Genomic DNA, 57671 nt, shown 5'->3' with positions numbered 1-57671 from the left:
TTCGCAAGCAGCGTCTTTAATAACAATTAGGAGGAAAATTCATGTCAGCAGTTAAAAAAATCGCAGTCCTCACCAGTGGAGGAGATTCCCAAGGCATGAACGCGGCGGTGCGCGCCGTAGTTCGCAGCGGCCTGTTCTACGGTCTGGAGGTGTTCGGTATCCAGCGCGGTTATCAAGGGCTGTTAAACAATGATATCTTCTCCATGGATATCCGCAGCGTCGGCGACATCATCCAACGCGGGGGCACGATTCTCCAATCCGCCCGCTGTCTGGAGTTCAAGACGCCGGAAGGCCAGCAAAAGGGCGCGCAAATTCTGCGGGACCGCGGCATCGACGGTCTGGTCGTTATCGGTGGAGACGGGTCCTACCAAGGCTCCGAGAAGCTGAGCAAGCTGGGCATCAAGACGATGGGCTTGCCGGGGACGATCGATAACGATATTTCGTTTACGGACTACACGATCGGTTTCGACACGGCCGTCGGCATTGTGGTGGATGCGGTGAATAAACTGCGGGACACGATGTCCTCCCATGAGCGCGCTTCGGTCGTTGAGGTCATGGGCCGTCATTCCGGGGATATCGCCCTCCATGCCGGGCTTGCGGCGGGAGCCGAAACGATCCTGGTTCCGGAAGTACCGTTCGATTTGAATGAAGTGGCGGACCGCATGAAACAGAACTTCGACAACGGCAAGAGACACAGTATCGTGATCGTGGCCGAAGGTGTCGGAACGGGCGAAGAGGTCGTTCAGGCGATCAAGAAACGTCAACCTTCCGTAGAGCCTCGGGCGACCGTGCTCGGTCACATTCAGCGCGGCGGATCGCCTACGCCGTTCGACCGCAATCTGGCCAGCCGCTTGGGCGACTTTGCCGTACGCAGCCTGATTGCCGGCGAATCGAACAAGGCCTGCGGCATGATCGGCGGCGAAATGGTGCTGACGGATATCGAGAAGGTGGTTTCCACCAAGAAGGAATTTAGCATGGAGCTGTACGAACTGGCTTCGCGTCTGTCGCAGTAAGATTGACAGCATCTTAAACGATCGGATATAAAAAAACGGCTTCCCTTGTCATTCGAATGACTTGGGAAGCCGTTTTTTATGCATATGCGTTAATGCGGGGATTTACGCGCCGAGTCTAAGCTCCATCCGCCTTTGGATCACGAACAACCGCCGCAACAGCAGGATGGCTGCGACGCCCAGTCCGGTAATCAGGCCGATCCAGTAGCCGTAAGGGCCAAGTTTCGTGAAGTTGGCCAGCCCGTAGCCCAGCGGAAGCCCGATTACCCAGAAGGCCAGCAGCGTGATCCAAAAGCCCGGATTGACGTCCTTGTAGCCGCGCAGCACTCCTTGCACCGGCGTGGCGATCGCATCGGAGATTTGAAAGAAGATGGCATAAACCAGAAAATGCGAAATCAGGGCAATGACTTCCGGTTCACTGGAATATAAACCGGCGACACCTTCGCGGAATACCATCAGTATGGCGGCGGTCAAAAGCGAGAGACACGCAGCCGTAAGGATACCCAGCACACCGTATTGCTTGGCATCCTTGAGTCGCTTGGCGCCGGTTTCGAAACTGACGAGGATCGTCAAGGCCAGGCAGATGCTGAGCGGGATCATGTACAGCGTTGAAGCGAAATTGTTGGCGGCCTGATGCGCCGCGATCGTCCGGGTGTCGAACCGGCTCATCAGCAGCGTCACGGCGGCGAAGACAGCCGTTTCAAAGAAGATGGCAAAGCCGATCGGCACGCCGATCTTCATCAGTTCTTTCCACTTTGCCAACGAGATGGCATGAAATTTGCGGAAAACGCCGTAATCCGCGAACGGCTGCATTTTGTGTACGATCCCCAGCGCAAGCAAAAAAATGCACCAATACGTAAAAGCGGTAGCGATGCCGGAGCCGATGCCCCCGAGGCGCGGAAAGCCGAAACGGCCGAAAATCAGTACGTAACCGGCGCATACATTTAACGGGAGGGACACCAGCGTGATCAGCATCGAAACCCGGGTTTGGCCCAACGAATCGATAAAGGAGCGGATGACGATATAGCCGAATAAAGGTAAAATACCGGTTGACAGGGCTACAAGGAAATAGAAGGCGACATGATGGACCTTTGGTTCAAGGTGCATCCCGTTCAGGATCGGAGAGATCAGCAATCCGCCGGCTATGAGAACGACTAGACTGACCGCAACGGCCAGCCAAAGAGCTTGCATCACATGGTATCCGACCTTGTTTTGCTGCCCGCCTCCGACCAATTGGGAGACGATCGGTGTGATCCCCATCAGAATGCCGCTTAGTCCGGTTTGGACCGGAACCCAAATGCTTGATCCGATGGCGGCCCCGGCCAGGTCGGCGGGGCTGGCGTGGCCCGACATCGTCGTATCGAAAAAGGTCATCAGCGACATGGTTACCTGGGTCACCAGAATAGGCAGCAAGATTTTTAGAAACTGTATGTATTTTTGTTTCAAATTTTGGGTTTCTTTCATTTCGCAAGACTCCATTTCACTGAATCAGGACCCGGGGAGATTTCCCGGGTCCTGGATTGTGGTTATGATCCGTTCAAATTCCGATCTAGAAATCAACGCCTTCAGTATAGCGGTTGGAGGCATTCCATAACAGATATTCATCGATGTTCATTTCGTTCAAGGCGCGGATCTGTTCCTGCACTTCGTGCTTTCCGTATTTTGTATAATGGCCCTTACCCAGCCAACTCGCCGTGAAATCCTGAATCCAAGGACGGATAATAGGCTGTTCTTCGCCAAGAGCCGCCAGTTTCTTCTGCGTATCCGCAACCGCCCCTTTGATCGTTTGGTATGGCGCCTTATCGGGGTCCTTGGCATTAAACCAGCCGGTTGTATAATGGCTTGGATAAATCATCGGGCAAATGATATTGACCTGGTCCGAAATTTTAACGAAATCCTGGCCGATTCCCTCGGCGGCGGGGACGGAGGCGGCATACCCAAAAATATCGACGGAAACTTTGATGCCGAGCGGCTCCAGTTGTTCCCGGGCGTATTTCACAAAGGCCGCAACCGTATCGATCCGGCTCAATTCGTTTTTCGTATATTTTAGAGTATCGGCACGCTTCTCGAAACCTTCAGGAAAACGGACATAGTCGAACTGAATTTCCTTGAAACCGTGTTTGGCCGCTTCTTTGGCAACCTCTATATTATAGTCCCAGACTTCCTTGCTATACGGGTTGACGAATCCGTCTCCGTTGCCATTCGTCCAAACGCTGCCATCGCTTTTTCGAAACGACAGTTCCGGGTTTTTTTTCGCCAGGATCGTATCCTTGAACACGACGACGCGGGCGATCGGGTAAATCTCGTGTTTATTCAGCCGCTCCATCAACCCGTCAATATCCCGAATAAAGGGCTGCGGCTTGCCCAGTTTCTGCAAGTTCGGATTGTCGGTTTTGTAAGTGATATAACCGGCATCGTCCTTGATATCGATCACCATGGCGTTCAGTTCCGTGCTGTCCAGCAGGTTGATCAGTTTGTTCAGGCGCTCACCTCCCGCACTATAGGCGGTGACATAGATCCCTTTAACCTTTGGGGCATCCACCTGAGCCGATATCGCTGCCTCGGTCGGGGGCAGAGGATTTTCCCATCTGCCTTGCGCCAGATTTGCCGCGAAAGTATGATAGGATGATTGAAGGATAGCCTGAATCTGGCCTCTTTCGGCCTGTTCCGCGGGAGGATTTCCCCCATGGGTCCCCAAGGCCAGAAGCAAAAGTGTCCAGATGATATTCATAATTTTCTCTCCCTTAGTTTACGCTCGTTTTTGATTATATCCGATGAAGGGCATACAGAAAGAACAGCTTTGTCACCATTTTTCGCACCCGTTTCTTTTGATTTTTAAACGTAAAGCTCTTCTACTAAACTTGCAAATTATGAATTTCTCTGGGAAAAATGTTGACGCCAGAAAAAAACAAGACCGCTTCTCCCGCACTTTGACGGAAGAATCGGCCTTGGAAGAACCGTTTATTTCAATGTAGATATGCGCTGTTTTGATGCTCACAAATGCTCAACTGGATAATTTCCATGGCATCTTCCGGTTCCAGGATAGTCAGACCATCGCGCAGGATGATCATGGAGTTCAGTTCCTTTTGATTCAAAAAAGGCAGCATATCCGGGAACCACTTCATGACGATTTGTTCCAGTTTTACCGTTTCTGCTTCCACATCCATCACCCTTTCCACCAAGAATCATTCTTTGCCGGAATCATTCCTAAATCGGAAAAGCCTAAATCCTGTGAAATCGAGGTAAATCGGACACCGTATGGAGTTGACGAAGGAACCGCTTGTTATTAGTATACCACAAAGCGCGGTAAATGGAACGGCGTGCTAGGGGGGGCACGAAGCTTATCGTCTCCGGAAGGAGCCCATAACGCCGACGGTTTCGACGATATTTACGAACGCGCCGGGATCGGTTTTTTTGATGATTTCCCTTAATTCAGCCAACTCGTAGCGGGTGGTGACGGTCATGAGCATATCTTTTTCCTTATGGGAAAATGCTCCCTCCGTCCGGATTTTGGTGACTCCGCGAGGGCGGCAAAGGAGTTGTTCGAGAAGTTCATCGGTTCTGTCGGTAATGATAAACAACGTAACCTTGGTATGATTGATGTAAATTAAATCCAGCACTTTTCCGACCAAGTATATGGACACCATGGACGCCAACGCCAGATTCCAGTTGCCTTCCAGATAGCCCATCGCCAGAATAACCAAGGCGTTCAGGCCGACCAGAATGCTCCCCACCGGAAAATCTCGAGAGCGGGTTACGATAGAGCCCAAAATGTCAAATCCCCCGGAGGAACCGCCAACACGGAAGGAAATGCCGCTGCCGATCCCGACCAGGATCCCGCCGAAAACGGCCGATAATAATACGTCGGAAGCCAGCGGTTTTTCGGGGATCATCTCCATCATCCAAGTGACGCCGGCGACGGAGAGAATACTTAAACCCACGAACCTTTTGCCGAGTAAGAACCACCCGGCTACCAGGATCGGTATGTTATAAGCCAAATACATAACGCTGATGCTAAGCGGAGTAAAATAACCGGTCAACATGGCAAGGCCCGAGACGCCGCCGCTGAGCAAATGATGCGGAACAAGGAACAAGTTGAAACCGGAGGCGATAAATGCCGCTCCAATCAAAATGACCACAGTGTTCCTGATTTCCTTGAACACAAAATTTCACCTCACGTTAATCTGGAAGTATACCAACCTGCTTGCTGGTATTCTTGTTTCGTTTTGTGCTATAATGTTTGAGATATTCTTGAGTAGGGATCCATTTCCAATTTTAAACGGTCATTACCGTCCTTTGATGTTCTCCATTCCAATCCACTATGTAAATTTTTTGGAAAGATTGGATAGTCTATAAACGTTTGAATGCTACTTAAGAATACAGTCAAGCTTGTGGAATGTCCACTATATAGAAGGAGTATGAACAATTTGAACACATTTACAGATTTCGGCTTAGAGCCTAAGGTGTTACAAGCTATTACGGAACTCGGTTTTGAGGAAGCCACCCCGATTCAGAGCAAATCCATTCCGATTGCCTTGACCGGCCGCGATTTAATCGGACAAGCACAAACCGGTACAGGGAAGACCGCAGCCTTTGGTCTGCCGCTGATTAACAAAATCCCGAGAGAAGAAGAGCGTATCGTGGCTCTCATTATGACCCCGACGCGTGAACTCGCTATTCAGGTGGCCGAGGAGATCGGCAAGCTGGCCCGTTTCAAAGGCACCCGTTCCCTTCCTATTTACGGCGGCCAGGATATCGTCCGTCAAATTCGCGCCTTGAAGAAGAAACCTCAAATCATTATCGGTACGCCGGGCCGACTTCTTGATCACATCAACCGGAAAACGATCAGACTCGACGACGTTCAGACCGTTGTCCTGGATGAAGCGGATGAAATGCTGGACATGGGCTTTATGGATGATATCCAATCGATCTTGAAGCTCGTTCCCGAAGAACGCCAGACGATGCTATTTTCCGCGACTATGCCGGCGAATATCCAGAAGCTGGCCCAGCAGTTCCTGAAAAATCCGGAGCATGTATCCGTCATTCCTAAGCAGGTTAGCGCTCCGCTCATCGATCAGGCCTATATCGAGGTTCATGAGCGTCAAAAATTCGACGCCCTGACCCGTTTGCTCGACATGGAGTCCCCGGAACTGGCGATCGTCTTCGGACGCACGAAGCGCCGGGTGGATGAGCTATCGGAAGCACTGCAGAAACGCGGATATTCCGCGGACGGGCTTCATGGCGACTTGTCGCAAAATCAGCGCGACAACGTGATGCGGAAGTTCCGCGACGGCAGCATCGACGTGCTCGTGGCTACGGACGTGGCGGCGCGCGGTCTCGACGTATCCGGTGTTTCGCATGTCGTCAACTTCGACCTGCCTCAGGATCCGGAGAGCTACGTTCACCGGATCGGCCGTACGGGACGCGCCGGGAAAGAAGGGGCGGCATGGTCGTTTGTCACGCCGCGCGAGATTGACCATCTGCACTTTATCGAGCGCATCACCCGCCATAAAATCGCCCGCAAACCGCTGCCGAGCATCGCGGAGGCGATTGAGGGCAAACAGCGTATTACGGCTGAGCGGATTCTTGAGCTTGTTGAAGCGGGAGAACTGAACGAGTACAAGGGTATCGCCATCCAGCTGCTGGAGCAATATGACTCGGTAAATCTGCTGGCGGCCGCGTTCAAGCTGATTACCGGCGAGAAGAATGACAAGGCGAATATTGAACTTACGCCGGAGGAACCGATTCGCGTGAAACGCCGGAATCCGGACATCCGTTCCAGCGGACGGAAGCCTTCCGGTTACGGGAACCGCGGCGGCGGAGGCTACCGTCGGGATAACCGTGACGGCGGCGGAAATCGCGGCGGTTATGGCAACAAGGGCGGCTATGGCAAGGATGGCGGACGGGATTCCTACCGTTCCTCCGACCGCAAACCGCGCTCATCCAACTATAACGGAGACCGCAAACCGCACAAACGCGAGGACAATTCCTCGTTCGAACAATAATTCGTTTCCGCGCTGCCGGAAATGGGAAAGAGGACGAAATCTCAAGTTTCGTCCTCTTTCTTTTTCTTATATTAGATCAGAATCGTACGGCTAACAATCACCAGCAAAATGAACAGTACCAGGATCGTTCCAGTGGAAGTCCACAAACCTCCATATCCTCCGCCTACTCCGGACATGTGATAACCTCCTTATAAATGGGGAATGGTTGAAATTTCTTTATATAGTATGGAGGGACACCCCGAAGGGTTTAGACGGCGGCCCAAGGCGAACAAAATAGGCGCTGGATAGTCTTTGTAAAAACATGCTATAGTATTATATAGACAAATTCACTACTTTCGGAGGGAGAACTTTACTTGGAATACAAAGGGTTAATGGGCGGGTTTTATAAAATTACGGAGTGGATTATGCGGATATCCGGCAGCAATCTGCTGTGGGTGCTGTGTTCTTTACCTTTCTTGGGCGCTCTGATGACCAGGTACCTGTATGTGATGCAGGTTCCCAAAGCTCCGCCAGAGAACTTTACACTACTTGTTATGGCTGTTTTGGCACCGTTTACAATCTTTCCGGCAACCGCCGCGCTCTTCACTGTCGTGCGCAAATGGGTGATGGGGGAATCCGACTTGGGCATTATCAAGTTATATTTCCGCGGCTACAAAGAGAACTATAAGCAAAGCATGGTTGGCGGCATTTTTTATACGCTTTTATTCATAATTATGTACATTGATTATGAGTTCTACATGAAGGAATTGACAAATTTTCAGATGCTTGGCATGGTCATGATGATCTTCCTTGTATTGCTTTCGATATCGCTGTTTAATTTCTTTTCCCTGGTGGCGCATTATCATCTGAAGGTGACTTTGCTGATCAAAAATGCCATCCTGCTGACGATTATTCGTCCTTTCCGGGCACTCTCCACCGTGATTTGTGTGGTGGTATTGGCCTTCCTGACGCTGCGATTTATGTGGCTGATTTTGTTTGGCTTTGCTACCCTGACCGCTCTGGTTGCTTTCTACAACTTCTTTATCGCGTATAACAAGATTCAGGAGAAGGTGGAGAAAATGCGGGAGGCTGAGGAGAGGGACGCGGCCACGGAAGCCGAAGCTTCGGTTTCGGAGCTGTCAGAAGGCGACGCGAAGGAGAAGGATTGATTCGCCTTCGTGTCTCGATTGGTGATGGAGGAATTTTCCTTAGTCGCTGAGTTTACATTTCTCTGACAAAGTTTTATAATAGGTTTACGTCCTGCGATGTACGTTTCGGTTCTATGTTGTTTTGAACCAATGACAAAGTCTCGGGAGACTTACATTGCGTCATGGCTGAACGGCCCTATCCATGTTGATGTGGGGACTTCAAAAATGCCGCTGCGGTCACCCACCTGCGAATGCAGGTTCGAGACAATGTAACCGGACGGCATAGGCGGGTCTCTTTTTTTAACTGAGTTGAATGAATGAAGTGCCTGGAACTCCTGGGAAATGGAGCTTCGAGGTGCTTTTTTTATGGGGAAGCAGATCGGGGGAAGGGCCATCCCTTTTGTTTGTCCGGCAACAATGTTAGAATATACATAGATGTAATCGTATTCTTGCTGTGTCAGTAGGATAAAGGAGGAAGAGCGGGTTGTCATTCAAGAGAACATTAGTCGGTATTTTCCGCAGTCAAGAGGGAACGAGCGACCGTGCGAAAACGCCTGAATTGAAAACAAGATATTATCAATTATCCAGGGACAAAATGTGGGAGGAGGTCTCCTCCACGCTGAAGAAAGTCCCCGGTTACAAAGTGCTGCATGAAGTTCCGTCGGTCGGAGAGATCACTTTGGAAAAACGCACGAGCCTGGGGCGGGTCATGGATATAACAGTGTCGATTGTATCCACGGGCCCGATGCGTACGGCGGTGGATATTTATTCCGCTACCCGGGGATCATTCGGCGATCTTGGGGCGAATTACCGTAACATTCTGCATTTATTCTCGATGCTGGATAAGAAACTGTCATCCTATAAAGTGTCCTAGCCGGATATGGAAGAAGCGAGCAGGGAGGGCTCCCCTCCTTGCTCGCTTCTTTATGCAAAGTGATATAGGTCGAACATCATTTTACATGAAGATTTAACCCAGCAATTCTTTGACCGCGGCCACCGGCTTGTCGTAGTCGGGATGCTCGGACATTTCTTTCAGTACTTCGACATAGCGGATTTTATTGTCCTTGTCCACCACGAAGACGGCGCGCTGATCCAAGGCAAATTCCTTAATCAGAACCCCGTAAGCTTTGCCGAACGAGTTGTCTTTGTAATCGGACAAGGTCACGATGCGATCCACACCGGCCGCACCGCACCAGCGCGCTTGAGCGAAAGGAAGATCGCAGCTAACGGTCAGGATCACGACGTCATCGCCAAGGCTGGCGGCTTCTTCGTTGAAACGGCGGGTTTGCGCGTCGCAAACGCCTGTATCCAGGGAGGGGACGACACTGATGAGTTTGATCTTGCCGGCAAAGTCCTGGAGAGTGGCTTCTTCAAGCAGGTTCTTATTCAGCCGGAAATCCGGGGCGGTGTCGCCGACTTTCAGTTCCGGGCCCACCAAGGTAAGGGGATTGCCTTTAAATGTTGCCACGCTTGTGCGTTCTTGTGCCATTTCTTTCTCCTCCTAAACATGAGATAATGGGTTCAGTCTTCATTATAGTCGTTTTAAAAAGAGATTGTCCAATATTTAGGAATTCAGGATTGTGCAAAGGAAGGTTCCGATGATTTTTATTCGCTATGAAAACTGGAAAAGCTATCTCCGCTATTATCCGGTAACCAGTCTGATTTTAGCGGCAAACGTGATTATGTTTCTTCTCGTCACCTTCAATGGAGGATCGGGCGACGCATTGACCCAACTGAAGTACGGAGCTCTGACCAATATGGAGCCTTACGCCAGCGAGGGATGGAGACTTTTTGCCTCCATGTTTCTTCACCATGATCTCACGCATCTGATTTCCAATTGCTTTGCCATCTTAGTGTTTGCCCCCCCGTTGGAACGCCTGCTGGGACACTGGAGATACGCGCTGCTTTATTTGGGCGGCGGTCTCGTAGGAAACCTGATCAGCCTGGAGATCTACCGGCAATCGATGGAGAACCATTTGTCCGTAGGGGCCTCCGGGGCGATTTACGGGGTATATGGCGCGTTTTTGTACATCGCCCTACTGCAGCGACATTTAATTGACCAAAGCTCCCGGCAAACGTTGTATAGCCTTCTGATCATCGGGGTGGTGTTTTCCCTTATCGTTCCCCAGGTTAACTGGATGGCACACTTCGGCGGCCTGCTTGGCGGCTTCTTCCTTTATGGCCTTATTATTCGGGTGTTAAAACGACGTTGAACCCGCAGGATCGTCCATGGTACATTAGAGGTAAATCACCACTTTCGTTAGAAATCGTCGATGCATGGATTGTAAGCCCTTTTATGCGGACTTTCTTAACCGAAGCGAAATGGAGCGATAGATTCGTGGAATTAAGACAATTGCAATACTTTCTAAAAGTGGCGAGAAAAGAACATGTCACCCAGGCGGCGGAGGAGCTGCATGTCGCCCAGTCAGCGGTAAGCCGGCAAATCCACCAGTTGGAGCAGGAGCTCGGCGTCAATCTTTTTATGCAAAAGGGCAGGAATCTGCAGCTTACGGCGGTCGGTCAGCTGTTTTGCAGCCGGGTGGAGAGCATTCTGAAGGACTTGGATCGGGCGGTCCATGAAGTCCATGAGTTTCTGGATCCCGAGCAGGGGGAAATCCGGCTCGGATTTCCGAACAGTCTGGGCATTCATATGATTCCCAGCGTCGTGGCGGAGTTTCGCAAGCTTTATCCGAACGTCAAATTCCGGTTTAGGCAGGGGACCTATCCAACGCTGATCCGGGATGTCGTTTCCGGAGAAGTGGATTTGGCCTTCATCTCGCCATTTCCGGAAAATCACGATCAGGTCGTCGGCAATGTCGTATTGACCGAGGATTTGGTGGCGATCATGCCGCCGAGCCATCCGCTCGCCGGAGAGCAAAGCATTAAACTGAGTCAATTGAAAGACGATAAGTTCATTCTTTTCAGCAAAGGCTATTCCTTGCGGCCTATCGTTTGGCAAGCGTGCCAGGAGGCCGGGTTTACGCCCAAAATCGCTTTTGAGGGCGAGGAAACCGATACGATCCGCGGGTTGGTGGCCGCAGGGATGGGGGTCAGTCTGCTGCCGGAAATGGCGCTGTTTCAGAGCTTTACGCTCCAGCCCAGCCGCGTGCGGATTTCGGAACCCAAGGTGACCCGAACGATTGGACTGATCCATCGGGTGGACGAGAAGCTGCCGCTGGTCGCACAATCCTTTCGGGTCTTTCTGCTGGAATATTTCGGCCTGCAGGTCGATACGCCGCCGAGTCAATGATGAGGCGGTTTTTTAATTTGCAGACAATATAAGAAGAAAAGCAAAAAGCGCAGGAGCTCGGGGGACAGCCCCGGACTCCTGCGCTTGTTTGCGTATATAATAATTATTCCCGATTGCCGACGAACAAAAGGATGTAGCGCAGCAACTCGAGCAAAGACAGCAGCGCGGCGGCAACATAGGTCAAGGCGGCGGAGTTCAGCACCTTGGCAACGCCTTGTTCTTCGTTCGGAGAAATAAAACCTTGCTGCAGCATGACTTTGCGTGCCCGGCTGCTGGCATTAAACTCTACCGGCAGCGTAACCAACTGGAAAAGAACCGCTGCGGAGAAGAAAATAATCCCGAGCCCGATCAGGTTGAACATGCCGAACAAAAAGCCGGCGAGCAGCAAAAACGGCGCTATGCCTGAAGCAAAATTCACGAAGGGAAACATTCTGTGCCGCATGACGAGCATCGGATATGACTCCTTGTGCTGAATGGCGTGCCCCACTTCGTGGCAGGCAACAGCGACGGCGGAAATGGAATTTTCATAATAAACCGGTTCCGACAACCGAACAACCCGGTGAATCGGATCGTAATGGTCGGTCAGAGAGCCCCGAACAGGTTCGATCGGAACATCGTACAATCCGTTGGCATCCAGCATGCGCCGGGCAGCGTCATGCCCTGTTAATCCATACATATTCGGTACTTTTGCCCATCTTTTAAAGGTACCGGATACCCGGAACTGAGCCCATAAGGATAAGCCGAACGCCAATAAAATAGGAATAAGCATTACGTTAGAATACATTTGTCATTCCTCCAAATATGTCATAGAAGCAAGGATGTCCAGGAAAAAGCGCTCTAACTGAAAGGCCCGTTGTTAAGTATTATGCGTAACGCCTCGATGCAGGCGAGGCTCTGCGGCATCAGATGGGAGAATGCCTTCTTCGCTTGGCCCGGCTTCAGATTGGAAATCAGCGGTTGAAGTTCTTTTACTTCCCGCTCCAACTGCTGCATGTGAATTTCGAGCGAATTTAGCCTTTCGGTAACAAGTTCCTCGCTCGAAACTTTACTCCATTGCTGGAGCTTCTCGCGGATTTCCTCCAAAGAGTACTTTTCCTGCTTCATCTGAATAATACGTTCCAAACGTGACAGGGTTTCAGAACTGTATAATCTGTAGTTTTTTTGCGTCCGTTTTTCGGGAGCAATCAAGCCAAGCTTGGTGTAGTAATCGATGGTTCGTTCGCTGATGGCTGCGGCTTTGGCCAATTCCCCGATCCGGTAAAGCTTCATGACTCCAATAGGATCACCTCTCTTCATATATATATCCTTAAAGGAGCAGATACGGCGAAGGAGCCGCCATATCCTTCTTACTATAAATTATGATACTCCACCCCAAGTATACAGTCAAACGTTATACTTTATATTTTTCAGTTACTTAATTACATTATATCCGCTTCTTTTACACTTTGTGTTAGGTTATTTGCACTTTTGCTGTTTTTTTCAAAAAAGGTATTGTCATGTTTATATTATTAGTCTTATAATCACCTTAACATTTTAAATTGTGTTAGGAAATATGACATTAAGGAGTGGGTCTCATGAAAAAGAAATGGCTGTTTGGACTGTTGGGGGCGTTAGCGGTATTCGCCTTCCCGGTATCGGCGTTTGCGGCTGAAGGAGAACTGACCGCGCCGGTTCTGGAAATCGGATTGAAATCCCTGTTCGTCTTTGTGGCGGCAATGCTGGTGTTCTTTATGCAAGCCGGCTTCGCCTTATTGGAAGCGGGAACGGTCCGGATGAAAAATGCCGGGCATGTTGCAGGAAAGACGGTTCTGACATTGGGAATTTCCGTAATCGTCTGGTGGGCCTTCGGCTTCGGCTTCGCTTTTGGCGATGGCAACAGCTTTTTGGGAACGACGGGATTTTTCTATGGTGGCCAGGAAGCCATCGGTTCGTTCTCCGTATTTTCCGAAATCGGCGTTCCGCTGGATCTGATGTTCTTGTTCCAAATGGCCTTTGCGGCCGTATCGCTGGCTATTGCCTGCGGCGGCATGGCTGAACGTGCGAAACTGAGTGTGTATATCGTGTTCGGCGTGTTGTTCCTGACGATTATGTATCCGATCGTTGCCCACTGGGTATGGGGCGGCGGCTGGCTTGGTTCTCTGGGTATGCAAGACTACGCCGGTTCGACGGTCGTGCATTTGACCGGTGCGACCGCGGCATTCGCGGCGACCATTCTGTTGAAACCGCGTTTGGGCAAATACAGCAAGGATGGCAAACCTAACAGTATTCCGGGCCACAATCAAGTGTTGACCGTGCTCGGCGTCATCATTCTATGGATCGGCTGGTTCGGCTTTAACCCCGGCAGCGCATTGACTCCGCTGGGCGATGGATTCTTCGGTTATGTCCTGATGACGACGAATCTGGCGGCTGCAGCCGGTGCAGTAGCTGCACTGCTGATCTCTTGGGCCGTGATGGGCAAATCCGATATTCCTAGTATGTTGAACGGCGTTCTTGCGGCGCTGGTGGCGATTACCGGTTCCTGTGCTTTCGTCGATGCTTGGGCCTCCATCGTCATCGGCGCGGTAGCCGGCGTGGTAACTTTCTTCACGGCCAGATGGTTTGAGCGGGCCGGAATCGACGATCCGATCTACGCCTTCTCCGTTCATGGGATTGCAGGGGTTTGGGGAGCGATCTCCACAGGCTTGTTCGCTACACCCGAATTGGCGGAAACCACGGGTGTGGGGAAGGCGGGATTGTTCTACGGCGGCGGCTTCGGACAATTGGGCGTTCAGCTCCTTGGGGTTATCGGAACATTTGCCTTCGTGCTGGCGTTGTCCTTTATCCTGCTCGGCGGCATGAAAATGCTGATGGGGCTGCGCGTAACGGAAGAAGAAGAAATGATGGGGCTGGACATTAGCGAACACGGTACCTATGGATATCCGGAGCAAATGAACCTGTTAAATCAAGGCGGCTTGCCTACGGATTCCGGCGCAAAACCGGTGGCGGACGGACCGAAGATCGTGAAGAGCGATCCGGCCCTTTAAGAGAAACATCATATATAGGTTGAACGAAATCCGGGAAAGAAAGGAAGTCGGCCTATGAGCCTTGAATTGGCCATAACACATGTGAATCTTCAGTCGATCCGGTCGGCTTCCGATCCGGAGGAACTGAGGTCGGCAAGAATGGAAGAACAGTTACGCTTGCATGAAGGTTTTACGACCACGAATATCGGGGTGTGGAACCGGCTTGTCGGCGAACTGCACGATGCCGTGATGTCCCGGGCGGCGGAAATATGCGAGCGGCAGTTAGTCGAGGAGGGCTTCGGCTCTCCTCCTGCTTCCTATGGCTTTATCGCTTTCGGCAGCGCAGGCCGGGGAGAGCAGACGCTCTGGAGCGATCAGGATAACGGGCTTGTGATAGGACAAAGCGGGGATCCGGCGGCCAAAGATTATTTCGATATCTTTGGCCCCCGGCTTTCTCATATTTTGGAGCAGTCCGGATACCCGCCGTGCCCGGGAAATGTAATGATCTCCAATCCGCTCTGGAGAAGGACCGTCAAGGACTGGGGCAGGCAGTTGGAACAATGGAGAAGCGAGCTGGGCTGGGAACAGGTGAGGTATTTAATGATTGCGGCGGATATGCGCCACATTGCCGGGGACAGGTCGTTATCCGATGAGCTCCGCCGGGTGGTGGGCGACGTCTTTGACCGGAAATCCCCGCCGGAACAGGATCTCGGCGCGGCCGTTCTAAGAAACACCGTTCGCCATAAGGCGGCCTTGAATGTGCTCGGCCAAGTGATCACGGAGCAGAACGGGGAACATGCAGGAGATTTTGATGTAAAGTACGGACTATATCTACCAATTGTAAACGCGATCCGCTACCTTGCGGTTGAGTATGGCGTCGGCGGCTCCTCCACTTTGGAGCGGTTAAACCACTTGAATGAGCTTGAGGCTGTTCCGTTCCGGTGGCTGGAATTAAGCCAGAAGGCGTTTTTTACCGCGCTTCGCTTCAGATCTTTGGCTTCCTATAAAGAGGAAAACGGCGTTCTGTCGGGAACGGGATACTTACCCGGGGAATGGCTGCGCAAGAAGGAGATTCGCGGTGAACTGCGGGAGGCATTGGGCACGGTGAAGATGATGTACCGCACCCTGCAACGGCAGCAGCGATACGCAGAAAGGAAATGGCTATGAAGGAACCGATGAAGGGGAACGGCGGTTTTTGGGATGCTCTTAAAGGCGGGGGGATATCCCCCCGGATCGCCTCCATGCTCGGGGCGCCGAGTGCGCAGCAAATCGCTTTCGTGCGTTCACTGACCAAGGGACAGCGCCGGCCGGAGACGCTTCACGTTCCGCTCAGTCAACTGAAAACGGCGGTTTTTGATTTGGAGACGACGGGCTTTCATTATCATTACGGCGATGAGATCTTGTCGTTCGGCGCGGTGAAGATGGATGGCGAGGAAATGTCGGGAGAGGTCTATTATTCCCTTTGCAAACCGGCCTGCTCCGTACCGGAAAGCATTGTTGAACTGACAGGTATTACCCAGGAAATGGTTCAGAGCGCGCCTACTCTATTGCAGGCTTTGCGGGAATTCATGGCCTTTGTGGACGACCGCGTGCTGATCGCTCACGGAAGCGCACATGACAAGGCGTTTCTGGATGTGGCATTGTGGAAAACGACCAAGGCGCATCTGGGGCACCGGGTGCTGGATACGATGATGATCGCACAGAAGCTGGCGCCCGAACGGAAAATTTCTTCGCTCGACGACTGGCTTCGCGTCTACGAAATCCCGATCATGCAGCGGCATCATGCGCTGGAGGACGCCAAAATGACATCCTCCCTATGGCAAGCTATGATCGGCCAGCTTAGAGACCGCGGCGTTATCACCCTGGGAGACCTGTATCACTTTCTTAGCAAAACGTAGTTATTTTGCGCAGTTCATATTGTGAAGACTCTTTCTTCTTGACAATCAAAAAGGTATTCAATGAGAAGCCGCCCTCATCTGAGGGGGGCTTTTTTGTTGCGGGCGAGCCGATCATATAAAGAGAAAAGAGGGAACCGAATTGAGGCAATTCGTCCAAATCCGCGGCAGAGGGCTCGGGCAGGGTGGTGGGATGCGAGTGGTAAATCCCGATCAATCCCGGGGTAAAACAGCATTTCACCCACTCTTCAGGCTCCATCAGGAAGGCGTGGTGCGGGTTATCAGCCATGTTTGCGAGCGGTTTGTAGTTCCCGATCGTCACCAAACCGGCAGCATAAGTGCCAAACAAGGCGCCGCAAGCCTCGTGAGGAAAACGGGCATAAGTGTCCTTGGCGATTTGTTCGCGAACCGGGCTGGGGAGGCGGAGGCGAATCGTCGGCGGTATGGATATGTCAGGATCGAAAGGGCGCGACATCATGTTTTTCCTTCTCCTTGAAGTTTTAGATAGAAACGCCAACAGGCAGGGTTTGTAACATTTTACGAAAACGGGGTACAATAGAAAAAATAAAGTTACACACAGGCGTATCATACCATAAACATAAAGGAAGTTGCCCATATGAGAAAAAACGGTTGGATCTGGGGCGGACTGCTGATCCTGCTATTGGCCTATGCGGTATACGATAACCAGGGAAACGGATGGCTGTCTTTCCTGGACGCCGGGAAATCGCAGGAGGCCGAAGAAGCCGGAGTTGCCGGAAACAACCAGGCGGTTAGCGCGTTGGTAGCAGCCAATGCCCCAAAGCCGGGTACTGCGGCTCCAGAGTTTTCCTTACCGGGCTTGGACGGCGAAACGTACAAAGTGGGCGGTGAAAGGAATAAGCCGCTGCTCCTCAACTTTTGGGCCTCCTGGTGCGATCCCTGCAAAGAGGAAGCCCCGGACCTGGTCAAGCTGGCGGATAAATACAGCGATACCTTGGATGTGTTGGCGGTCAATGTCACCTTTTATGACAAACTGGATAAGGCCAAAGCTTTCGTGAAGGAATACGGATATACGTTTCCGGTGCTACTGGATGAGAAAGAAGAGGTCTACCGGAAATACAACGGCATCGCCTTTCCGACGAACGTGCTGATCGATAAGGACGGAAAAATTCAGGACGTCATCGTCGGGACTCTTCCTGCGGAGGAACTGGAGGCCAAGATCCGCAAGCTTGTGGAGGGGTAGACGCCGACCAACATAAAAAATGTCAGAACTTCCCTTCATGAACATGAAAGGGGAGTCCTGACGTTTTTTTGTGTTTAAGCAGGCATTCAATCCGTTAAACGGCGCTATTTTTGGGAAAAAGCGGGAAAATTCTGATTTCGGGGCCCGCAGCAGGGCAATGAGGCCCCATTTCACCGCTAATATTCCACGGGAGCCGTATCGGGCCGAAATAGGGTCCAAAAAGGCCGCTAATGTGGCGGGCGGCTAGGGAAATTGCGAGGCTCCGGCCCCGACTTGCCACGCCGCTTCTTCATGCAGCTTCTTCAGGAAACGAAAAAGTATCAAAATGCGCAGTACCAGGTCAGATGCGATGCAACCGAATTCCCGTTAGTGATTGACCAAACCTCGTGCAGCCGAGGGGATTTCGGTGTAATCCTCCCGCTTGGTCTGGCCGATCAGCGCGTAGCGCAAACTGTCGACGAGGGCTTCCCAACTGGCCTCAATCACGTTGCCGGATACGCCGACCGTGCTCCAGGAGTTCTCGTAGTTCCGGGATTCGATAAGAACCCGAACCTTCGATGCCGTGGCGTCCTTGTCGTCGAGGACTCTAACCTTATAGTCGGATAAGTGTATTTCCTGCAGGGCAGGGTAATAAGTGATAAGCGCCTTCCGGAGGGCGTTATCGAGCGCGTTGACCGGTCCGTTTCCTTCGGCTGCGGTATAGATGCTCGTTCCGTCGATGTTCAATTTGACGAAAGCTTCCGAAATAACCGGTTTACCCGCGGATTTCTCGACCAGCATCTTGAACGATTCGAAGACGAACAGCTCTTTAAGATCGCCATTGGCTTGCCGGAGCAGCAGTTCCAGCGAGGCGTCGGCGCCTTCGAATTGATAGCCCTGGTGCTCCAGGTCTTTGATCTTGGCGATGACCTCGCGCGTATTCTCGTTCTCGGGATCAAAGGCGATGCCCATCTCCTGCGCTTTGGAGAGAACATTGCTCTGGCCGGCCAGTTCGGAGACAAGCACGCGCTGGCGGTTGCCCACCGTTTCGGGAGCGACATGCTCGTAAGTGCGGGAATCCCGCAGAATCGCCGAGACATGGATGCCGCCCTTGTGAGCGAAGGCCGCTGAGCCGACATACGGCTGGTTGACCGGCATGTAAACATTGGCGATTTCGCTGATGTAGCGCGCCGTATTGGTCAACTGCTTCAGTTGGTCCTCCTCGAGCACCTGGTAGCCAAGCTTAAGCTGCAAATTCGGAATGATGGAGCAGAGGTTGGCGTTGCCGCAGCGCTCGCCGTACCCGTTCATCGTTCCCTGGATTTGCTCCGCGCCGGCCCGCACCGCGCTGAGCGAATTGGCCACCGCAAGCTCGCAATCGTTATGGGTGTGAATGCCCAAACGGGACTTTGCAACGCGGCCTGCCAGCACGCTGACAATGTCATGCACTTCGTGCGGCATGGTCCCGCCGTTCGTATCGCACATGACGAGCCAGTCGGCGCCGGCTTCCTCCGCTTTGGCCATCACGGAAAGCGCGTATTCGGGGTTGTTTTTGTAGCCGTCAAAGAAATGCTCGGCATCAAAAATGACCTCCAGCCCTTGCCGTTTTAAATAGGCGATGGAATCGTAGATCATCGCCAGATTCTCTTCGAGCGTGGTCTGCAGCGCCGTGTGGACGTGGAAGTCCCACGATTTGCCGACGAGCGTGGCCGCCTGAACTCCGGATTCGATCATCCGCTTCAGATTCGCGTCATGCTCGGCGAGGCTGTCCTTGCGCCGGGTGCTTCCGAAGGCTGTTATTTTTGCCGTAAGATTAAGTTCCTGTACGCGTTTGAAAAACTCGATGTCCTTGTTGTTGCTGCCGGGGATGCCGCCTTCAATGTAATGGACACCCAGCTGATCCAGCTTCTTGGCAATCTTCAACTTATCGTCGGCCGACAGGCTGATGCCCTCGCCTTGGGTACCGTCCCGCAGGGTGGTGTCGAAGATAGATAAAGCCTTTGACATGTTGGATGTTCCTCCTTATGGATGTCCTCCAGATTACAAGCTCTGATTTTAATTTCTTATTATAGCATTTGTCTTTTTGAAATGTAACACGGATTTTCCGAATTTGCCCCCGACGCTTGTTGACCTGCCTTCGGACAAAGGGGTATGCTGGAACCAGGAAAGATACAAATGAGGGGACGGTATTGAACGTGACAGGCAGTATCGATAAATACTATCCCGCCCGGGGCAGGGTGGTGCTGCATATCGATATGAACGCTTTTTATTGTTCGGTGCATGAGGCGGAAGAACCGGAGAAGTACCGAAATCGGCCGACGGCGGTAGCGGGGAGTGTAGAGCTGCGCAAAGGTATTATTGTCACCTGCTCTTACGAAGCCCGCAAGCGGGGGATTTCCACAGGGATGACCGTGGCTCAGGGATTGAAGAAATGTCCGGAGCTGATTCTGATCAAACCGGATTTCCATTTGTACCGCAAATATTCCCGGGCGTTTATGGATATCGCGTATGGCTACACGCCTTTGCTTCAGGCCGTTTCGATCGACGAGTGCTATTTGGACATTACCGGCTCAAAACAGTTCGGGACCCCGCTCGACATTGCGCACGAAATCCAGGCCAGAGTGGCGGATGAACTCGGCCTGCCTTGCTCGATTGGGATCGCGCCGAACAAACTGCTGGCCAAGATGGCTTCCGATATGAAAAAGCCGAGGGGGATCACCGTTCTGCGCATCCGCGACGTACCGGCGCTTCTCTGGGATAAGCCGTGCGGCGAGCTGTTCGGGATCGGCCGGAAAACCGCCGAGAAACTGAAGCGGCTCAGGATTCATACGATCGGCCATCTGGCGGCCGCCGACGAACGGCTTCTGATCGAGAAATTCGGCGTGGCGGGAAGCTGGATGAAGCGGGCCGCGAACGGCATCGACGATTCTCCGGTGCGGGAGGAACGCGACAAGAACAAATCGATCGGGCACACGACGACACTGCCGCGGGACGTGACGCAGATGGAAGAAGTGCAGCGCGTGCTGTTGAATTTGGCCGATCAGGTAACCCGGCGGCTGCGGCGCCAGAACCTAGTGGCCCAAACGGTGCAGATTACGATCCGCACGCCGGACATGAAGACGATAACCCGCTCGCAAAGCCTGGAGACCGTCATTGAGCGGGCCGACGACGTGTACAGGGAAGCGTGCGAGCTGTACCGGCGCCACTGGAATGAAGGGCGGCCGATCCGGCTGCTCGGCATTACACTGCAGAATCTGGTCGCCAAGGAAGAATCGGCCGTTCAACTCGACCTGTTCAATTATGAGCAGCAACCGAAGAAGGAATCGCTGACCAGGACGATGGACCTTCTGCGCGACAAGTTCGGCGAAAATGCCGTTCTGACCGCCGGCATGCTGACCGACGATCCTTCCGCGCTGATCCGCAATCACAAAATTCGCGGGACTTCACTGCAGACGGATTTTCTCAGAGAACCGAAGGAACCGTGAGACGAAGGCTCCGTTGAAATCATCTGTTTTTGCGATGGGATTATTCGGAAAGAGAATTGAAATTGCTTTCTATTTATATTATATTGAACTTGGTGACAAACTAAGAACCGGACTTGTACCGTTTATTCAGGAGGCAGATAATATGGCTAAATATACTTGGGTTGAGAAAGACACTTGCATCGCTTGCGGCGCATGCGGCGCAACAGCGCCGGATATTTACGATTACGACGACGAAGGCTTGGCCGAAGTTATTTATAACAGCGATGGGAACCGCGGTGTCACCGAAATTCCGGATGACCTTTACGATGATCTTCAGGACGCCTGTGACGGCTGCCCGACCGATTCCATCAAGATTGCGGATGAGCCTTTCAACAAAGAAGGCTAATCAGGCTGCATATTGAACAGCAAAGACATCTCCTGTGCCATTGGCAGGGGATGTCTTTTGTATTTATAGGCAATTAGTCGCGATTTTTGTGTGGCCTTCGGATGCCGCTTAGCAACCCGGCTGGCTCTGCCGATAAAGAATAAAGAGAAATGTCATTTTTGCCCATGTGGAGGATTTCGATGAGCAACTCGGCTTACCTCAAGAAATACGTGGAGAACCACCCGAAAAATAAAATGGCCTGGTATTTGCTCGGCAAAGAGTATGAGGCATCGGGCCAAGAAGGAAAGGCGCACTATTGTTACATACAGGCCGGAAGCGTGTACGAGGCGTTCGAATCGAGCAAGGTTCCGGCTGATTTATGGAAGGAATATCAGGAAAACCTGCTGCGGGAGTCGATGCGCAAGGAGAAGCAGGCGAAGCTCTGGCGCAAAATCGGGCTCGCATTGATGCTGCTGCTATTATTATGGATGCCTTCGGCCCAGGCGCCGGGGAGCGCACCCGCCGCTCAGTCGGGCATGGAGGAGAACGGCCCCGGGCAGGATCCCCCCGGAGCGCGGCCGGAGAGTGATCCTTCGGCGGGCCAATCCGGGAAGAACGCCGGGGATGAAACGGGTGAAGCCGGATCGTATACGGCCAAGCCTTACTTTGGCGATCCGAAGCGCAAGCATACCGCAATGGCCGAACTTTTGACGGACGATACATCTACAGCGGGCCGGGAAACCGCGGTCCTCGGGATGGTCCAATCCGGCCGGTGGTCGATATGGTCAAAGGACATGCCCGTCGTATATGGGGTCGCCCGTCAAGCCGGCACCGGACGAACGACCCTTCAATCCTATGACGCCAAAGCCTGTCAGTGCACGCCGCCGGATGCTTCGGGACTCCGGAAAGGCGCTTTGGCCTGGATCGAGCGCCAGGAATCGCTGGCCGCGCTTTCCTCCGCAATGCGGCATTATAAAGAAAAGGAAGGACACTGGCCCGAAAGTTTGAAGTCCCTGACAGGTGCGTTTCCGGACAATTGGCTCGCGGGAAGCGACCCGGTGATGGAAAAGGCGTTCCAGCCGCTGCTGACGCGCCTGAAGAAGGGAGCGGGAACGGAAGCGGCGAAAGGTGACGACGGGGCGCATCCGGCGAAGGACCAGGCGGCTGCCTTATCCGAGGCGGATCCTTATTTTACCAAGCCCCTGGAGGTGATCGTCGACACGGCGAACCATCGCCTGGCCGTGGTCAGCGGGGATGTCATGCTCCGCAGCTATAAAGTGGGCTTGGGTGGCGAGCGAACGCCGCACGGCGTGTTCCGGATCACGGATAAGGTGATGAATCCGAACGGACGGGATAACGGCGAATTTGGGAGCCGGGGGATGCAGCTTTCGGAGACGAACTATGCGATCCACGGCACGAACGAGCCGGACAGCATCGGCAAGGACGAATCTTTGGGTTGCGTGAGGATGACCAAGAAGGACGTGGAGGAATTGTTCGATCTGGTTCCGAAAGGGACAAAGGTGACAATCGGAAAGGGGATTCTTCCGAAGCTGGAATCGGTGCCCGAGGAGCGTTTTAAACTGGGCAGCCGCCAGGATCAGACCAATCCCCAACGTACATATCATTGGCTGAACTAGCGGGGAGGGGCTAAAAACTAAACTTGCGTTAGAATGATAACGGCCGCGACGACGATGATTAAAGCGGCGATGACCGAGCTTGCCCAGATCAATGCTCTTTTGTTGACCTCATCCTTCTTTTGCTGGAGCGTCGGCGGTCTGCGTTTGGTCGACATCGTTATAATTCTCCTTCCATGGTATGGGTTTATATATGTATATTGTAAGTGTTTTCACAAAAAAATTCCATATCCCGTTCAGGCAATTCTGGCCCCGATGAACTTTTCTTTTGCGCCGGAAACCGCTAAACTGGATATGGAGTTTTTCTTTTGTCAACCTATGTGGATCGGAGTGAGGAATACCAGTGTTATATCGGCGTTTGGGGAAACCCGTATTTTTTAAATTGGATCCGGAAAGAGCCCATCATCTAGTGATCGGCGGTTTACATACAGCGGCAAAAATTCCGGGTATGCTCCCGGTGATGCGGGGATTGTACGGGATTTCCGAGGCGCGCGAGCTGTCCTCGAAGCTGTTTGGCGTTCATTTTCCTTCACCTGTCGGGCTTGCCGCCGGATTGGACAAAAATGCCGACGCGGTGGACGGTTTCTCCGCGATCGGCTTCGGTTTTATGGAAGTGGGCACGGTTACGCCGAAGCCCCAGCCTGGGAACGAGCAGCCCCGATTGTTCCGGCTTCCGCCGGAGGAGGCGCTGATCAACCGGATGGGCTTCAACAACCGGGGGGCGGAGCAGATGGCCGAGCGGCTGGCGGCGCTCAAGCGAAGGCCGATTCCGATCGCGGTCAACATCGGGAAGAACAAGGTGACCCCGAACGAAGAGGCGCATCTCGATTACAAGAAATGTATTTCGGTTTTGTACCGGTATGCCGATTTTTTCGTGGTCAATATCAGTTCGCCGAACACGCCGGATCTGCGCAACCTGCAGCATGGGAACGAGTTGGCGCAACTGCTCGGAGCTGTCAGGGAAGAGATGGCCGCCCAGGCGAACATTCATGGAACCGAAAAAGCGGTACTCGTCAAAATAGCGCCGGATGTCAGTTCTGAGGAACTGGATTATATGGTCGATACGATCCAAAAAAGCGGAGTTTCCGGCGTGATCGCCACGAACACCACGGTGTCCCGGGAGGGTTTGACCCACGCTCATGCCAAGGAGACCGGGGGGCTCAGCGGCAAACCGCTGCGTCAACGTTCGACCGAAATCGTTTCACATATTTATCGTCAAACCGGAGGACGGCTGCCGATTATCGGATCCGGCGGCATTTTTAGCGCGGCCGACGCTTACGAGAAAATCCGGGCCGGCGCGAGTCTGGTTGAAATATATACCGCATTGATTTACGAAGGTCCCGAAATAAACCGCAAGCTGCACCGCGGTTTAAGGGAACTGCTGAAACGGGACGGATTTGCCCATATTACCGAAGCGATCGGGGCGGATCACCGGTAGAGCGGTAGAGAAGACAGGAGGCACACGCATGGACAGTAGGGATTGGGGAACTTTTTTGCTTCCTTACGAACAGACGGTTGAGGAATTAAAGGTCAAATTCAAGACGATGCGGTCCGAGCTGAAAAAACGTGAAGAATACGCCCCGATTGAATTCGTGACCGGACGGGTGAAGAAAATTTCCAGCATTCTCGATAAAGCCAAGAGGCTGAACGTATCGATGGATGACCTGGAGACGGGGATCGAGGATATCGCGGGCATCCGCATTATGTGCCAATTTGTGGAGGATATCCGCCGGGTGGCGGAGTATATACGGATGCGCAAGGACCTAAGGGTGCTGTACGAAAAGGACTATATTACGAATTACAAGGAGAGCGGGTACCGAAGTTTCCATATGATCGTCGAATACCCGGTTCAAACGGCGCTCGGCCAAAAAATCGTGCTCGCCGAGATTCAGATCCGCACGCTGGCGATGAATTTCTGGGCTACGATCGAGCACTCCCTGAATTATAAATACAAAGAGAGCCTGCCCGACGAAATGAGAAAGCGGCTGAAGAAGGCGGCGGAGGCCGCGAATGTGTTGGATAACGAGATGAGCAGCATCCGCCAGGAAATCCTGATTGCGCAAAAGAGTTTTGAAGACGAATCCAACATCGTCTCTCTCCTGCTATCGGCGATCCATCAGCTCTATTTTTACCATCTGGTATCCGAGGCGATCGACGCTCAGGAACGTTTTAACCGGTTATGGGAAACAAGAGATATGGAAGGGATTAAAGATTTGCTGGCCGAGGTCAAAGCGCTGATCAAGGCCTCCAAGAAGGTGGAGGAGCCCGGGGATGAGCTATGACCCGCTCTACCTCGCGTATCTGGTGTATTTTAACCGGGACCGAGATTACTTCGAATGTCATGAAGTATTGGAGGAGCTATGGCTCAAGATGGACCGGGAGCCGCTGTATAAAGGCTTGCTTCAGGTAGCGGTCGGCCTGTACCATTTCCGCAACGGCAATGTGACGGGAGGGCGGAAAATGCTCCGCTCCGCTGCCGAGCGGTTGGAGGTTTACCCCGAAGACAGCCTCGGCATCGACCTGGGGCGGCTGCGCGATGAAGCAGCCGAGTATGCGAACTGTTTGGACGCCTACGAAATGGAGCCGTTCCCCTTTTACGATCTTGATATCGTCATCATAGACCCGCGCCTTTCCACGGAAGTGAGCCGGACGGCTTCCGGACTTCAACCCAATGTGCCCCAGCGCCGAGGTCCCCAGCGGGGAGCCAAGCACGAGGCAAGGGAGCAAAGCAGGAAGCGGGATACGCTGAACGGTTCGGGCGGATAAATCGAAATGCAGCCTTGCTTTGGGAGAGGCTGCATTTTGTCTATGTTGTGTTACAATAGGCTTGCCGGAAATGGACACAGCTTAAGAAACGGAAGGTAGATTATGGCGGTACAATTACCCGTTGCATTTTTAAAACGAATGGAAGCCCTTTTGGGCGATGAATACAATGACTTTCTTGCCTCGTACGATAACCCGCGCTACGCGGGCATCCGGGTCAATACACTGAAGATCGGCGTTCCGGAGTTCCGTGAGATTTCTCCCTTCGAGCTGCGTCCGATCCCCTGGTGCGACAGCGGCTTCTATGTGGATGAAAGTCTGCGGCCCGGCAAACACCCGTATTATCATGCTGGACTTTACTATATCCAGGAGCCGAGCGCCATGGCGCCGGCGGAGGTCCTGGAAGTCCGGCCGGGAGACCGGGTGCTCGATCTGTGCGCGGCACCGGGCGGGAAGTCGACGCAAATCGCCGCCAAGCTGAACGGACAAGGGATGCTGGTGACGAATGATATCAGCGCGGAACGGACGAAGGCGCTGGCCAAAAATATGGAGCTATACGGCGTGCGGAACGCCATCGTGCTGAACGAGACGCCGGAGCGGATCGCGCAGGCGTTTCCCGCTTACTTCAATAAAATTCTTATCGATGCTCCTTGCTCGGGAGAAGGCATGTTCCGCAAGGACGAGGATATGGCAAGGCAGTGGGAGCGGCATTCCATCGCCAAATGTACGGTCATGCAGCGGGATATTCTGGGGACAGCCGCCTCGCTGCTGGCTCCGGGAGGCAGGATCGTCTACTCGACCTGCACGTTTGCGCCGGAAGAGAACGAGGCGCAGATCGCCGGGTTTTTGGAACAAAACCCGGAGTTCGAACTGATCCCCCTCCCCGAAGGCGGCGGGTTCTTGCCGGGGCGCCCGGACTGGCTGGCCATGCTGGCGGAAGGAGAGCTGACCTTGCCCGAAGGGGCCTCCGCGCCCGTACCGGCCCTGTCGGGGCCATCGGCGGCAGCTACCTCCCGCTGCGGAAGATTATGGCCTCACAGAGTCGAAGGAGAGGGGCATTTTCTCGCGGTCCTGCAGCACAAGGAGGAGGCGCTGACCACGAATCGGGAGACGGCCATCTTGCCCGCGGAAGCGCGGAGCCAAGGGAAGGAGCCCGCTTCGCGGCAGCGCCGCGGACGAAACGATCCGGCCCGGCATGCGGGCAAAAAAGCCCCGGACGAGCGGGAGCTGACGGACAGCTGGCGCACCTTTGCGTCGGAGCAATTGGCGGTAACGCCGCACGGGGAAGTACTGCTGTTTGGAGGCCATGTGTATATTTCCCCGGTGGCGAAGGAGCGGCTTGACGGGTTAAAAACCGTACGTCCCGGGTGGTACGTCGGTACGGTCAAGAACGGCAGATTCCAGCCGGGACATCCGCTGGCTGCCGCGCTGAAAGCCGATGAGGCGCAAAGGGTCCTGGAGTTGTCGCTGGAGGATGGGGAAGCGGTGCGGTATTTGAAAGGGGAGACGCTGGAAATCGCGGAATCCCGGATACGCCGGAACGCGGACACCGGCCCGAAAGGCTTCGTTCTGGTGACGGTGGACGGATATTCCCTGGGCTTTGGAAAATGGCTGGACGGCCTGTTAAAAAACGAATATCCTGCAGGCTGGAGGTGGACCTAAACGATGAGCGAAGGCAAAAAAACGCAGCGGATCGATAAAATACTGGGCAACCTCGGGTACGGATCCCGTTCGAATCTTAAAAAAATGGCGAAGCAGGGCCGAATTGCCTTGAACGGTTCGGTTGTCAAGGATAGCGGAATGCAGTGCAATCCGCAGGCGGATTTACTTGAGGTTGACGGAGATAGAGTCGTGTATCGGGAGTTTGTATATATCATGCTTCATAAACCGCCGGGAGTCATTTCGGCGACAGAAGACGTCCGGGAGAAAACGGTGCTGGATCTACTGCCGCCGGAATTCCGCGTCTTCTCCCCGTTTCCGGTCGGCAGACTCGACAAGGATACGGAGGGCCTGCTTCTGTTGACCAACGACGGGCAACTGGCCCATGATTTGTTATCGCCCAGGAAGCATGTGCCGAAGACCTACCATGCCGATTGTACAGGCCTTCTCGGTGACCGGGAAGCCGAACGGTTTGCTAAGGGCGTGGAGTTGGATGACGGCTATGTGACACTGCCGGCCCATATGGGGGTTTTGGAGCGGGGGAGCTATGAAGATGGCAGTCCCCGAACGAGAATCGCCCTGACGATTTCGGAGGGCAAATTTCATCAGGTGAAGCGGATGCTGGAAGCGGTCGGATCCAGAGTCACCTATTTGAAAAGAGTCTCCATGGGCCCGCTTTCGCTCGATGAAACGCTGCCCAAGGGTTCTTACCGTGAGCTAACGGCCGAGGAGCTGGAAGCACTGCGCTTTTATAAAAATAAACCGGCGGAGTAAGCGCCGCCTGAAGAGGAGAGACATGGAGATGGAGAAGAAATACAAACTGATCGCCCTGGATGTCGACGGAACGCTGCTGAACGACGATCACGAGCTTACTCCCGGAACGGCGGAAACGATCCGCCGGATTGCCGGGCAGGGGACCGAGTTCGTGCTGTGCACCGGGCGTGCGCCGGTGAACTCGATCCCTTTTATGCGGAAAATGGGACTGGGCGGGTATGTGATTACCCATAACGGGGCGGCGACCGTCGATGTGCGGACGGAAGAGATCGTGCATGAGTTCGCTCTCGATGTGAAGGGACTGGACAGGTACATCGATTACTGCCGGGAGCATGGTGTTCATTATGACATCAATACCACCTTCGAGTTGTATGTGCCTGGGGCGTCCGAGCTCGGCAAGGAAGCGCTGGATATGTATCGCCTGTTTATGATGGAGCCGCTAGAGCTGCCTGCTTGGACGGAATTTACCGAACCGGTCGTGAAAATGACCGTCACCGCCAAGAAGGAAGAACTGGACCGGGTCCAGTCCGATTGGAATGTATGGCCGCAGGAATTCAATGTTTTGCGGAGCGGCGATTTTTTTATCGACATTATGCATAAGGAAGCTTCCAAGGGGGCCGCATTACAGAAGCTGGCTGAAAAACGCGGGTTTAAGCCGGAAGAAGTGATGGCGATCGGCAACTATTATAATGATCTGACCATGCTGACCTATGCGGGTCTCGGAATCGCTATGGACAATTCGCCGGTGGAAGTCAAGGCGGCGGCAAACGCCGTTACCGCATCGAACAATGAAGAGGGCGTCAAGCAGGCGCTGGAGAAATATTGCCTCGGTCAGTCCGTGAAATAAGCGGCACCTCCCGTAAGTGAAAAAAATGGAATATTTGCAAGAGCGCAGCGGAAAAAGTGCGGGCTGTCAGGACAAATGACCTTGGCAACCCGCACTTTTTTAATTAAAGGAAGTAGACGTTTCGTAGCCGGCGCACGAGTTACAGGACCCAGGCGCGGGATACCGGCTTCGGATTTTTTAAAAAGTGGGAGATGTTAGCGGAACATAACGCTGGTTCGAAGCGTCTAAAAGGAGTGTAAAATGCTTTATTATCATAAAATTAATGGAGGTTATTGGAATGTTCCGTAAGTTTCGACTACCTGTTGTCGCCGCTCATGCCGTCCTGGCGGCGGTGCTGGCTTTGTCGGTACCGGCATCCGGCTCGGCGGCCGCGGCCAAATCCGATGCCAAATCAAGCGCGATTGAGATTACGATGAATGGCGAGGAGTTTAAGCCGAATGCGGCTCCTTTCGTGAAGAACGGCACCGTCTTCCTGCCTTTGCGGGACTTGGGAGAAATGCTCGGCAGCGTCGTTTTCTGGAACGGTTCCGCGAAAACCGTGACGATGACATACCCCGAACTCACGGTCCAGTTAAACTACGGGACGCAGAAGGCGACGGTGAACGGAAAAACCAAGAGCCTGTCGGAGTCCCCGCGAGTCGTAGAGGGGCGGATCTATGTGCCGCTGCGCTTCCTGTCGGAAACGACCGGAGCGGACGTGAAATGGAACGCATCGAAGCGGACGGTGAGCATCAAGCACAGCAATGCTTTTGTTAAAGGGGCCGGAGTGAACTGCGTGATTTGGCTGAACCGAAACACCGGGGATCTTTATATCGCCCATCCTTATGAACAAAAACCGGTTCGTGCCGGAAAAGTTGAGGGCAAATTCGAGGAATTTTTGTCCATCCACCCGTATATCGCCGACTCGGGGGACATGGTCGTGACAATTCTGGACAATTATGGCGAACCTCATGTCCAATATGCCGCGTACGGCGTCCTTGTTCACGGCAACAAAATCGTCGCCCAGAAGAAGGCGAAGTACTTCCAGCGTTATGAAGAGAACGCTGTGGCCTACCAGGTCCACGATCCGAAAAGCAACAAATCCGAGGAACGTCTCCTGCTGACCGACGGCAAGACGCTGTCCGTGTACGATACGCAAGGGAAAGAGGTCCACAAATACGATCTCCCTGCTCTGGGAGGCAAGGATGAGACTTATGCCGTGCTGGGAGCGGGCGAGGATTACCTCGTTGTCCGGCCGAACCAGACGGGCCTGCTGACGCTGATCAATCTGGACGATAAGACGACAGTAAATCTGGCCGAAAAAATATTGAAAGGCGACGATCTGGAGTACGCGCTGAACAACGATGTTCCTTATCACGGGGATGAGTTGAAGTATCTGGGTCAGGAATCGGCAGGCGGGCTTCTGGTCATCGGCTATGACAGCCCGTTTGATAAGGAAGGGGTAAAGACGTACACGTATAACCGGAAGACCGGGGAAGTCGCACTGACTGCGGACTGATCCTGAGGATTTCATGAAAAAGAGGACGCAGGGCTCTGGGGAGCCCGCGTCCTTTTTGCTGTGCCTAGACTTAGCCGGGGTGGCGCAGACCTTTGGGCAGATGGTTTTTGAGCTGCCCGCCGCTCGCTTTGCCCCAGCCGAGCGGGAAGCTTTCCCCGCCGCAGGCGAGGGTGACGAGGCACCAGCCGCGGAGATGATCCTGCACGGGCAGCGTATCCCCGTGCAGGAACGCCGCCGCGGACGGGGTATCCGCGTCCAGCGTCACGACGCGGGCCGCATCGCCGGCGCCCGCGGCCATGGCCAGCGCATGGGCTGGCTCGAACCTGCCCTTGCGGGCTTCGCCCAGCTCGAGGCCGGCCCGCGGGATCTTCAGCCCGGACAGCATGCCGGCCGTGAGGGCGAGCCCTTCGCTGCGCGGGAGCAAATACAGCGCCTCCCCGAACAGGATCGGCTCGCCGTCCACCCGGAGGCCCGGCAGAGCTTCGGCCGCAAAGTCGCGGAAAGCCTGCCAGGCGGCCGCGGTTTCCCGCGTTGCGGCGGCGTCTTTACCCGAGCGGCCGCTTTGGCGCCCGCCGTTTTTCCGCTTGTGGCCGGAGCCGGCTTGTCCGTCCGCGTCGTCGGGACCGGAAGGCTCCCGCTCCAGCAGGGCGACGTAGTGGCCTTCTCCTTCCTGCACATGCGGCCAGATCCGCTTCTCGGCCACCAGCTTCAAAAAGGGGAAGGACGCGAGCAGCCGGGCGATCGTCTCCTCGTTCTCCCGGCGGTTGAACGTGCAGGTGGAATAGGCGAGGCTTCCTCCGGGCTTCAGCATGGCGACGGCATCCTGCAGAATATCCCATTGCCGGGCGGCGCACAGCTCCACCGCCTCCGGCGACCATTCCCGGATGGCGTCGGGATCCTTGCGGAACATGCCTTCGCCGGAACAAGGGGCGTCCAGCATGATCCGGTCGAACGCGAGCGGAAACCGCGCGGAAAGCTCCGGGGGAGCGGCCTGGGTAACGATGGCGTTGCGAACTCCCATTCTTTCGACGTTCTCGGCGAGAATCCGCGCACGCTGCGGGTGGATTTCATTGCTGATCAACAGGCCCTCGCCGCGCATCTTCGCCGCGATCTGCGTCGTTTTCCCGCCTGGGGCGGCGGCCAGATCCAGCACGGTTTCTCCGGGCTGGGGATCCAGCAGCTCCACGGCCGACATGGCCGAGGGTTCCTGAATATAATATAATCCGGCGGCATGGTGCGCCTGTTTGCCCGGGCGGGTCCGCTCTTCGTAGTAAAAGCCCGTCTCGCACCAGGGAACGGGCCGCAAGGCAAACAGCCCGGCGAGCTTGTCGGCCGCAGCCGTGCTGGTGCCGAGCTTCAGCGTATTGAGGCGCAGCCCGTAGCTGCGCGGGGCGGCATAACTTTGAAGGAAAGCCTCCCCCTTGGCCGGACCGAGCATCGATAAGACGGCGTCCCGAAACGCGCCGGGCAGGGCTGAAACTGTCATGTTTTTAACACTCCTTCCAATAGGTATCTCTGTCGGTATCCCCCTAGTCGTCTTTTGAGGCATAGCCGGTTCATCCGTTAGCTAATTGTGTTGAGTTGTGCCGGGAGTCGAGCGGATAGGTTTCAAAAGGTGCAAATCTGCAGCAATTTTCGCCGGTCCAATACGCCCAGGTTTGAAAAGATGCAAAAGTGCAGGAATTTCGAACTTATCCGGGCAATGAGCGCTGTCTTGCTCAAAAAGCTTGCAGATTTGCAGGAATTTTGATTTTTTGGCCCGCCGCGAGATAAAAGCCTGCAGATTTGCAGGAATTTTTACCATATCAATTGGAGGCAGTGCCGCCTAACAGAACTAGCCGGGCCGGGACATATTTTCCTAGAGCAGTTTATCACATTGTTTTTTAATCTCAAAAGGGGAATGGATGTTCCGTCCGGCCTATGGCATAATTGAAGTAGCAAGCGGTTCATACGCGACTAGAAAGAGAAGAGCAAAGGAGAACCCCTATGAGATTGCTGCAGGCCTTATTCTTTCCTCCGGAACAGCCCGGAGGCGTATCCTCTATGATTCCCTATTTGCAGGACCGGTTTAATCCCCCCCATTGGGAAATGGAGCTGTTTTCCTTACCGAAACGGATCCGCGGCAAGGGCAGCGAACCGGTGAAGTTTCATACCTTTGACTGGCATGAATTCGAGGAAAGCCCGATCGTGCAAAAATATGTGCAGACCTACAGGGACTATCTATGGTGGACGAAACTGCGTTTGCAGCGGCCGTTCGACCTGATCCATGCCCATCATCCGATCGTCGGCATGGCGATGAAGGAGGTTTTTCCGGAAACCCCGGTGATTCAGAGCATTCACTCCAGTTATGAGCGGGAATTGATTCTGAATGGCCGGATTCAGCCGGACGGCCTCGAGCACCGCTTTTTGACCTCCCTTTATAGGGAGCTGGAGCACCGGACCGATCTGATGCTTACCGTCTCCGGGTCATTCCGGGAATATTTAAGTCCTTACGTCAACCATCCCCAAAATATCGGCGTCATTCCCAACGGCTTTGATGAGAAACGGTTCAAACCGGTGCCGCACGAAAATGAGGTGGCCCAACTGGTCACCGTCTGCCGGCTCGTCCCGGCCAAAGGGCTCGATACGCTGCTGGAGGCTTGCGCCGAGCTGAAGAACCGCGGATTGCCTTATGTCCTTCATATCATCGGCGACGGGCCGATCCGCAAGGAACTGGAGGAATTGGCGCAACGGCTGGGGATCTATAACGAGACGATTTTTTACGGATATACCTTGCATCCCGAGGAGTTCATGCCTTTCTTTGATATTTTCGTCCTGCCTTCACGCGCGGAGGCGTTCGGCTCGGTGTTCGCCGAGGCCGCGCTTTGCTCGCTGGCGCTTGTCGGTTCGGACGTTGGGGGGATCGCCGAGCAGATCGAGAACGGTTCGAACGGTCTGCTCGTGCCGCCCGAGGAACCGGTTCTGCTGGCCGATGCGCTCGAGAAAGTGATCGGCGATCCGGATTACCGCTATCAACTGGCCCGTTCGGGATCGGAATATGCGAAGAACCATTATTCCTTAAACCGGGTCGTCCACGAGCTGAAAAAAGTTTACCTGCAATTTCAACCGATGAAAGAGTGAGCCTCATGCCTTCATTTCGATTCATTCATACCGCCGACCTGCACCTGGACACCCCGTTTGCGGGCATGTCCGGGCTGCCGGACCGGCTGCGCCGCCACCTTCAAGAGTCCACCTTCGCCGCCCTCGGCGACCTGGTGGACCTTGCCGTTTCCGCCGACGTCGACTTTGTCGTCGTCAGCGGAGATGTCTACGATGCTTCCGAATCCTCGCTCAGGGCCCAGCTTCGCCTTCAAGAAGCTTGGAACAAGCTGGCCCGTTCGGGTATTCCGGTTTATGTCATCCATGGAAACCATGATCCTTTAAACAGCAGCCGTCTGCGTTTGTCTTTGCCGCGAAATGTTACGGTATTCGGCGGCAGCCGGCCGGAATCCGCCACGGCGGTACGCCGGGCGGACGGGCAACCCGTGGCGGTCATCAGCGGCATTTCATATCCAACGGCGGCGGTGACGGAGAACACCGCTCTTCTTTTTCGGCGCGACCCGGCTTCGCCGTTGTACCATATTGGTCTCCTGCATGCCAATGTGGACGGGCAGGAGGGGCATGATGCTTATTCTCCCTGCTCGCTCAAGGACCTGCGCTCGTCGGGTTACGATTACTGGGCGCTCGGGCATATCCATAAACGCCAAATCCTTAGCGAATCCCCTTGGGTCGTTTATCCGGGCAATCTGCAGGGCCGCAGCCTCAAAGAGACGGGCCCGAAAGGCTGCTATCTTGTTGAAGTGGACGATAGGGGAGAGGCCAGGCTCGGTTTCCGCGAGCTGGATCATGTCCGGTGGGCGGAGCTTGAGCTTCCGATCGGGGAACTTGCCACGGAAGAAATCTGGAAAGAGCGGGTGGAGGAACGGCTGGAGGAAGTTCGGGCCGGCTTGTCGGGCAAAACCGGAATCGTGCGGTTTACGTTTACCGGGCGGGGCCCGCTGCATGCCCTGCTCCAAAACGGCAGGGAAGCCCACGATCTGCTGGCGGAGCTGCAGCGGCGGGAGACCATGCGGCTGGAAGCGGACGCTTCGCTGCCGCTTCATTCCGTGGTTTGGCCGGTCGGCTTCAAAGCCAAAACCGGACCGGACATCGACCGGGCTGGGCTGGCAGGGGAGGACAGCTTCCTCGGGGAACTGCTCCGGCTTACGGACCGGGCCTTGGCTCGCGATGATCTACGGGACGAGCTCATCGACACCGCGCTGTCCCCGCTGATGGATAACCGCCATCTTCGAGGACTTTTGAAATCGCTAGGCCCCAGGGAGCGTCAGGAACTGCTGGAGCGGGCCGAGGCGCTGGCGGTATCGCTCCTGGTGGAGGAAGACATGCGGGGAGGGACCGGCTGATGCGGCTGGAAAAATTGCAAGTCCAAGGCTTCGGCCATCTGCAGGACAAAGAAATCGAGCTAAAAGGACCGGTAACGGTCCTGTATGGCCCCAACGAGGCGGGCAAAAGCACCTTGCTCGGCTTTGTCCGCGCCATGCTGTTCGGCATTCCGTCACGGACGTACGGTGCGATGCGTTATGAACCGGTCCGCGGCGGAGCGCACGGCGGTTTGCTGACCCTCCGGGACAACGCGGGCAGCTTGTGGACGATCGAGCGCTATGCCCGTACGCGGGAAGGAAGCTCTCCGGCGGCAGGGCGCGGGGACCGTCTGCGCATCACCCGTACGGGCCCGGACGGCGAGCTCCGGGAGCTGCCGCAGGAAGAGCTGGAGCGGGAGCTGCTTGGCGGCATGTCCAAGGAGATGTTCCGCCAGCTGTTCGCCATTTCGCTGAGCGAACTGCAGGAGGTTTCCGCGCTGCAGTCCGAAGAGATGAGCCGCTTTCTGTTTCACGCGGGCATCGGGGGAGGCGCCGCCGTGCTGCGTGGGGAAAAGAAGCTGGCCCAAGAGATGGACAAGCTGTACCGCCCGCGGGGGCGGAATCAGGAGATGGCGGGGATCACCCAGTCTATCGAACATCTGGAGCGGCAGGCCGCCGCGGCAAAAGCGCTGCTTCCCCGGTACCGCGAAGTGTTGAAGGAGCTGGAAGAAGTTGGTGCGGATCTGGAGGCCGGGGAAGCGGAGCTGGAGCGGCGAAGCGCCGAAGCTCTGCGGCTGGACAAGGCCGCGGCCACCCGCGCCGACTGGGTGAAGCGGGAAGCGCTCCGGGCGGAGCTGGCCGAGCTGCCGGAGCGCGCCGCTTTCCCGGAGCAAGGGCTGTCCCGGTGGGAGCGGCTCCAGGAAGAGAAGGCGCGGCTGGAGCTGGAAGCCGCGGAGTTTATGAGAAAGCTCGCCGTATTGCATAGCGAGCTTGGAGCTGTCCGGCCGGACCGTGAGCTGCTGGAGCGAGAAGCCGGCATCCGCTCGCTGGCTGGCCGCCTGGCGCGGTACGAGAGCGGCGTCCGGGAAGCGGCGGAGCTCCGGTCGGAAGCGGAGCAGATCGAAGGCCGCCTGGCGCACGCCTTGCGGAGCATCCACCCGGATTGGACGGCGGACGAGCTGCGCGCCTTCGGGGGGACTGTCGGGGAGCGGGAGACGGTCCGGCGCTTTATCGCCCGGTTTCAGGAATACGATAAAGCGGCGGATCTTCTCCACCATGAGCGGGTGCAGCTGGAGCGTGAAGCCTCGGCGCTGGAAGCGGCCCATGGCGGGGCCATGGAGCAGCTCCAGGCCGGTGCCGAGGCCGGGCGGCGTCAGTTCAGCGATCTGGTGCCCGGAGACCGGAATGAGGTCCGCCGGCTATGGAGCGAAATTCAAGGGCTGCTGGACCGCTGGAGAGCGGTTTCCGCGTCCGTTCAGGAGCAGCGCCGTGCAGCGGAAGCCGAAGCGGCGGCGAAAGCCCATATTCGCCGCTTCCAGCAGCGGATGCTTAACGGGACGGGGGTGTTGACCATGCTCCTGCCGGTCCTGCTGTGGATGGTGACGCATTCCGTGTGGAGCGCCCTGCTTGGCGGCGTGGTGCTGTTCGTCATCGACGCTTACCTGTTTCTGGCCGTGCGGGAATCCGGCGGCCGGAAACCCCGGCAGCGGCGGCGCGGAGGCCGCCTGCTCTCGGAGCCTGCGGCCTCGCCCGAGGAACTGCGGCTGCGGGAGATCTTGCCGCGGCTGATTGCCCACCCGCTGACCGCCGCGGGTAGCCGGAGCGTGACGGCCAGTTTGGCCGAGTCGGAGCGCTGGGACGAGGAAGAGAGACTGCTCCGCCGGTTGATGGAGCAGTGGCAGCTGTGGGATCAACGCCAAGCGGCATTGGAAGCGGCCGCGGCGGAGGCCCGCCTGAAGACGGCCGGAAAGCTTGATGAACTGTCCGCCTTGCAGCGGGAATTGGCCCGCAAGGAGACGGAATTCGCCGGCTTGGCCCGCGAATGGGAGGACTGGCTGCGGGAACGCCGGCTGTCCGGCGATTTGTCTCCGGAGGCGGCGATGGACGTGTTCCGGCTGGCCGAACAAGGCCGGGAATGGCTTGCCCGGCTGGAGTCTTTGTCCGCCAAGCATGCCGCGGCCAAGCTGGAGGCGGACGCTTTTGAACGGGATGGCCGCGCCTTGTTGGGAGAGCTCCGCGGAACGGAATCCGCCGCGCCCGGCGCGATGGCCGCCACCGTCCGCCAGGCGAAGGCCGAATTGGATATCCAGCTGGAACTCGAGGCGCGGCGTCAGCGCCTGGCCGACAGGCTGGACCCGCTTGAGGAGGAACTGGGCAGACGGAAAGCACGGTTGGAAGCGATCGCCGCCGCCGAGCGGCATCTGCTTGACGAAAGCGGGGCGGAGGATGGTGAGATGTACCTGCGCTTCGGGGCCGAGGCCGCCAAAAGGGAGCGGCTTTATGCGGAACTCAGGCAGGCCGAGCTCGTTATGTTCGGAACGATGGATGAGGCACAGCGCCGACAGCTTGAAGAGCTGCAGCGGGATCATGAAGAGGAGACCCTCATAAGAAGGACCGAGAAAGCCGGGGAGCGGCTTCAAGAGGCCAAGCAGCATAGGCAGCGTCTTTTGGAGCGGCGGGGACGTCTGCTTCAGGAGAAGGAGACGCTGGAACAGCGGGGGCTGGAAGACGACGTGAATCAGCAGCTGGCGGAGCAACAGGCCGCATTGGGGGAGGCTTTCGACCGGTACGCGGTCATGGCCGTCTCCCAGGAGTTGATCGCAAGGGTGCGCAAAATTTATGAGGAAGAGCGGCAGCCGCAAGTGCTGCAGCAGGCTTCGCGTTATTTTGAGAAAATGACAGGGGGGGTATACGGCCGCATTCTCGTCAAGATGGGGAGCCAGGAATTGCTGGCCGAGCATCGGGATGTCGGGCCGGTCGCCAGCTCTTATTTGAGCCGCGGAACGGCGGAACAGCTTTATCTGGCGATGCGCTTTGCGCTGTCGGAGGCCGTTTCGGGCCGGGAAAGCTTGCCGCTGCTTCTCGACGATCTGTTCGTCAACTTCGATGCGGGACGATTGGCCGGGGTTTTGTCCGTCCTCAAGGAAGTTTCCGAAAGCAGGCAGTTGATCCTCATGACTTGCCATGCCCATGTGGCGGAAGGGGTCCGCACCCATCTGGGAAATGTCCAGCTTGTGGAGCTGGCTTGATCAGCGCTGCCGGTAAAGCGCGAGCATGACCGCCCACAGCAGGCTGAACATCCCGAACGCCGGATAGAGGATGGAGAGCAGGGTGCTGAAGCCGAACTGGCTTGTCACATAACAGATCAGCAAAATACAGGCTGAAATCAGCCGGGGCGGCAGTTGCAGCCGCTGTCTCAGCTGGAGCGTCACCCCGTAGACGTCGGCGACAAAGGTGCTGAAAATTTCCATGAAGATCAGCACAAGATAAATAAGCTGGATGGCGGTCCCCATTTGCTGGGCGATGCTGCCCATGGGGATCTCAAACTGCACGATCCCGGGCATATTGGCCGACAGGGCAAAGTGTCCGGCCATCAGCATAAAGCCGACGCCTGTCCCGCCAAGCAGGCCGCCCCAAATAATGACGCGGCGGCTCTCCGTCCGGCTGCCGATCGGGACGAGCACGGCCTGGGCCATGGAGAGATTGAAGGCCGTGTACATTAAGGGAGAGGCCCAGGTCGCCAGCAGGCTGTGGTCGGTGCCGAGCGTCAGAAACCGGGAGGCTCCCGGCGATCCCGCCGTATTAAAGATGATCGCCAGGGACAGCGTAATCATCATGGGGACGACCATGGAGTTCAGTTTCATCACCCCGTCGATGCCTTTGCCCAGCAGGATGAACGTAAGGGCTAGTGTGATCCACAGCCCGATTTGGTAGTGTATCCCGAAATGCTCCTGAAAGACCGAACCGGCTCCGGCCAGCATCACGCTGTTCACCCCGATGAGAACGATCATGGTGAACAGGCTCAAGATTTGGCCGATCCGGTCTCCGAACAGTTTCCGGTTCAGATCTTCGTAAGACTCGGCCCGGATACTGCGGGCCAGCAGCATCATTTTGGTTCCCAGCCAAATAAACAAGGCCGAGGCTAGCAGGATCGTCAATGCGCCCCATTTGCCGTACTGGGTAAAGAATTGCAGGATTTCCCGGCCGGTTGCAAAGCCGGCACCGACAACGGTGCCGATATAGGTGAAAGCGATTTGCAAAACTTTGACGGCATTTTTCATGGTTTTCCCCCCGGCCGATGTGCTATATATAGTACAAGGTATGTTGTCCGGGGACGGGACATGACTCAAACCCTAAATGGATCAAGTTCGGGAGGAATAGGAATGGAGAAATTGAAACAACGAATCGTGGAGCAGGGCGTGGTGGTATCCGATCAGGTACTGAAGCTGGATGCGCTGCTGAATCATCAGGTCGACCCGCAACTGACGATGGAGATGGGCCGGGAATTTGCCGAGCGCTTCCGGGACGCGGGCGTGACCCGGGTGGTTACGGTTGAATCCTCGGGCATTGCGATCGCTTTTGCCACGGCGTATGAATTGGGGGTTCCCCTGCTGTTTGCGCGCCGCAAAAAGACGCTGCTCGCCGAGCCGGACATGCTGTGCGAACGGGTCCCTTCCTTCACGAAAGGAATCGTGACGGACATTTTGATCTCCCGGGAACTGATTTCGCCGGACGACCGTGTTTTGTTTATCGACGATATCATCGCGAACGGGGATGCGGCCAGAGGGCTGGTTAAAATCATTGAGCGGTCGGGCGCGGAGTTGGTCGGAGCCGGGATTGTGGTGGAGAAATGCTTCCAGCCGGGAGCCAAAGCGCTGCGGGAGCAAGGCATCCGCCTGGAATCCCTGGTGCGCATCGCTTCGCTGGAGGGCGGCCAAGTTGTTTTTGCCGACGCCTGAATCATCCTGAGAAATTAATTCGTTCCAATTTTGCAACAGTTCTTTGCAGGCCTCTTTTTTTTCGTTATAATGGGGATTACTAGGGAGAGGAGGCTTATAAAATGGGGAATGATCCTGTAGTGAACGCGGAATTCTTTATTACTAAATTGTCCGATGCCAAGGTTACTTTCGAACGTGCCCTGGATTGCAAACATACGGAGTTTGACGACCTTTATCCCTATATGCTTGAGCATCCCCAGTTCTTCTGGTATAAGCGCTATGTCGCTTGGTCACAGTTGCTTACGATCGCCGAGCTATGCGAGGAGCTAGGTATTGACTGGAGAGCGGAATTCAGCCCGCAGCAGGTTGGATATGTGAAGCAGCGTGTCATGTCGGCGAAAGTGCTTGATTTCTGGTTCGAGAAGAACGACAGCAAGGAGCATGCCCAACGCTAGAAGGAAATGGGAGGATGGCTCTGCCGATCCGATTGCTGATTATAGTGTGGTTTTATCATGAGCGTTGACGGAAAGTGACGGTCATGGTGTTAAAGGACTCCGTGAATTGCTGCGGAGTCTTTTTTTAATTATCATGAGAGTGATAACTTATTTCCAGAAAGACGGTGAACACGATGATTTCCGATGAAGAACTGAATGCGTTTCGTTTATCGGGTGAAAAAGTCCGGGTCGTGCGCGACGCGCTCCCCGAGAACGACATCCGGGGGATTGTCGTAGCGTGGGACGATACCCACGTACTGATTCGCAGACCCAACCGGAATGTGGTCAAGCTTGACCGGCGCTATAGCATTCGTCCGGCCAGGGAGCCCCGGATTTCGCCGGAAATATAAGCATATTTTTGGCGGAGCGGGACATGGTAGTAAGGTAGTCCGGATAATTTCACGCCAAATCCCTGAGAAAGGATGCCTGAATAGCCATGTCACTCGTCAGTGAAAAGATAAAAGCCTATAAGGATCAGATTCATACTTATGGAGCCGCAGTTCCCGGGGCAACCGAGGCGTATCATGCGTTTACGGGGGAATGTTTTGAAAGCGGCAAGCTGGACGCCAAAACCAAGCAACTGATCGCGCTGGGGATCGCTTTGTCCACGAATAATGAAATTTGCACGTTCTACCATACCGAGGAAGCCAGATCCAAGGGAGCGACAGAGGAAGAACTGCTGGAAACGGTGGCGGTCGCTTCCGCCGCATTGGCGGGAAACGCTTTGTCCCAAGGCGTGATTCGCGTGCAGGAGGCTCTCGGTCAAACGCCGATGCATTAAGGATTCTTCCGTTAAACTAGGACCCCGAGGTTTCTTTAAGGAACACAGGGGTCTTTCTTTCTATGAGCGGTTTGTTATAAACGGATCGGCTCGGACAGCGGCGTCTCGGAGACGTCCGCGCAGCCGGAACCCAAATAAGCACGGATGCGGGAGGCCATTTCACTGCGGAGGACGGGCCAGAGCATCTTCATCGTCCCCCGGTAGCCTCTGCACAGATAATCGGCTTCGATTCCATGTTCATCCTGGGTCAGGCGCAGAAATTTGATCCGGCGCTTCTGGAATTCCGCCATAATCTCATGCTGTACCAAAGAAGCGCGCCGCTCGGCGCCGCGAAGGATCTCCGTATAGAGCTCCGGGCTCTTCAATACGCCGCTCTCCTCTAAAATCCGGGCATCCCGATCCAGTATCCGGCGGATGAAACGCAGCAGAACTACGCTCCGAATCAATGCCAATTCATCCTCCGTAATGCCGGGTACCGCCATTTGGACAACCCCCTTATCCTTATTGAATGGGAACTTATGTTCTTATTTTAGCCAAAGCGCTGCCGAATTAAAAGAGGAAATAAAAGTGTTGACTATGTCTGTGAGTTCATGCTATTATAAATCTTGTCGCTGCGGAAATTGATTTTCTGTAAGAGACACTAAGCGGTCGTGGCGGAATTGGCAGACGCGCACGGTTCAGGTCCGTGTGGGCTAACCCCCCGTGGAGGTTCGAGTCCTCTCGACCGCATCCTAATGTTAACGAAAGAGCTCCTGAATTGTCCTTGTGGATGAATCAGGAGCTTTTTGCATGTACGGGGGTAAATTAAAGGGAATTATTCCTGTTAATTTGGAGCCTAAACGGCTGGGGAGGCGGTTTAGCTGGAAAACCGCCCACTAATTCGACTTAAATGGGGATATCGGCAAATGAGCCGCAAAATAAATGGAGCTTTTCCAGTTAAATCCCATCATGAGGCCAAGAGAGCAGTAGTTTAAAATACTCCACTGCAAGAGTTTAATTTTGTCCAGTGAAGCGGATGGATTTTTCTAATACTATGAAAGCGTAAACAATTGCTTTAAAATGATTTTTACACATGATAGATCGCCGAATGTCACTATAAACTCAGGGAGGTCAATATGGAGAAGCTGTTATACGGTGTCGCTTATTATGACGAATATATGCCTTATGATCGGCTGGATGAGGATATCCGCATGATGAAAGAGGCGGGGATTAACGTGGTGCGGATCGCCGAATCGACCTGGAGCACGCACGAACCGCAAAATGGAGTATTCGATTTCACCTCGGTAGATCGCGTTCTTGATGCGATGCATCGGGCCGGAATTCATGTCATTGTCGGAACGCCTACTTACGCCGTACCGACCTGGATGGTCAAGGAGCATCCGGAGGTGTTGGCAACGACGGCAAACGGACCGGGCAAATATGGGGCACGGCAAATAATGGACATCACGAACCCGACCTATTTGTTTTATGCGGAGCGCATCATCCGCAAGCTGATCTCCCGGGTTAGCGAACATCCGGCGGTGATCGGGTACCAAACCGATAATGAAACGAAGCACTACCATACCGCGGGCCCTAATGTCCAGTTGCTGTTTGTTAAATACGTTCGGGACAAATTCAAAACGCTAGAGGAATTGAACAAGGCGTTTGGGCTAGACTATTGGAGCAACCGGATCAACAGTTGGGAGGACTTCCCGTCCATCATCGGGACGATTAATGGCAGCTTGGGCGCGGAGTTTGCCAAATTTCAACGGAAACTGGTCGCCGATTTCCTGAACTGGCAAGTATCCATCGTTAATGAGTACAAGCGGGCGGATCAGTTTGTTACGCAAAATTTCGATTTTGAGTGGCGGGGACATTCCTACGGCATTCAGCCGGATGTGGACCATTTTGAGGCTTCCCGTCCTTTCGATATCACGGGGGTGGACATTTACCATCCGTCACAGGACGATCTGACCGGGATTGAAATTTCCTTCGGCGGGGATGTGGCGCGATCCACCAAAGGAACGAATTATTTGGTGCTCGAGACGGAAGCGCAGGCCTTTCCCCACTGGACCCCGTACCCGGGGCAGTTAAGATTGCAGGCGTTCAGCCATCTGGCTTCGGGAGCCAATATGGTGGCCTATTGGCACTGGCATTCGATCCACAATTCCTTCGAAACCTATTGGAAAGGCTTGCTCAGCCATGACTTCGAACCCAACCCGATTTATGAGGAAGCCCGAACGATCGGCCGGGACTTTGCGCGTTTGTCTCCGCATTTGGTGAACCTTCAAAAAGAGAATAAAGTCGCCATTCTGGTCAGCAACGACTCGTTAACGGCGATGGAGTGGTTCAAATTTAATTTTTCCAGCACGAAAAAGTATAATGATGTCGTTAGAATGATGTATGATGAGCTGTACCGGATGAACATCGGCTGTGATTTCGTGTCTCCCGCAACCCCGCATCTTGAAAAATATGATCTGCTTATCGTTCCTGCGCTTTATACGGCTTCCAATGATCTTTTGGAGCGGTTAAACCGGTTTGTATATGATGGTGGGCATATCGTTTATACTTTTAAGAGCGGCTTCACGGATCAAAATGTCAAGGTCCGTTCCGAACGGCAACCGGGAATCATCGGCCAAGCATGCGGCATTTCGTATAACATGTTCGTCGAGCCGAAACGGGTGACGTTAAAAGACGATCCGTTCCGGGTCGGTGAAGACCAAAACCAGGTGCATACGTGGATGGAACTGCTCACCCCATCGACGGCGGAGGTGCTCGCCTATTATGATCATCCGCATTGGGGGAAGTATGCCGCGGTCACGCAAAACGGTTACGGCCAAGGGCAGGCCGTGTATATCGGCTGTATGACGAGCGAGGCGGTTATGGGCAAAATTCTGGAGCATGCCGTGAAGAAGGCCGGTTTATGGGGACTGGATCAAGAGATCCGCTTCCCGCTGATCACGAAATCCGGGGTTAACGGGCTGGGCAAAACGGTCCGATATTACTTTAACTATTCTGAAATGCCGGCTTCGTTTGACTATCGTCATCGTGAGGGAATTGAGCTGCTTTCGGACCAAACGGTAAGCTCTGGACAAACCCTGAAGCTTGAGCCATGGGGCTTTACCATTATCGAAGAACAATAAGCCATAGACGCTTTGTATTGAAATAAACGCCTCCCGCATCCGCGAGGCGTTTTCTACTATTTATGCGATATGCGGCATCACAGGGGGGAAGCGAATGTTTGGCAGACTGCGGCGGAGGGTCATTGACCCGTTCAAAACGAGTATCCGCAACAAATTGATTCTGACGATGATATTGATCGCGATCGTACCCGTCGTCGTCGTTACCGCGCTGGCAGCGGAGAACAGCAGCGCTTCGATGGAAGAGCAAGTGATAGGCACCAACCTATCCAATATGAAATGGACGGGGATTTATTTGAGTGATCAGTTTGCCAGACTAAACAACCTGGTCTATTCGCTCCAGATCAGTCCGGGGTTGGCCAATTATCTGAATCGGCCCGAAGCGGAAACCCCGGCCAGCCAATTTGTCGCTCAGCAGAATGTTTTTAATTCACTGAATAGCGTGTATTACAGCGGAGGGAATCACCTGGTCGGCGTCGTTATGTACCTGCATGAAACCGGGACGCTGTTTACGATCAATTCGATGCAAAACGAAGTGGAAGAGATCAGCGGCATACCGCGCGTTTACCGGGATTTGCTGCGGGAGAACAAAGATTTTATCGTGGAGACGGATTCATCGGACCCCGGCAAATTTCGATTGATTCGCAGCATCAACCGCTTTGAAAACCAGGAAAAGCTGGGCTACATCTCCCTGGAGGTACTCTGGTCCTATTTCGATCAAACGATCCGTTTACTTGGCGAAGGAAAGGAGCAGTCCGTGTTCGTTACGGATATGAACGGCCGCATTCTATACGGCGACGGCGAAATCTCTCCTGATGTGGCGGCGGAGCTGCAAGCTTCCAAGGATGCCGGGCCGGGCCAATTCAGAACGGATCGGGAATTCGTTTTTTACAATACGCTGGATCCCGTTGACCTTAGATTGGTAAAAATAATCCCGGTCGCCACGATCAACGAAAGCGCCCGGGCGACGATGAACTATGGTTTGATCGTCGGGATGATTTCCACGATCATCTCCGCTTTATTTGCTTTTTATTTTGCCTGGAAAACGACCAAACCCATCATCGGTTTGGCCCGGGCGATGCGGAAGCTCGATTTGACCAAGGAGCAGATGATTCCCCGGAGCAAGCGCAAAGATGAAATCGGGCTCCTGGAAGCCAATTTTGCCACCATGGCCCAGCGGATCAGAGACCATATTAATACCGAGTACCGGATTCGCCTGGAAAAGAAAACGGCGGAACTTAAAGCGCTGCAATCGCAAATCAACCCGCATTTTTTGCAAAATACGCTGCAGTTGATCGGGGGAATGATCTTCTCGCAAAAACCGGCGGAGAGCTACGGTATCATCCGTTCGCTTAGTGAAATGTTCCGTTATATCGTACGGGATCCGGATACGCTTGCGACGCTTCGGGCGGAGCTTGAACATCTGAATCATTATATGAATATCCAACAGCGGCGCTTCGGCAAGCGGCTCCATTACGAGCTAAACATAGACGGAGATGTGCTGGACTGCCGAATCCCGAAACTGGCACTGCAGCCGATCGTCGAAAATGCATTTGTTCACGGGCTGGATCATAAGACCGGAGAGTGGCGGCTGGAGGTGACGATCCGCCCCGAGTCCGAGGGCATACGGCTGATGGTCCGGGATAATGGGGCAGGGATGGAAAATGCGCAGCTCCAGCGGTTGCGAACGCAGCTGAACCGGGATCTGGAGCAGGTATGGACCAAGGGAACGAGCATCGGGCTGATCAATGTGGCTTCCCGAATCCAGATGTATTTTGGCGCGGAATACAAAATGAGCCTTGACAGCGTATGGGGCAAAGGCACCAGTGTCACGCTGCATCTTCCCGATCAAAAGGAGGGCTAAAGCATGTTCAAAGTATTGATAGTGGATGATGAAGAGTGGAACCGGAATATTATCAAAAATTTGGGCCGATGGGACGAACACAGCATGGAAGTCGTGGGGGAGGCGGAGGACGGTTTGGAAGCGATACGGATGATCGAACGGCTTAGCCCTGAGCTCATCATTACCGATATGCGCATGCCGGGTTCCGACGGAGTAGAACTGATGCGGAAGATGAGCGACCGTTTTCCCGACAAGCAGGTCATCGTGGTAAGCGGGTACGATGATTTCCACTACGCCAGGCAGGCGATCCGCTACAAAGCGGTCGACTATTTGCTGAAGCCGATCGATCCGCAGGAACTGAACGCGGTGTTGGCCAGATGTTGCGTGTCTCTACGGAAGCGCACGGAGCGGCAGGGAATCGATTTGGAGATGTCTTCGAGATGGGCCGCATACGAAAAGCGGTTGGGGACTTACTTTAATGATCTGAATGGCGGGGGACTCCGGAAAGTATGCCATGAACTGCAATCCGATTCGGAGCTTGAATCCGCGTTGAAGCCGGAAACGATCCGCTATCTGGTAAAAGATACTCTGCTGTACTTGAGAGAACTCTGCGCGGCGAACGCGTTAGCCGGCGAATCGGACCGCCCGGCTGAACTTACGGATATGCCAAACTCCTTCCAGGAAGGGGTCCGCTTGATATCCGAGTGTTATGTGAACGCCCTGGAAGAACTGATCAAACAGCGGAAATATAAAAATAAACTGCATTTGGGAGAAGTCAAATCGTATCTTGATCATCATTACGCGGAACCGATCGGTTTGGAGCAGCTCGCCAAGCTGTTTTTCGTCAGCAAAGAGTATTTGAGCAAGGCGTTTAAGCTGGAATACGGCTTAACGGTTACGGACTATGTCGTGGAATTAAGAATGGAGAAGGCGATGGAATGGCTGAAATCGGACGAAGAAGTCGCCATCAAGAGAGTAGCGGAAATGATCGGGTATGAGGACGTGTCCTATTTTCACAGGGTGTTTAAAAAGCATTTCGGAATTTCGCCGGGAGAGGCGAGAAAAGGTTCACAAGGTTTAAAAATATCCAATCGAAAAGTCTAATCCCGTCCAATGAAGCGCTTTCATAAATAAATTAGAATGAAGGCGTAAACAAACATCAACGTTCTGGGGGGTCATCTTATATGAAAATTTGGAAGGGTCTAGCAGGAACCGCGCTAATCGTCTCTTTGCTTGCCGGCTGCGGAGCGGGCGGCGGAAACCATGCGGCGAACAACGAATCGGCAGGGGGCGAAAGCTCCGGCGGGAAAAGCGTCAACTTGAAAATGTTTATCGCCCAACCTCGCCTAAAAGAACATTATGACAAGTACATCGATGCCTTCGTGGCCAAAGAAAAAGCGGAGAAAAACATCGATGTGTCGGTTCAACTGGAAATGCCGCCGGCGGATACCGCCCCGCAAATTTTAAAAACCAGACTGGCTTCCAACGACGCACCCGACATATTCGCGATCCATGCGGTCAACGAAATCCCTCCATTTTATAAAGCCGGGTATCTGGAAGACTTGTCGGATCAACCGTTCGTCGGCAAGCTGCTGGATAGCGTGAAGCCTTCGGTCATGACCGAAGACGGAAAAATTGTTGCGGTTCCGCTCGAGACACTGTCTTGGGGATATTTGTACAACAAGCAGATTTTTGAAGAGCAGGGACTGACGCCTCCTACGACATTGTCGGAGATGAAGACAGTCGTTGAAAAGCTGAAACAAAACAAGATCACCCCGTTTCTTTTATCCGACAAAGAGGCGTGGATTCCGCAATTATTCCTGCCGCTTTCCATAGGTCAACTGGTCAATACGGAAAATCCGGATTTCATCGAGCGGATGAACCAGGATCAAGGCTCCTTCACCGAAATGAAAGGGATGTTTGACATCATCGACTTGGTTTACGCGAACGGTACCAAAAACGGCCTCGAGGTAGGCGGCGACGACGGTGCGGCGATGTTTGCGCAGGGTAAGGCGGCGATGTGGGTTCAGGGCCCCTGGTTTGCGGAGACGATTTTGAAATCCAATCCCGACCTCCGTTTTGGTGTAGCGGCTTTGCCGATCAACGACAATCCCGACGCTACGATGATCAACTTGAGTACGTCTACCTCCTTGGCCGTATCCAAGACTAGCAAAAACAAGGAAGTTGCCCTCGATTTTGTGAACTACGTTCTGGACGACAAGGATTCCAGCGCATTCTTCCAGGCGCTGAAGTTTAATCCGGTCGCCACGGTACACGACTACAGCAGCTATCCTTGGGTGGACGATGCGATGGTTTATGTGAAAGAGGGCAAGTCCTATCAAGATCCACGGATTCCGCAAGCGGTTAAAGATGAATCCGGCAAAGCGCTGCAATCCTACATCGCCGGGCAAATTTCGCAGGACGATGTGCTCACAGCACTCGACAAAGCGTGGAAATCGTATAACAAGGTCAACAAGTAACGCGGCTGCCGGTGAGGAAGGAACGAGAAGTTCCTTCCTTCTCAATTCATAGACAAACGGAGGGGGAGGAAGAACATGCCGTCATCCAGGATCTTCAGGAAGTATATCTCTTTGCTGGCTTTTACGGCCCCGGCACTCGTTATTTACACCATCTTTCTGCTCATACCGACATTCGGCGGAATGTATTACACGTTTACGGACTGGAACGGTTTGAACCAGAATTACAGCTTCATCGGATTTGCCAATATCGTCGAAGCGCTCACGGAGGACCCGGATTTCATTAATGCGTTATTATTTACGCTGAAATATGTCGCATTCATGGTTGTATTGCAAAATGTAATCGCTTTGCTTCTTGCCGTACTCATCGAGACGCGGACCCGGAGCAAAGGATTTTTCCGTACGATATTTTTTATGCCGAATATGATCAGTCTAATTATCAGTTCCTTTATGTGGACCTTTGTTTTTTCGCAAGTGATTCCGCAGCTCGCCGAAAAAGCGGCGATTACTTTCCTTGACCATTCCTGGCTGGGCAATCCAAAATTTTCTTTCTACTCCATCCTGATCGTGTCGCTGTGGAACGGGGTCGGGTACATGATGATTATTTATTTGGCGGCCCTGCAAGGGGTGCCTCAGAGCTTGAAGGAAGCGGCCATTATCGATGGGGCCAATTCGTTCCAAACGTTAAGAAGCGTTATACTGCCGATGATTACGCATGCCGTGACCATTTGCTTCTTCCTGACGCTGAACGGCGCATTCAAAGTGTTTGATGTCGTATACGGACTTACCGGCGGCGGGCCGGGACGAAGCACGCAGGTGATTACGATGAACATCTATGAAGAGGCTTTCTCCAATAACTTCCGCTACGGTTACGCCAGCGCGAAATCGCTCATTCTCTTTGCCATCGTATTACTCGTTACCCTGATCCAGATGAACGTCATGAAGAAAAAAGAGGTGGAAGCATGAGAATGAAGAGAATCAATTCGCTCTTGATCGGGTTGATTTTGTCCGTGGGCGCCCTGTTCACATGTTTTCCCATTTATATGGCGGTCGTCAACTCGTTTAAGACTCAAGGGGAAATGTTCGAATCGTTCGTCGCCCTGCCGACGAAGCTGCACTTTGAAAACTACTCGCAAGCGTTCGAAAAAATCAATCTCCTGAACAGCTCCTTGAACTCGGTGATTGTTTCCGTGATCGGTATCGGAGGAATCGTCTTCTGCTCCGCTTTGGCGGGCTATAAGCTGTCCCGAACCCGGGGCAAATTAAGCAATTTTATTTTTCTGCTGTTTGTGGCCTCGATGCTCGTGCCCTTCCATTCGATCATGATTCCGCTCACCCGGATGGCCAAAACCATGCAGGTGCAGGGCAGCACTTACGGACTGGCGCTGATCTATATCGGGCTTGGCGTCAATATGGCCATTTTTCTGTATCATGGTTTCGTCAAGTCGATCCCGCGGGAGCTGGAAGAGTCCGGACAAATTGACGGCTGCAACGAATTCCAGACCTTTATCCGGATCATTTTGCCGCTGCTTTTGCCCATCACCGTAACGATCGCGATTCTCGACTTTCTGTGGATCTGGAACGACTTCCTGCTGCCGCTGATGATGCTGACGGACGTAGACAACTATACGTTGATCCTGTCCACCAACATGTTGTTCGGGGAGTATAACAAGGAGTGGTCGCTGATTCTGGCTTCGCTGGTGCTCACGGCGATTCCGGTGGTGATGATTTACGCGTTTTTCCAAAAGTTTATTATGGAAGGAATCGCTGAAGGGGCCGTGAAGGGCTAGGCATATGCATTAATTGAATAAGGAGAGGAGGATATTCATGTTACAACCGAAACGATGGATATCGAGCACAAGGGAGCGGCAATGGGAAGAGAAAGGTCTGCCTAATTTATTGACAAACGGGGGAACCGCGGATTTGACGCTAACGGATGCCGTTTATCAAAACGTGGAAGGGTTTGGGGGATGTTTTAATGAGCTCGGGTTTGTGGCGTTAAGTCAACTTCCCGAGGAGCAGCGAACAAGGGTATTGTTCGACTTGTTTCATCCGGGCGGGGAACAGAAATTCAGCATTTGCCGGCTTCCGATCGGAGCCAGTGACTACGCCCTGGAGTGGTACAGCCACAATGAAACGGATGGGGACTATGCGATGGAGCATTTCTCCATCGAACGGGACCGGAAATACTTGATTCCCTATATCAAGGAAGCCCTGGCGCTAAATCCCGAACTAAAACTGTTCGCTTCGCCTTGGAGCCCGCCGACTTGGATGAAGCACCCGAAAGCTTATAACTACGGAACACTTCGTTGGGAGCACGAAAATCTGGAAGCCTATGCTCTATATTTCGTGAAGTTCGTGCAGGCCTATAGGGAAGAGGGGATCACGATTCACCAGATCCATGTCCAGAACGAAGTGGTGGCCGATCAGAAGTTTCCGTCCTGTGTCTGGACGGGCGAGCAGCTTCGCGATTATATCCGCGATTATTTAGGACCGGCCTTTGAACGGCATGGACTCGATACGGAAATCTGGCTGGGGACCATTAATGCGCCGGAACCGTGGGACGAATGGCTAAAGAAGAAGGTCACCGACCACGACGCTTACGCACATACGGTGTTAAGCGATCCTGAAGATTAAGGGCGTAGGCTATCAATGGGCCGGAAAATGGGCGATCCAGCGCACTGTGCTGAGCTACCCGGAACTGCGGTACATGCAAACCGAGAACGAATGCGGCGACGGTACGAATACTTGGGAGTATGCCAAATACGTATTTAATCTGTTCCAACATTATTTCACGAACCGGGTAAACGCGTACGTTTATTGGAACATGGTGCTTGAGCCTAAAGGACGGAGCACGTGGGGGTGGGAGCAGAACTCGATGATTACGGTCGATAAGGAGCAACTAAGGGCGGTTTTTAATCCCGAGTATTATGTCATGAAACATTTCTCGCATTTCGTGACGCCGGGCTCAAAGCGGATCGGTCAGCAAGGCCACTGGTTCGGCAACGCGGTCAGCTACGTGACACCAAGCGGCGAGCGCGTCGTAGTGATGTCAAATCCGTTTAGGGAAACGAGAACCGTGCGGATTTCGGACGGAACGGAAATGTACGGCTTCGAACTGGAGCCGGAGTCCTTTAACACGATGATATTTTGATCGGTAGACCAGTTAGGCCAATGAATGAGGTATCCCGATCCTTTGCGATTCGGGGTGCCGCCATGGAGGATGGAGCGATGAACCAATGCATTGAGGAAATCATCAAGCAATTGACGCTTGAGGAGAAAGCAAGTCTTTGCTCGGGGGCGGATTTCTGGCATACCGAAAGCGTGGAGCGCCTCGGCGTACCATCGGTCATGGTAACGGACGGGCCGCACGGGCTGCGAAAACAGGATGAAACCTCGGATCACCTCGGACTTCACGACAGCGTTCCGGCAACATGTTTTCCCACGGCGGCAGGCATGGGCGCTTCGTGGAACCGCGACCTGATCCACCGGGTAGGCGTGGCGCTCGGAACGGAATGCCAGGCGGCGAATGTGGCCGTTCTTCTCGGCCCCGGGGCGAATATCAAGCGCTCGCCTCTGTGCGGAAGAAACTTCGAGTATTTTTCCGAAGACCCGTTTCTCTCTTCGGAGATGGCGGCCCACCATATCGAGGGAGTCCAAAGCCAAGGCGTCGGCACTTCACTGAAGCATTTCGCGGCCAATAATCAGGAGCACCGCCGGATGTCCGTCGACGCCATCGTGGACGAGAGAACGATGCGCGAAATTTATTTGGCCAGCTTCGAAGGAGCTGTGAAACAGGCACAACCTTGGAGCGTCATGTGCGCTTACAACAAGGTGAACGGGGAGTACGCCTCCGAAAATGAAACGCTGTTAACGCGTATTTTGCGTGAGGAGTGGGGGTTCGAAGGGTTCGTCGTGTCCGATTGGGGAGCGGTCAATGATCGCGTCAAGGCGCTCCGGGCGGGAATGGAGCTGGAGATGCCGGGGAACGGCGGGATCCATGATCGGGATATCGTCGAGGCCGTAAGGAACGGAACCTTGCCGGAAGAGACGCTCGATCGCGCGGTGGAACGCCTGCTCGCGTTTCTTCAGAAAGCCGGGCAAGAACGTAAGGCTCAGACGGTCGTCGATCTGGAAGCGCATCATGCGCTGGCCAAGCAAATGGCTTGCGAAAGCATGGTTCTGCTTAAAAATGAAGGCATTTTACCGCTGCAGTCCGGCACATCGCTCGCGGTCATCGGGGAATTTGCGGTTCGTCCGAGATATCAGGGCGGCGGCAGCTCGCATGTCAATCCGACGAAGCTGGATGAGCCGCTCGGGGAAATCCGCAGGCTCGCTTCGGCGGGATCCGTCGCTTATGCGCAAGGTTATCGGATCGATTCGGATGAGATCGAAACCGCGCTGATCGAGGCGGCGGCGGAAACGGCCGCGAACGCGGAAGTGGCGGTCGTGTTTGCGGGCTTGCCGGATCGGTACGAGTCGGAAGGATATGATCGCACACATTTGTCCATACCGGAAAGTCATTTGGCGCTAATCGAAGCGGTGGCGGCGAGACAGCCGAACCTCGTCGTCGTCTTATGCAACGGTGCGCCGGTGGAAATGCCCTGGCTCGATAAGACAAAGGCGGTGCTGGAAGGGTACCTGGGCGGGCAAGCGTTCGGCGGCGCGGTGGCCGATTTGCTGCTCGGCATCGCTAACCCGAGCGGCAGGCTGGCGGAGACGTTTCCGGTCAGGCTGTCCGACAATCCTTCGTACCTGTTTTTCCCGGGCGAAGGAGACAGGGTGGAATACCGTGAAGGTCCTTTTGTGGGATACAGATACTACGATACAAAAGAGATCAAGCCGTTATTTGCCTTCGGACACGGTCTAAGTTACACCTCATTTGAACTTCTGGATATGGAGCTGAACCGCGCAACCCTGCACGATGATGAGTCCCTGGAGGTCCAGGTGACCCTGAAAAATACGGGGAGTCGCGTCGGCAAAGAGGTGGTGCAGTTATATGTCCGCGACTTGAAAAGCAGTGTTGTCCGGCCATTCCAGGAGTTGAAGGGCTTCCACAAGGTGGAGCTTCAACCCGGGGAGGTCCAGACTGTCCGGTTTACGCTGGACAAACGGGCATTCGCTTATTACAACGTCGCCTTGGCGGATTGGCATGTGGAATCCGGCGAGTTTGAGATCCGCGTCGGCTCGTCCTCGCGGGACATCGCTTTGACACGAAAGGTTACCGTTAAATCCACGGTTCCGCTAAAGCAGGCGCCCGTAACTCAAAATACGCTCATCGGTGATTTGCTGCTGAATCCGGCTACGGCGGCCCAAGCGAAGGAGATCGCCGGACGCAGTGGGTTTGAGGCCATGCTGGAGGACAATCCGGAGATGGCACTCGCCATGCTGAAATATTTGCCGCTGCGCGGCATGGTTGCGTTTGGCGAAGGTAAATATACAGAGGAGATGTTGGCCAAGGACATCGCGGAGTTAAACGAATAATTCAAATATATGAAAAACGTGATTTAAACGACCGATAAGTTAAGCTGATTGAACGAATGAACGAGCCCTTGGATTTCCTTGCATGGAAATTCAAGGCTTTTTTGCATACTTGGAATATGCGTGGCAGTGCGGTTTGGTATAGTTTTCCTAAAAAAATGTAGTAGTAATTCCGAGTAAACTGATGTAAAATGACAGAAATATATTTTCCGGAGCTGGCTTAGTTCACAGAAGTCTAGAAAGGGTTGGACATCATGATTACTTTATCCAATATTCAAGTTACCTTTGAAAATGGGTCACAATCGGTTACAGCCGTCCAGGATGTCAGTCTGCAGGTTGACGCGGGAGACGTATACGGAATTGTCGGCTACAGTGGGGCGGGGAAGAGCACGCTGGTCCGCGTGATTAATCTGCTGCAGCGGCCTTCGGCGGGAAGTGTAGTAGTCAATGGGCAGGATTTGCTGGCTTTGCAGCCCAAGGAGCTGCGCTTGGCCAGGAAGCGGATCGGAATGATCTTTCAGCATTTCCATTTGATGAACTCGAGAACAATCTATGACAATGTGGACTTTCCCTTGAAGAGTTCCAAGCTCTCCAAGCGCGAAAGGGACCTGAAGGTTAAACAATTGCTAGAGCTGGTAGGCTTGTCGGATAAATTGGATGCTTATCCTTCCCAATTGTCGGGAGGGCAGAAGCAAAGGGTAGCTATAGCCAGAGCGCTGGCGAATGATCCGGAAATATTGCTGTGCGATGAAGCGACCAGCGCCCTGGACCCGAAAACGACGCTATCCATTCTGGAATTGCTGAAGAAATTAAATCGAACGCTGGGGCTGACCATAGTCATTATTACGCATGAAATGCAAGTTGTGAAAGAGATCTGCAATAAGGTTGCCGTTATGGAAGCCGGGCGGATTGTCGAGCAGGGCGATATCGTCTCGATCTTTAGCCGTCCGCAAAATACGTTGACCCGTGATTTCATTAATACGGCTACTCATATCGAGCAGATGCTGGACAAGCTTACGTCGCACCCTTCACTCCTTCATTTGAAGGATAACGATATGCTGTGCAAGATTTCTTATATCGGCGACAGTACCAGTGAACCGGTTATTTCCGAGCTGACTGCCCGTTACCGAGTTAAGACGAATATTTTATTCGCGAATGTGGAGATTTTACAGCAGACCCCGATCGGCAATCTGATCGTAGTGATGTCCGGCACTCCCGGTGATCTGGAGGGAGCTTTGCGATACTTGCAGTCGGCTCGGGTAGACGTTGAAGTTATCAATTCCCGACTTTTTCAGAATCGAAAGGTGGGTGATCCGGCATGAGTGAGTTTTTTACAAAATATTTCCCTAACATCTGGAATTTAAGGGAAGACATCCTGCTAAGCACCTATGAGACGATTTATATGGTGGTCGTTACCTCGTTATTTTCCGTGTTATTTGGGATCTTGTTTGGCGTCACCCTTGTTGTGGTGGACAAGGGAGGCATTCTGGAGAACAGGCTGGTCTATAGTGTGTTGGAGAAATTCATTAACCTGTTCAGATCCATTCCATTCATCATTCTTATCGCTGTTGTCGTGCCGCTTACCCGACTTATTACAGGCACATCGATCGGTATGAATGCCGCGATCGTGCCCCTGGTCATCGGCATCGTACCTTTCTATGCCCGACAGATACAAAATGCGCTGGTGGAAGTTGATTCCGGGATCATTGAAGCGGCTCAGTCTATGGGGTCGGGACCGATTGAGATTATTTTCCGCGTATATCTGAAAGAAGGCTTGTCCGCGATTATCAGGGCTTCCTCTGTGACGATCATTAACCTGATCGGACTGACCACGATGGCTGGGGCCATCGGCTCCGGGGGCCTCGGCAGCCTGGCTATCAATAAGGGGTACAACCGCTTCCAGACGGATATTACACTTGTGGCTACGATTCTGATCTTGATTCTGGTGTTCGTGTGCCAATTCATCGGGGATTATTTCACCAAGAAGACGACGCATTGACATCAGGGTATGACCACGGTTTGTGCAGTATACTGCCCTAGCCTCTGGGCGGGTACTGGTTAAACATACAACACTACAAAAAGGACTGAAGAACAATGGCAAAAGTAGAAAGCTTTCAATTGGACCACACGATCGTAAAGGCTCCTTACGTCAGGGCGGCAGGGCTTGAGCATGATGAAAAAGGCAGCACTGTGCAAAAATATGATCTTCGCTTCCTGCAGCCGAATAAAGACGCGATTCCGACGGCGGCACTTCATACTCTTGAGCATCTGCTCGCTACCTATATGAGAGACGAGATTCAAGGCATCATCGATATTTCTCCGATGGGATGCAGAACCGGATATTATCTGATTCTCTGGAATGAGCACGATCCCGAAGAGATCGCGTCCGCCTTGGAAAGAACGCTGAAGCGCGTGCTGGAAACAACCGAGGTTCCGGCTGTCTCCGCGCTGGAATGCGGGAATTACAAGGACCATTCCCTGTTCTCTGCTCAGGAATACGCGAAGATCGTCTTGCAAGCCGGAATCAGCAGGGATCCTTTTGAAAGAGTATTGTAACAGCCATGATTACTTTGGATTTATCGCATCAAACGGCGGTTGTCACCGGGGGCAATTCAGGCATTGGACAAGGCATCGTACAAATTCTACTGCAGAGTGGGGCCAAGGTCATTTCTGCCGATCTCGCTCATGAAGGGGATTTTAAAGAAATTAACGGGCAGTTGTTCGAATCCAGACTGGATTTGTCCCGATCGGAGGATATCTATCGCTGGTCAAATATGGTGTTGGAACAGGCGGGAGTTCCGGACATCGTCGTGAATTGCGCCGGCATTTCCACGATGGATTACGTGATTGACAGCAAGCTGGAGGATTGGGAGAAGGTATTCTCCATTAATTCTACGGGGTTATACCTGGTATCGAAAATATTTGCGAAAGCGATGGTCGATGCCAGAAGACCAGGGAGAATTATCCAAATGGCTTCGCAGGCCGGCAAGAACGGCTATCGGGCTATGGGCGGATATTGCGCATCGAAGCATGCGGTGCTTGGACTGACCAAGGTAATGGCGATTGAACTGGCGCGGCATAACATACTCGTCAATGCGATATGTCCGGGTATTGTGGAGACGCCCATGAAGCATCGGGAGCGTGTCGAAGGCGGATTAATCCGCGGCATGACGGCCGAGGAGATCTATGCGGAGGACTGCTCCCAAATTCCGCTGGGCAGAACGGCCGAGGTCAGTGATGTTGCCAACGTCGCCCTATTTTTGGCCAGTCCGTTATCTTCGTATATGACAGGCCAAGCGATCAATGTAACTGGCGGTATGACCATGCATTAGGAGAAAAATAGCATCCAGATCAAAAGGGGAGAGGATCATATGAGCAGTAAAGGGAAACTATGGGGCGGACTAGCACTCGGATTGGTATTGATACTGGCGACCGCGGGCTGCGGCGGCAAATCATCGGGCGATGGCCAGAAGATTGTCATTGGTTCGCAGGGCTCCGATGCTCAGATTTGGAAGCATATCGCGCAATCCCAGGCGGCCAAGGATGCCAAGCTTAATATTGAAGTCAAGGAGATTAATGGCGGCGTAGAGTTGAATAACGCTACCAAGGAAGGCGAAGTCGATGT

Annotated in this window: 54 protein-coding genes, 1 tRNA gene, 1 other RNA gene and 1 pseudogene (2 of these 57 running past the window's edge); 43 read left to right on the top strand and 14 right to left on the bottom strand. The window is 53.8% G+C overall.

From position 1 onward, the window contains the following. Both V4U84_RS03420 and pfkA read left to right on the top strand, forming a co-directional pair. Positions 1-20 carry the 3' end of a tetraprenyl-beta-curcumene synthase family protein gene (locus V4U84_RS03420; protein WP_334076763.1) on the top strand. 1063 nt of this gene lie to the left of the window's left edge, so 20 of the gene's 1083 nt are visible here — the last part of the coding sequence; its start codon lies beyond the left edge, outside the window; its stop codon occupies positions 18-20. Positions 21-41: 21 nt separating this feature from the next. After that, positions 42-1013 carry a 6-phosphofructokinase gene (gene pfkA, locus V4U84_RS03415; RefSeq protein WP_334076762.1) on the top strand — a complete coding sequence of 324 codons (972 nt, stop codon included), beginning with the start codon at positions 42-44 and terminating at the stop codon, positions 1011-1013. Between the two features lie 102 nt (positions 1014-1115). Here the strand turns inward: pfkA and V4U84_RS03410 are convergent, their stop codons facing one another. The 4 genes from V4U84_RS03410 to V4U84_RS03395 all read right to left on the bottom strand — a co-directional run bounded on the left by V4U84_RS03410 (position 1116) and on the right by V4U84_RS03395 (position 5173). Further along, positions 1116-2474: an MATE family efflux transporter gene (locus V4U84_RS03410; RefSeq protein ID WP_334076761.1), complete on the bottom strand. Its 1359-nt coding sequence runs from the start codon at positions 2472-2474 to the stop codon at positions 1116-1118. Between the two features lie 85 nt (positions 2475-2559). Beyond that, the gene (locus V4U84_RS03405; protein ID WP_334073347.1) at positions 2560-3741 is read right to left on the bottom strand and encodes a putative glycoside hydrolase; all 1182 of its coding nucleotides are present in this window, start codon (positions 3739-3741) and stop codon (positions 2560-2562) included. Between the two features lie 235 nt (positions 3742-3976). After that, on the bottom strand, positions 3977-4177 hold the full coding sequence (locus V4U84_RS03400) for a hypothetical protein (protein WP_211373256.1): 201 nt from the start codon (positions 4175-4177) through the stop codon (positions 3977-3979). Positions 4178-4351: 174 nt separating this feature from the next. After that, positions 4352-5173 carry a YitT family protein gene (locus tag V4U84_RS03395; protein ID WP_334073346.1) on the bottom strand — a complete coding sequence of 274 codons (822 nt, stop codon included), beginning with the start codon at positions 5171-5173 and terminating at the stop codon, positions 4352-4354. Between the two features lie 264 nt (positions 5174-5437). Between V4U84_RS03395 and V4U84_RS03390 the strand changes: the two genes are divergently transcribed. Beyond that, the gene (locus tag V4U84_RS03390) at positions 5438-7015 is read left to right on the top strand and encodes a degradosome RNA helicase CshA (protein WP_334073345.1); all 1578 of its coding nucleotides are present in this window, start codon (positions 5438-5440) and stop codon (positions 7013-7015) included. Between the two features lie 71 nt (positions 7016-7086). Here V4U84_RS03390 and V4U84_RS03385 read toward each other — a convergent pair whose 3' ends face one another. Beyond that, the gene (locus V4U84_RS03385; protein ID WP_334073344.1) at positions 7087-7191 is read right to left on the bottom strand and encodes a sporulation protein YjcZ; all 105 of its coding nucleotides are present in this window, start codon (positions 7189-7191) and stop codon (positions 7087-7089) included. A 177-nt stretch (positions 7192-7368) separates the two neighbouring features. Here V4U84_RS03385 and V4U84_RS03380 point away from each other — a divergent pair, with 177 nt between their 5' ends. The 3 genes from V4U84_RS03380 to V4U84_RS03370 all read left to right on the top strand — a co-directional run bounded on the left by V4U84_RS03380 (position 7369) and on the right by V4U84_RS03370 (position 9016). Next, positions 7369-8163, top strand: a complete 795-nt coding sequence (locus tag V4U84_RS03380; protein ID WP_334073343.1) for a YesL family protein — start codon at positions 7369-7371, stop codon at positions 8161-8163. Between the two features lie 85 nt (positions 8164-8248). After that, positions 8249-8439: non-coding RNA, 6S RNA (gene ssrS, locus V4U84_RS03375), on the top strand. A 187-nt stretch (positions 8440-8626) separates the two neighbouring features. Continuing rightward, the gene (locus V4U84_RS03370) at positions 8627-9016 is read left to right on the top strand and encodes a DUF1499 domain-containing protein (RefSeq protein WP_334073342.1); all 390 of its coding nucleotides are present in this window, start codon (positions 8627-8629) and stop codon (positions 9014-9016) included. 93 nt (positions 9017-9109) lie between these two features. On the opposite strand, the gene tpx is transcribed toward V4U84_RS03370, so the two are convergent. Further along, positions 9110-9631, bottom strand: a complete 522-nt coding sequence (tpx, locus tag V4U84_RS03365; RefSeq protein WP_334073341.1) for a thiol peroxidase — start codon at positions 9629-9631, stop codon at positions 9110-9112. Between the two features lie 109 nt (positions 9632-9740). Between tpx and V4U84_RS03360 the strand changes: the two genes are divergently transcribed. Together V4U84_RS03360 and V4U84_RS03355 are read left to right on the top strand one after the other, a co-directional pair. Further along, positions 9741-10355 carry a rhomboid family intramembrane serine protease gene (locus tag V4U84_RS03360; protein ID WP_334073340.1) on the top strand — a complete coding sequence of 205 codons (615 nt, stop codon included), beginning with the start codon at positions 9741-9743 and terminating at the stop codon, positions 10353-10355. A 125-nt stretch (positions 10356-10480) separates the two neighbouring features. Beyond that, complete coding sequence (locus V4U84_RS03355; protein WP_334073339.1) at positions 10481-11392, top strand: LysR family transcriptional regulator; 912 nt, start codon at positions 10481-10483, stop codon at positions 11390-11392. Between the two features lie 103 nt (positions 11393-11495). Here the strand turns inward: V4U84_RS03355 and V4U84_RS03350 are convergent, their stop codons facing one another. Next, positions 11496-12176 (bottom strand): zinc metallopeptidase, encoded by a 681-nt coding sequence (locus V4U84_RS03350; protein WP_334073338.1) that lies wholly within the window; start codon positions 12174-12176, stop codon positions 11496-11498. A gap of 53 nt (positions 12177-12229) precedes the next feature. After that, positions 12230-12661, bottom strand: a complete 432-nt coding sequence (locus V4U84_RS03345; RefSeq protein WP_334073386.1) for a MerR family transcriptional regulator — start codon at positions 12659-12661, stop codon at positions 12230-12232. A gap of 305 nt (positions 12662-12966) precedes the next feature. On the opposite strand from V4U84_RS03345, the gene V4U84_RS03340 reads away from it, so the two are divergent. The 3 genes from V4U84_RS03340 to V4U84_RS03330 are packed head-to-tail and all read left to right on the top strand — an operon-like array spanning position 12967 to position 16292. Beyond that, positions 12967-14415 (top strand): ammonium transporter, encoded by a 1449-nt coding sequence (locus tag V4U84_RS03340; protein WP_334073337.1) that lies wholly within the window; start codon positions 12967-12969, stop codon positions 14413-14415. A gap of 54 nt (positions 14416-14469) precedes the next feature. After that, positions 14470-15561, top strand: a complete 1092-nt coding sequence (locus V4U84_RS03335; protein WP_334073336.1) for a DUF294 nucleotidyltransferase-like domain-containing protein — start codon at positions 14470-14472, stop codon at positions 15559-15561. Then, a complete protein-coding gene (locus tag V4U84_RS03330; RefSeq protein ID WP_334073385.1) occupies positions 15558-16292 on the top strand; it encodes an exonuclease domain-containing protein in 735 nt (244 codons plus the stop codon). The genes V4U84_RS03335 and V4U84_RS03330 overlap by 4 nt, the downstream gene beginning before the upstream one ends. Here the strand turns inward: V4U84_RS03330 and V4U84_RS03325 are convergent. Next, complete coding sequence (locus tag V4U84_RS03325; RefSeq protein WP_334073335.1) at positions 16279-16767, bottom strand: Mov34/MPN/PAD-1 family protein; 489 nt, start codon at positions 16765-16767, stop codon at positions 16279-16281. The genes V4U84_RS03330 and V4U84_RS03325 overlap by 14 nt on opposite strands. 138 nt (positions 16768-16905) lie before the next feature. Between V4U84_RS03325 and V4U84_RS03320 the strand changes: the two genes are divergently transcribed. Then, on the top strand, positions 16906-17511 hold the full coding sequence (locus V4U84_RS03320) for a TlpA family protein disulfide reductase (RefSeq protein ID WP_334073334.1): 606 nt from the start codon (positions 16906-16908) through the stop codon (positions 17509-17511). 366 nt (positions 17512-17877) lie between these two features. On the opposite strand, the gene cimA is transcribed toward V4U84_RS03320, so the two are convergent. After that, positions 17878-19497, bottom strand: coding sequence for a citramalate synthase (cimA, locus tag V4U84_RS03315; protein ID WP_334073333.1), 1620 nt, complete (start codon positions 19495-19497; stop codon positions 17878-17880). A 188-nt stretch (positions 19498-19685) separates the two neighbouring features. Between cimA and V4U84_RS03310 the strand changes: the two genes are divergently transcribed. The 3 genes from V4U84_RS03310 (at position 19686) to V4U84_RS03300 (ending at position 22976) form a co-directional block, all read left to right on the top strand. Further along, positions 19686-20975 (top strand): DNA polymerase IV, encoded by a 1290-nt coding sequence (locus tag V4U84_RS03310; protein ID WP_334073332.1) that lies wholly within the window; start codon positions 19686-19688, stop codon positions 20973-20975. Between the two features lie 142 nt (positions 20976-21117). Beyond that, positions 21118-21360, top strand: coding sequence for a ferredoxin (locus tag V4U84_RS03305; RefSeq protein WP_334073331.1), 243 nt, complete (start codon positions 21118-21120; stop codon positions 21358-21360). 179 nt (positions 21361-21539) lie between these two features. Continuing rightward, positions 21540-22976 (top strand): L,D-transpeptidase family protein, encoded by a 1437-nt coding sequence (locus V4U84_RS03300; protein ID WP_334073330.1) that lies wholly within the window; start codon positions 21540-21542, stop codon positions 22974-22976. 17 nt (positions 22977-22993) lie between these two features. Here V4U84_RS03300 and V4U84_RS03295 read toward each other — a convergent pair whose 3' ends face one another. Beyond that, positions 22994-23131, bottom strand: coding sequence for a hypothetical protein (locus tag V4U84_RS03295; RefSeq protein WP_334073329.1), 138 nt, complete (start codon positions 23129-23131; stop codon positions 22994-22996). Between the two features lie 185 nt (positions 23132-23316). On the opposite strand from V4U84_RS03295, the gene V4U84_RS03290 reads away from it, so the two are divergent. From V4U84_RS03290 to V4U84_RS03260, 7 genes are all read left to right on the top strand, one after another. After that, on the top strand, positions 23317-24411 hold the full coding sequence (locus V4U84_RS03290; RefSeq protein WP_334073328.1) for a quinone-dependent dihydroorotate dehydrogenase: 1095 nt from the start codon (positions 23317-23319) through the stop codon (positions 24409-24411). A 28-nt stretch (positions 24412-24439) separates the two neighbouring features. Then, entirely contained in the window at positions 24440-25255 is an 816-nt protein-coding gene (gene yjbM, locus V4U84_RS03285) for a GTP diphosphokinase (protein ID WP_334073327.1), read from the top strand. Beyond that, positions 25245-25739: a DUF309 domain-containing protein gene (locus tag V4U84_RS03280; protein ID WP_334073326.1), complete on the top strand. Its 495-nt coding sequence runs from the start codon at positions 25245-25247 to the stop codon at positions 25737-25739. Before yjbM ends, V4U84_RS03280 begins: the two co-directional genes overlap by 11 nt. Positions 25740-25841: 102 nt before the next feature. After that, positions 25842-27398 (top strand): RsmF rRNA methyltransferase first C-terminal domain-containing protein, encoded by a 1557-nt coding sequence (locus V4U84_RS03275; protein ID WP_334073325.1) that lies wholly within the window; start codon positions 25842-25844, stop codon positions 27396-27398. A 3-nt stretch (positions 27399-27401) separates the two neighbouring features. Beyond that, on the top strand, positions 27402-28169 hold the full coding sequence (locus V4U84_RS03270; RefSeq protein WP_334076760.1) for a pseudouridine synthase: 768 nt from the start codon (positions 27402-27404) through the stop codon (positions 28167-28169). 22 nt (positions 28170-28191) lie between these two features. Continuing rightward, positions 28192-29016, top strand: a complete 825-nt coding sequence (locus V4U84_RS03265; protein WP_334073323.1) for a Cof-type HAD-IIB family hydrolase — start codon at positions 28192-28194, stop codon at positions 29014-29016. Between the two features lie 277 nt (positions 29017-29293). After that, entirely contained in the window at positions 29294-30514 is a 1221-nt protein-coding gene (locus tag V4U84_RS03260) for a copper amine oxidase N-terminal domain-containing protein (RefSeq protein WP_334073322.1), read from the top strand. 70 nt (positions 30515-30584) lie between these two features. On the opposite strand, the gene V4U84_RS03255 is transcribed toward V4U84_RS03260, so the two are convergent. Continuing rightward, on the bottom strand, positions 30585-32000 hold the full coding sequence (locus V4U84_RS03255) for an RsmB/NOP family class I SAM-dependent RNA methyltransferase (protein ID WP_334076759.1): 1416 nt from the start codon (positions 31998-32000) through the stop codon (positions 30585-30587). Positions 32001-32500: 500 nt separating this feature from the next. Between V4U84_RS03255 and V4U84_RS03250 the strand changes: the two genes are divergently transcribed. From V4U84_RS03250 to V4U84_RS03240, 3 genes are read left to right on the top strand one after another with little or no spacing between them, the layout of a single operon-like run. Next, positions 32501-33634 carry a glycosyltransferase family 4 protein gene (locus V4U84_RS03250; protein ID WP_334073319.1) on the top strand — a complete coding sequence of 378 codons (1134 nt, stop codon included), beginning with the start codon at positions 32501-32503 and terminating at the stop codon, positions 33632-33634. Between the two features lie 5 nt (positions 33635-33639). Beyond that, a complete protein-coding gene (locus tag V4U84_RS03245) occupies positions 33640-34956 on the top strand; it encodes a metallophosphoesterase family protein (protein ID WP_334073318.1) in 1317 nt (438 codons plus the stop codon). After that, entirely contained in the window at positions 34956-38162 is a 3207-nt protein-coding gene (locus V4U84_RS03240; protein WP_334073317.1) for an AAA family ATPase, read from the top strand. The genes V4U84_RS03245 and V4U84_RS03240 overlap by 1 nt, the downstream gene beginning before the upstream one ends. On the opposite strand, the gene V4U84_RS03235 is transcribed toward V4U84_RS03240, so the two are convergent. Further along, on the bottom strand, positions 38163-39194 hold the full coding sequence (locus tag V4U84_RS03235; RefSeq protein WP_334073316.1) for a YkvI family membrane protein: 1032 nt from the start codon (positions 39192-39194) through the stop codon (positions 38163-38165). A gap of 102 nt (positions 39195-39296) precedes the next feature. On the opposite strand from V4U84_RS03235, the gene V4U84_RS03230 reads away from it, so the two are divergent. The 4 genes from V4U84_RS03230 (at position 39297) to V4U84_RS03215 (ending at position 41126) form a co-directional block, all read left to right on the top strand. Continuing rightward, entirely contained in the window at positions 39297-39872 is a 576-nt protein-coding gene (locus V4U84_RS03230) for a xanthine phosphoribosyltransferase (RefSeq protein WP_334073315.1), read from the top strand. 101 nt (positions 39873-39973) lie between these two features. Next, positions 39974-40306, top strand: coding sequence for a hypothetical protein (locus V4U84_RS03225; RefSeq protein ID WP_334073314.1), 333 nt, complete (start codon positions 39974-39976; stop codon positions 40304-40306). A 173-nt stretch (positions 40307-40479) separates the two neighbouring features. Further along, entirely contained in the window at positions 40480-40695 is a 216-nt protein-coding gene (locus V4U84_RS03220) for a hypothetical protein (protein WP_334073384.1), read from the top strand. Positions 40696-40781: 86 nt separating this feature from the next. Continuing rightward, entirely contained in the window at positions 40782-41126 is a 345-nt protein-coding gene (locus V4U84_RS03215) for a carboxymuconolactone decarboxylase family protein (protein WP_334073313.1), read from the top strand. A gap of 74 nt (positions 41127-41200) precedes the next feature. Here V4U84_RS03215 and V4U84_RS03210 read toward each other — a convergent pair whose 3' ends face one another. Continuing rightward, positions 41201-41608 (bottom strand): YhjD family protein, encoded by a 408-nt coding sequence (locus V4U84_RS03210; RefSeq protein WP_334073312.1) that lies wholly within the window; start codon positions 41606-41608, stop codon positions 41201-41203. A 162-nt stretch (positions 41609-41770) separates the two neighbouring features. On the opposite strand from V4U84_RS03210, the gene V4U84_RS03205 reads away from it, so the two are divergent. The 14 genes and pseudogenes from V4U84_RS03205 to V4U84_RS03140 all read left to right on the top strand — a co-directional run. Continuing rightward, a tRNA-Leu gene (locus V4U84_RS03205) sits at positions 41771-41855 on the top strand. Between the two features lie 386 nt (positions 41856-42241). Next, complete coding sequence (locus V4U84_RS03200; RefSeq protein WP_334073311.1) at positions 42242-44248, top strand: beta-galactosidase; 2007 nt, start codon at positions 42242-42244, stop codon at positions 44246-44248. 94 nt (positions 44249-44342) lie between these two features. Further along, complete coding sequence (locus V4U84_RS03195) at positions 44343-46109, top strand: sensor histidine kinase (RefSeq protein WP_334073310.1); 1767 nt, start codon at positions 44343-44345, stop codon at positions 46107-46109. Between the two features lie 3 nt (positions 46110-46112). Next, the gene (locus V4U84_RS03190) at positions 46113-47192 is read left to right on the top strand and encodes a response regulator (RefSeq protein WP_334073309.1); all 1080 of its coding nucleotides are present in this window, start codon (positions 46113-46115) and stop codon (positions 47190-47192) included. 80 nt (positions 47193-47272) lie between these two features. Continuing rightward, on the top strand, positions 47273-48568 hold the full coding sequence (locus V4U84_RS03185) for an ABC transporter substrate-binding protein (RefSeq protein ID WP_334073308.1): 1296 nt from the start codon (positions 47273-47275) through the stop codon (positions 48566-48568). A 75-nt stretch (positions 48569-48643) separates the two neighbouring features. Further along, positions 48644-49531 carry a carbohydrate ABC transporter permease gene (locus tag V4U84_RS03180; protein WP_334073307.1) on the top strand — a complete coding sequence of 296 codons (888 nt, stop codon included), beginning with the start codon at positions 48644-48646 and terminating at the stop codon, positions 49529-49531. After that, positions 49528-50355, top strand: a complete 828-nt coding sequence (locus V4U84_RS03175) for a carbohydrate ABC transporter permease (protein ID WP_334073306.1) — start codon at positions 49528-49530, stop codon at positions 50353-50355. Before V4U84_RS03180 ends, V4U84_RS03175 begins: the two co-directional genes overlap by 4 nt. 37 nt (positions 50356-50392) lie before the next feature. Next, positions 50393-51719 (top strand): annotated as a pseudogene (locus V4U84_RS03170) (glycoside hydrolase family 30 protein). Between the two features lie 77 nt (positions 51720-51796). Further along, on the top strand, positions 51797-54049 hold the full coding sequence (locus V4U84_RS03165; RefSeq protein ID WP_334073305.1) for a glycoside hydrolase family 3 C-terminal domain-containing protein: 2253 nt from the start codon (positions 51797-51799) through the stop codon (positions 54047-54049). Between the two features lie 251 nt (positions 54050-54300). After that, complete coding sequence (locus tag V4U84_RS03160; RefSeq protein WP_334073304.1) at positions 54301-55368, top strand: methionine ABC transporter ATP-binding protein; 1068 nt, start codon at positions 54301-54303, stop codon at positions 55366-55368. Beyond that, the gene (locus V4U84_RS03155) at positions 55365-56045 is read left to right on the top strand and encodes a methionine ABC transporter permease (protein WP_334073303.1); all 681 of its coding nucleotides are present in this window, start codon (positions 55365-55367) and stop codon (positions 56043-56045) included. The genes V4U84_RS03160 and V4U84_RS03155 overlap by 4 nt, the downstream gene beginning before the upstream one ends. A gap of 95 nt (positions 56046-56140) precedes the next feature. Next, positions 56141-56602, top strand: coding sequence for an S-ribosylhomocysteine lyase (locus tag V4U84_RS03150; protein WP_124331543.1), 462 nt, complete (start codon positions 56141-56143; stop codon positions 56600-56602). A 5-nt stretch (positions 56603-56607) separates the two neighbouring features. Continuing rightward, the gene (locus V4U84_RS03145) at positions 56608-57378 is read left to right on the top strand and encodes an SDR family NAD(P)-dependent oxidoreductase (RefSeq protein ID WP_334073302.1); all 771 of its coding nucleotides are present in this window, start codon (positions 56608-56610) and stop codon (positions 57376-57378) included. A gap of 39 nt (positions 57379-57417) precedes the next feature. Next, on the top strand, positions 57418-57671 hold the start of the coding sequence (locus tag V4U84_RS03140; RefSeq protein ID WP_334073301.1) for a MetQ/NlpA family ABC transporter substrate-binding protein. The gene runs 598 nt beyond the window's last position; the window shows 254 of its 852 coding nt (coding positions 1-254); its start codon is at positions 57418-57420; its stop codon lies beyond the right edge, outside the window.

Origin of the sequence: Paenibacillus sanfengchensis (assembly GCF_036864765.1) — a bacterium.
Lineage (GTDB): Bacteria > Bacillota > Bacilli > Paenibacillales > Paenibacillaceae > Fontibacillus > Fontibacillus sanfengchensis.
Note: the sequence above shows the minus strand (reverse complement) of the source record. Positions and strands in the feature narration are given on the sequence as shown.

Excerpts from the sequence above, each read along its gene's own strand:
- pfkA (WP_334076762.1), top strand. The coding sequence starts at position 42 with ATGTCAGCAGTTAAAAAAATCGCAGTCCTCACCAGTGGAGGAGATTCC.
- V4U84_RS03410 (WP_334076761.1), bottom strand. The coding sequence starts at position 2,474 with ATGAAAGAAACCCAAAATTTGAAACAAAAATACATACAGTTTCTAAAA.
- V4U84_RS03405 (WP_334073347.1), bottom strand. The coding sequence starts at position 3,741 with ATGAATATCATCTGGACACTTTTGCTTCTGGCCTTGGGGACCCATGGG.
- V4U84_RS03400 (WP_211373256.1), bottom strand. The coding sequence starts at position 4,177 with ATGGATGTGGAAGCAGAAACGGTAAAACTGGAACAAATCGTCATGAAG.
- V4U84_RS03385 (WP_334073344.1), bottom strand. The coding sequence starts at position 7,191 with ATGTCCGGAGTAGGCGGAGGATATGGAGGTTTGTGGACTTCCACTGGA.
- tpx (WP_334073341.1), bottom strand. The coding sequence starts at position 9,631 with ATGGCACAAGAACGCACAAGCGTGGCAACATTTAAAGGCAATCCCCTT.
- V4U84_RS03360 (WP_334073340.1), top strand. The coding sequence starts at position 9,741 with ATGATTTTTATTCGCTATGAAAACTGGAAAAGCTATCTCCGCTATTAT.
- V4U84_RS03350 (WP_334073338.1), bottom strand. The coding sequence starts at position 12,176 with ATGTATTCTAACGTAATGCTTATTCCTATTTTATTGGCGTTCGGCTTA.
- V4U84_RS03345 (WP_334073386.1), bottom strand. The coding sequence starts at position 12,661 with ATGAAGCTTTACCGGATCGGGGAATTGGCCAAAGCCGCAGCCATCAGC.
- V4U84_RS03340 (WP_334073337.1), top strand. The coding sequence starts at position 12,967 with ATGAAAAAGAAATGGCTGTTTGGACTGTTGGGGGCGTTAGCGGTATTC.
- V4U84_RS03335 (WP_334073336.1), top strand. The coding sequence starts at position 14,470 with ATGAGCCTTGAATTGGCCATAACACATGTGAATCTTCAGTCGATCCGG.
- V4U84_RS03330 (WP_334073385.1), top strand. The coding sequence starts at position 15,558 with ATGAAGGAACCGATGAAGGGGAACGGCGGTTTTTGGGATGCTCTTAAA.
- V4U84_RS03325 (WP_334073335.1), bottom strand. The coding sequence starts at position 16,767 with ATGATGTCGCGCCCTTTCGATCCTGACATATCCATACCGCCGACGATT.
- V4U84_RS03320 (WP_334073334.1), top strand. The coding sequence starts at position 16,906 with ATGAGAAAAAACGGTTGGATCTGGGGCGGACTGCTGATCCTGCTATTG.
- cimA (WP_334073333.1), bottom strand. The coding sequence starts at position 19,497 with ATGTCAAAGGCTTTATCTATCTTCGACACCACCCTGCGGGACGGTACC.
- V4U84_RS03305 (WP_334073331.1), top strand. The coding sequence starts at position 21,118 with ATGGCTAAATATACTTGGGTTGAGAAAGACACTTGCATCGCTTGCGGC.
- V4U84_RS03300 (WP_334073330.1), top strand. The coding sequence starts at position 21,540 with ATGAGCAACTCGGCTTACCTCAAGAAATACGTGGAGAACCACCCGAAA.
- V4U84_RS03295 (WP_334073329.1), bottom strand. The coding sequence starts at position 23,131 with ATGTCGACCAAACGCAGACCGCCGACGCTCCAGCAAAAGAAGGATGAG.
- yjbM (WP_334073327.1), top strand. The coding sequence starts at position 24,440 with ATGGACAGTAGGGATTGGGGAACTTTTTTGCTTCCTTACGAACAGACG.
- V4U84_RS03280 (WP_334073326.1), top strand. The coding sequence starts at position 25,245 with ATGAGCTATGACCCGCTCTACCTCGCGTATCTGGTGTATTTTAACCGG.
- V4U84_RS03275 (WP_334073325.1), top strand. The coding sequence starts at position 25,842 with ATGGCGGTACAATTACCCGTTGCATTTTTAAAACGAATGGAAGCCCTT.
- V4U84_RS03270 (WP_334076760.1), top strand. The coding sequence starts at position 27,402 with ATGAGCGAAGGCAAAAAAACGCAGCGGATCGATAAAATACTGGGCAAC.
- V4U84_RS03265 (WP_334073323.1), top strand. The coding sequence starts at position 28,192 with ATGGAGATGGAGAAGAAATACAAACTGATCGCCCTGGATGTCGACGGA.
- V4U84_RS03260 (WP_334073322.1), top strand. The coding sequence starts at position 29,294 with ATGTTCCGTAAGTTTCGACTACCTGTTGTCGCCGCTCATGCCGTCCTG.
- V4U84_RS03255 (WP_334076759.1), bottom strand. The coding sequence starts at position 32,000 with ATGACAGTTTCAGCCCTGCCCGGCGCGTTTCGGGACGCCGTCTTATCG.
- V4U84_RS03250 (WP_334073319.1), top strand. The coding sequence starts at position 32,501 with ATGAGATTGCTGCAGGCCTTATTCTTTCCTCCGGAACAGCCCGGAGGC.
- V4U84_RS03245 (WP_334073318.1), top strand. The coding sequence starts at position 33,640 with ATGCCTTCATTTCGATTCATTCATACCGCCGACCTGCACCTGGACACC.
- V4U84_RS03240 (WP_334073317.1), top strand. The coding sequence starts at position 34,956 with ATGCGGCTGGAAAAATTGCAAGTCCAAGGCTTCGGCCATCTGCAGGAC.
- V4U84_RS03235 (WP_334073316.1), bottom strand. The coding sequence starts at position 39,194 with ATGAAAAATGCCGTCAAAGTTTTGCAAATCGCTTTCACCTATATCGGC.
- V4U84_RS03230 (WP_334073315.1), top strand. The coding sequence starts at position 39,297 with ATGGAGAAATTGAAACAACGAATCGTGGAGCAGGGCGTGGTGGTATCC.
- V4U84_RS03225 (WP_334073314.1), top strand. The coding sequence starts at position 39,974 with ATGGGGAATGATCCTGTAGTGAACGCGGAATTCTTTATTACTAAATTG.
- V4U84_RS03220 (WP_334073384.1), top strand. The coding sequence starts at position 40,480 with ATGATTTCCGATGAAGAACTGAATGCGTTTCGTTTATCGGGTGAAAAA.
- V4U84_RS03215 (WP_334073313.1), top strand. The coding sequence starts at position 40,782 with ATGTCACTCGTCAGTGAAAAGATAAAAGCCTATAAGGATCAGATTCAT.
- V4U84_RS03210 (WP_334073312.1), bottom strand. The coding sequence starts at position 41,608 with ATGGCGGTACCCGGCATTACGGAGGATGAATTGGCATTGATTCGGAGC.
- V4U84_RS03200 (WP_334073311.1), top strand. The coding sequence starts at position 42,242 with ATGGAGAAGCTGTTATACGGTGTCGCTTATTATGACGAATATATGCCT.
- V4U84_RS03195 (WP_334073310.1), top strand. The coding sequence starts at position 44,343 with ATGTTTGGCAGACTGCGGCGGAGGGTCATTGACCCGTTCAAAACGAGT.
- V4U84_RS03190 (WP_334073309.1), top strand. The coding sequence starts at position 46,113 with ATGTTCAAAGTATTGATAGTGGATGATGAAGAGTGGAACCGGAATATT.
- V4U84_RS03185 (WP_334073308.1), top strand. The coding sequence starts at position 47,273 with ATGAAAATTTGGAAGGGTCTAGCAGGAACCGCGCTAATCGTCTCTTTG.
- V4U84_RS03180 (WP_334073307.1), top strand. The coding sequence starts at position 48,644 with ATGCCGTCATCCAGGATCTTCAGGAAGTATATCTCTTTGCTGGCTTTT.
- V4U84_RS03175 (WP_334073306.1), top strand. The coding sequence starts at position 49,528 with ATGAGAATGAAGAGAATCAATTCGCTCTTGATCGGGTTGATTTTGTCC.
- V4U84_RS03165 (WP_334073305.1), top strand. The coding sequence starts at position 51,797 with ATGAACCAATGCATTGAGGAAATCATCAAGCAATTGACGCTTGAGGAG.
- V4U84_RS03160 (WP_334073304.1), top strand. The coding sequence starts at position 54,301 with ATGATTACTTTATCCAATATTCAAGTTACCTTTGAAAATGGGTCACAA.
- V4U84_RS03155 (WP_334073303.1), top strand. The coding sequence starts at position 55,365 with ATGAGTGAGTTTTTTACAAAATATTTCCCTAACATCTGGAATTTAAGG.
- V4U84_RS03150 (WP_124331543.1), top strand. The coding sequence starts at position 56,141 with ATGGCAAAAGTAGAAAGCTTTCAATTGGACCACACGATCGTAAAGGCT.
- V4U84_RS03145 (WP_334073302.1), top strand. The coding sequence starts at position 56,608 with ATGATTACTTTGGATTTATCGCATCAAACGGCGGTTGTCACCGGGGGC.